This is a genomic window from Limnoraphis robusta CS-951 (genome assembly GCF_000972705.2).
Genome location: NZ_LATL02000229.1, coordinates 1 through 45,919 on the forward strand (window position 1 = coordinate 1; position 45,919 = coordinate 45,919).

The window sequence follows — 45,919 nt, forward strand, 5'->3', positions numbered from 1 at the left end:
GCCAGTAGAGTTATTATAGCATTTTTCCTGGCCTTATATCCCCATACCTAAAAGGTAGGGGCGTGTGCGGCAATTTTTGGTAATCTTCAGAATCTCCTCTACCTATTGGCTGAATTGTGTTAACTTTTTCCTATCTCCCGAGATAGATTCTTCATTCGGACGGTAGAAATTAGATGTTATTTCTTCAGATCGTCATTGTTTTTGTTATGATTAGACACAAACTTAAAGCCAGATCAATAAGATTTTATATCCTATCACTTAATATCCTCAAAACATCGGAGTATTTTTTTTATGCTTGATTCAGCTTGTTTGATTTTTAATCCCGTTGCAGGTCAAAGCGATCCCGATCAAGATCTCTGCGAAATTAAACGTCACTTGAAACCTCATATTCATTTAGATATTCAGTTTACCACTGAAGACATATCTGCTCAACAATTAGCCCAAGAAGCCCTCGAACGAAATGTAGAATGTTTGATTGCTTCAGGAGGAGATGGTACCGTTTCTCAAGTTGCGGGAGTTTTAGTTGAAAGCGATATTTCTTTAGGAATTATTGCCCGAGGAACTGCAAATGCGTTTGCAAATGCTCTCAATATTCCTCAAGATATAGAAGGAGCTTGCAAAGTCATTTTAGCCGGAAAACAGCGAGTTGTTGATATGGGAAGATGCGAAGGAAAACCCATGATGCTCTTAGCGGGTGTGGGTTTAGAAGCAGGTATGATTGAAGATGCAAATCGAAAAGCCAAAAATCGCTTCGGAGTATTAGCTTACTATATTGCAGCGTTCAAGCAGTGGAAAGGTTTTAAAACATTTTACGCTCAACTCGAAACCCAGGATCGAATTATCGAGGTTGAAGCAACAGCAATTACCATTGCAAATGTTGCCCCCGCTTCTTCTATTTTAGCTCAAGGCCCGGCGGGGATTATTGTTGATGATGGACTCTTAGATGTAACAATTTTTTCCCCTAAAAATCGTTGGAAAGCCGTAGGAGCATCTTATCATTTACTGCTGTCTGCTCTCGCTGAAGATAATGCTACACGAAACGATATTGGCTACTTCCGAACCCAACGAATTCGAGTCAGTACCGATCCCCCCCAAAAGGTGGCTGTAGATGGAGAAGTGGTCGGACAAACTCCTGTTGAAATCGAGTGTATTCCTGGCAAACTCAACATCATTGTTCCTGATAAATTCTCATCAGAACAACCTGAAAAATTGCAAGGATTACCGGGATTAAAAATTAAATCCAAGACAGGTGAACCTCAAAATCAAGTTCAAACTCAACAAAAAGAGGAGAAAAGTAATATAGATGTTTTGATTGTAGATTATCGACTTCCCGATTAAACTTTTAAAAATATTGAAGTCTATCGCCCATAAACCAACAGTTGATGAAACAAAAGACAAAAAAAATTACTTCTCAGATTTTAACTCGGCTTTTCTCACTGGTTAGTAGTGGATTAATTTTATCTGCTCTATCACTCTGGGTTTTCTTTGAAATTGCTGAGGAAGTGCTTGAACAAGAGACTAAAGCGTTAGATACAGCAATTCTTCAGCATTTTCAATCCTGGCATACCCCTGTTTTAAACCAAATCTTTCGCGGTATTACTGTTTTAGGAAATCCAAATTTTTTAATTTTATTCACCGGGGTTGTCAGTTTGATTTTAATCCACTACAAACAAAAGGCTAAGTTAGGAATACTCGCAATTGCTTCGGGAGGAGCAATGGGTTTAAATTACTGGCTAAAAGTTCTATTTTCTCGCTCTCGTCCTCAACTTTGGCAACAAATTGTGGATGTAAAATTCAAAAGTTTTCCGAGCGGTCATGCGATGATTTCATTAGTCGTCTATGGTATCGTTAGCTACTACTTAATCACTCAATTTAAAGCTTCGTCAAAAGTTATTATTACCCTAACGAGTCTTTTAATTTTCATCATCGGACTCAGCCGCTTGTATTTAGGTGTTCACTGGCCGACTGATATTATAGCAGGATATGCAGCCGGATTAGTATGGTTAACTGCTTGTATTTTTAGCCTAAAACTAGCAGAAAAAAGATTTAATTTATAGTCTTATAATTATTTAAATATAGGTTACACGATCAAGTTCTTACCCGTCAGCCGTCAGAGGAGGAATCTTGAGAGCAGTTATTGCTGATACAGGCCCTCTTTATGCAGCATTTGATCCAAGCGATCAGTATCATATTCAGTCCCAAGCAGAGCTACAAAGACTCGCTCAAGAAAGTCTAGAGGTTATTATTCTTTATCCTACTGTTTAAAGAATTACTTTATTTGATGCTGTTACTGCTGTTGTTGCTGTTCGCTTAAACTTGCCTGTTTGGACGTATGATTATCATTTTGATGTCATGCAAGTTCAGGTTTGGCGTTAGATCTTGCGGTTACTCGAACGTTACTTTAACACAGTTCTTTAACATTTATGCGATCGCTTAACAGTAGGGTGGGTGACAGCAAAAAATTGGCGATCTCAACAATTAAGTCATTGGTTGTCACCCACCCTCGTCTTTCTCTTGCAGAATTGAAATACAACTTTAGTAGGTATCATCATTACTGGTAATGATATTTGCATGAAGCGATGATAATTTCGTTATCTGTTACTTGATAAACTAAGCGATGCTCATCGTTGATGCGCCTTGACCAAAATCCACTGAGTTCATATTTTAAAGGTTCTGGTTTACCCAAACCCTCAAAAGGAGAGCGATCAATATCCTGAATTAACTTAATAATTTTTCCATAGAGCTTTTTATCCTGAGTAGCCCATGCGTTAAAATCTTCAAAGGCTGATGCTTCAAAGACGATTTTTTTCTCATGTCAGATCATCGCTATTAAATTCAACCAGATTCTCTCTTTTCTTAATATTATCTACGGCTTTGAGCAATTTTTCTCGATTAGCTGGAGACTTTAATAAGTATGAAGTTTCATCAATCTCCGAAACAATGATTTCAATTTCTTGATCTCGAAATGTGGCTTTCAACTCGGTCAAAAAACGATCATCTAAGTCGTTAGCCTTAACTTTGTAGACTTTTTGCATCTTTCAAACTTCACCGACTCCAACCTTAGTTTAACACAGTTATTTCACATTTCAGCGATCGCCTCAAACTCCAGTAATATTGAAACTGGAAGCAACTCTAATATAATTTATGGAAGCACAACCGAGGGAAATTCGACGTTATATTAAAGTTGATGGTAAAATTCCGTTTAGTGAATGGATAGATTCATTGCAAGATAGGAAAGCTAGACTTAAAATAAAGTTGAGGCTTGACCGAGTTGAAGAAGGTAATCTCGGTGATTATCGCTCTGTTGGCGAAGGAGTATTTGAACTCAGGCTAAACTATGGCCCTGGATATCGCATCTACTTTGGACAAGTCGGGTTAACAATTATCCTTCTGCTCTGTGGCGGAGATAAAAAGACCCAAGTAACAGATATTCAAACTGCTAAGAAGTATTGGAGAGACTACAATGCAAGAAATACAAGTTCCAACCAGTGATAGTTACCACGATTATCTAATTGAATCTCTGAAAGATTCTGAAGAAGCCGCAGGTTATATAGAAGTTTCTTTAGAAGAAGGGGGCGATGAACCTTATCTTTTAAGAAAGGTTTTGAGAAATGTAATTGAAGCACAAATTAAAATGAATAATCTCTCAGAGTCAGCCAAGCAAAATTATGAAAAGCTCGATCAAGTTTTAGCAGAAAGTGGCGGAACTGAAATTTATACTTTTGTAGAACTGTTGAATGCTTTGGGTTTTGAGTTGTCTGTCAAGGTCAAAGAATAATTAATGCGATCGCTCCGAACAGATTATAATAGATAGTGCCGTTCAAAAGCTAAATTTTGTCTCACGATTTGGAGAACAATATGCACCCCCTTAAAAAAAGACTAATTTTGGATGAAAAAATGCGCCCAGTTGGTGTTATTATTGATTATCACGATTGGCAGAAAATTGAGAAATTTCTAGAACAGAGTCATTTTTTCGAGCAGGAACAGTCTGATTTATCAAAATTTTCAGGAGTGATTAAATTAACTCAAGACCCTCTAGAATATCAGCATCAAGTTCGGGATGAATGGTAATGACAGATTTTTCTGCTAAGTCTGGTTCGGCTTGAAAACAACCAACAAACGGACTTTGCTTTAACTTTGCTAAAGGATCGGCTTGTTGTTGCAATTGCTGATAGTGTATTTCAATGGAAGACTGAATCACCTCTAATACATCTTGCTCGGTTTGTTGTTGAATGTTGGCTAATTTTCTAGCCATTTCAACATCTTCGCTGAATTTCTATTTTCATTGGCGATCGCTCCCAAAACCCATCACATTTATTATATCTTAATCTAACGTTTATTTTACACAAGTTTTTCACATTTCAGCGATCGCCTCTCGCTCAGGTAACGAAGTTAACAGGGTGACAATTAGGTATGGTTTATGCTGTAATTAGATTATGCTGAGAGTGAGTAATTAAGCTAAATGGCAACTAGACTAATTGAATTAGAAGATGGGATTTTAGTCGAGGCTGAAGTCCCAGAAGATGAAGCGCAGCCCATTTCAACGAATGTGGTGAAGGAAGTAAAATCCAGTTTTGAGAAAGTTAAGCCTATTTTAGTTAGTATCAGTCGCCCCATTGCTGAAGCTTGGAAAGAAATCAATAAAGATATGGAGATTGAGCAAGCTGAGGTTGAAGTAGCTTTTAATTTCGAGGGTGAAGGAAATATATATATTACAAAAGCAAAAACGGGTGCAAATCTTAAAGTTAAGCTGGTGTTAAAGCCCAAGCAGTAATGGAATGAATACGGGGCTAGAGAATTCTGTCGTTTTAATCACCAGTACCAAGAAGGACAATGTAATTGGTACTGGTTTTGCTATTCATCGAGATCAGGATCAAACATATCTAGTTACCTGCGCTCATGTTATCAAGGATGTGGGTGGTGAGGATAGTGTACTGGTTAATGGCATTCCTGCAAAAGTTTTGGCATTGGGAGATGTCCAAGGCTTTGACTTAGCTATTCTACAAGCTGAGGGACTTTCAAACTTGCCTTTATTACATCTAATAACTTTATCAGGTGAGGAGAAAAGAACTATTAAGATAGCAGGTTACTATCTTTACAGTGGAAATAAACAACACTCTTGTAAAACTATAGAAGGAATTTGCTCTGAAACAGGTGAAGTAGTTCAACTAATAGAAAAGTCTCTAGAACGGGCTGCTGTTTTAGAGTTGCGGATGAGTCAAGAGAATCAACTCCAAGCAGGTTATAGCGGTTCACCTGTTATCGATCAAGAAACGAGCCGTGTTTTAGGTGTAGTCACTCATATGGAAAAAGAGGGTAAAATCGGACGAGCGATTTCTATAGCAGCATTGCTCAAAATTCGTGAAATGCCGTCCTTGTCTTTTCCATTAGAAGTTAGTATGGCATCCACAGGTGATGGAAGCCAAAGTTCATCTAACTTAAATGCTAGAATAAAAACTGTAGAAACTCATATCTTTTCGGGAACCAAAGTGTTAGAAGAAATAAAAAAATTACCCAGTTGGGTTAAAGCTATTTTTGCTTTTATAATTATGGTTAGTGGAGTTTCTGGCTGGGACTATATCCAAGCTAACCCAAACGAGAGTGTTCAAGTTAATCAAGATTCTCCAGACTTAGAATATCAAAGGATAGGGGTTACTGTTCGTAATCGTGAGAATGCTCAACCCGTTGAAAACGTGACGGTTCAAATTATTTTCGATGGCCCGCCCGTTCAAAAAATGACAGATAGAAATGGATATTTTGAAATAGAAGTTCCAGCTAGAGAAACAGCACAGGTTACTTTAACAAAAGCAGGGTTCAAAACGGCAACAGAGACTGTTGGTTTAAAAGTAGATCCTGACAAGACTAAATTAATCTATCTAGATCCTGAGAATTAATGTATCTTTATAAAGTAAGTGTGTATGTCCTCTAATTCTAAAATTTGGCAAGAGATCAAAGAACGATTTGAATTTTTTTTAATACTTGCTGCGCTTTGTGGTTGCGGTTACTTAACATGGTATCAATTGATTTGGCTAATTTTCATGTTGATTTTTGGTGGTGTCTCGGCTGCAATGATTCCATTATACAATATTGCACAAGACAAGCTAAAGAACACTACAAACCTAGATGAATTTGAATTAAATAAGCTGGAAAAGATATTACAGGAAGCTGAAAATATTTTATCTAAGTACGAAAATTCACAATCTAAATCATTGATCAAGAACTCCGATCAAGCCATTAGACTTCGGAATTTAAAATCAACTATAAGTCACAATATTGAAGAAGCAAAAAAGGAATACAAACAGAAAAAGCGTCAACGAGAAGATAGAGAAATATATATTGAAGAACAACAAAAAGAGAAAGGTTTTACTTGTGGAGTTCCACCCAATGAGAATAATGAATGTCCTCCTGGGTATCCTATTCGAGTAACTGAGAATCTACCCAAAGATGATCCACGTCGAGGAATATACTATACACCAGAAGATCAACGATACTACAAATCAGTTACTTGGTGTTTTAAAAATAAAAAAGAAGCTGAAGAAAATAATTTTGAGCCTCCTAAGAATCGAAAAAAATATCGCGATAAATTTTAATTTCAATATAGAGATAATCCTATATCACCCATTGTTAATTAGGGACACAACATTATTGTCATGCCCCTAACTAATATTCTACTCGTTACTGAACCCTTCTATCGGCGCGAACCCTTGACGTTGAATATTCTCAGTTATCGTCCGAGGTTCGAGGAATTGTAACAAATAATCCGGCCCTCCTGCTTTGGAACCAACACCGGAAAGTTTAAACCCTCCGAACGGTTGACGGGAAACAATTGCGCCCGTAATTCCTCGGTTAATGTACAAATTCCCCACTTCAAAATCGGCTTTTGCTTGGGCAATATGAGACGGAGTTCGAGAATACAAACCGCCTGTTAAAGCAAAGTTTGTACCGTTGGCAATATTAATCGCTTCCTCAAAATTCGCCGCTTTAATCACCGCTAAAACTGGCCCAAAAATCTCCTCTTGGGCAATTTTTGCCGTCGGTGAAACGTTCACAAATACCGTTGGCGGAACAAAATATCCCGTTTCTGGTGCGGGAACTTGAATGGCGAGTTCCGCTTCTTGTTTGCCAATTTCAATGTATTCTAAAATCCGTTTTTGAGCATTAGCATCAATTACCGGACCAACAAACGTGCTAGGATGAACAGCATCACCCACATTAAGCGATCGCACTGCTTCGGTTAAACGGCTAACAAACGCCTCATAAACGGGTTCTAAAACCACCACCCGAGAACAAGCCGAACACTTCTGACCACTGTAGCCAAACGCCGAATAAACGACACCTGCAACCGCCTGATCTAAGTCCGCACTTTCATCAACAATAATCGCATTTTTTCCGCCCATTTCTGCAATAACACGCTTGAGATGTTTTTGTCCGGGACGCAACACCGCAGCTTCGGCGTAAATGCGAGAACCAACCTCTTGAGAACCCGTGAAGGTAATCATGTGAACGTCGGGATGTTTCACCAGATGAGAACCCACCGTTGAACCCTTGCAGGGAATATATTGAAATACCCCGTTTGGTATCCCCGCATCAACTAAAACTTCGGCAATTTTCGCAGCAATTACTGATGAAACTTCCGCAGGTTTTAACAGCGTACAATTTCCCGTTACTAACGATGCAACCGTCATCCCAACAGGAATAGCGAGGGGAAAATTCCAGGGCGAAATCACAACAGAAATCCCACGCGGTTGATAATGATAACGATCCGTTTCTCCGGCGGTATCATAAATATATCCCTGATCTAAGCGTTCCATTTCATCAGCATAATAGCGACAAAAATCAATCGCTTCAGAGACTTCCGCATCGCACTGATGCAACGCTTTTCCGACTTCATAAACCATCCAAGCGCACAACTCGTGGCGGCGTTGTTCCATCAATTCTGCGGCTTTGCGTAACACCCCCGCACGTTGACGAACCGGTGTCCGTTTCCAAGCCGGAAATGCGGCTTTAGCAGCTTCTAATGCTTGGTCGGCTTGTGCAATACTAATTAACCCAATTTTTCCGACAATTTCTGAGGGATTAGAAGGGTTAACAGAATCAACAATGGTTTCGGTTTGTTCCCGTTTTCCGTTAATTAAAGGGAGATAAGTTTGACCCAATTGTTGACGAACGGTTTCCAACGCTCGAAAGGCTTTATCCCGTTGAACGGTGTCTGCATAATCACTATCCGGCGCATTGGGAAATACAGGTTTCCAAGTGTCTTTAATATTGCTTTCGGTGTTGGGTTTGGGCGGCGCTAACAGTTCTTCTAAGGGTCGATTTTCTGAACTTTGACGCAGGAATGAACTATTAGCAGTATTCTCCAACAAACGGCGAATTAAGTAAGACATTCCCGGTAATAAATCACCGTAGGGACAATACATTCGCACCCGATATCCTTCTTTGGCTAAAGCTTTTGCTAATTGGTCGCCCATGCCATATAATACCTGCATTTCAAAGGCGCGACGGGGAACATTTAACGTTTGAGCGATCGCAATAGCTTTAGCTTGAGAACGAACGTTATGGCTACCAATTGCCGAATAGATGTATTGATGATTTTCTAACATCAATTGGGTCAATTCTTCATAGTTCGCATCGGTTGCCGCTTTATCATTATAAACCGGTTGGGGCCAGTCATTTTGCATGGCTTTGATGGTTTCTTGGTCCCAATACGCGCCTTTCACCAGCCGCACCGTTACGGGATTTCCGCGCAATTTTGCCCATTCGATGATGCCTTCTAAATCTTTTTTGGAATCTCGCAAATAGGCTTGAACCGTCATCCCGATATCGGTACGACTGCGAAATTCTTCTTCCATCAACAGATTTTTTAAAATGCTGTAGGTGAGATTTTTATAGGTGTATTGTTCCATATCAAAGTGAACCGCAGCGCCTAATTCTGCCGCCCGACGGAGTAAAATTCGGATACGTTCACTAACTTTTGCTTCGCTTCCTTTGGCGTCTAAAGGGTCAAATTGGGAATAAAAAGCGGTTAATTTAACAGACACTTGAACTTTGGAAATCGGTTGTCCGTCGGCTTCATCAATTTGAGGAATGGTTGACCATTTTTTCGCCGCTTCGCTGAGTTTTTCCATCAACTCTAAATAACTGTTGAGATAAGCCTGGGCTTCGGCTTCGGTAATAACAGCTTCTCCGAGTAAGTCAACGGTGAAAGCCAGTTTATCTTTCCGCAGTTTTTCTAAGGTGTTAATAACGTGAGGAATGGAGTCACCCGCGATGTATTTATGGGCGAGGGTTTCCACTGCGGGGGCGACGGTTGTTGCGGCTAATTTTCCCGGTACCGAGTCGGGGTTTGCAAAGTTGAGAAGTTTTTTTAAGGCGTCAGGAAGTTCGACTTCTTCTGTGGTAAGATATTCTTGCAGGTGAGCAGCGATTTCCGGTTTACTTCGCAGGGCGGGTAAACAGTCGATAAAATGGAATAACTGCACGCGCAGTCCGGGGTTCGCCATCGTCCAGTCAAGGAGTTTATCATCCCAACGCATTTGGTCTTGCAACTGTCCGAGAAATGAGCGCTTTTTCTCTTGCGTTGCGGCGAGGAGTTGTTTAGCGATTTCTTGTGTTTTGGTTTCGTATGTGTCAGGAGCTTGTGCAACCACGGTTAATGTTTCTCCAACAATGATTCTAGATGAGTAACAAGGGAAAGAGACGGTTTACTAGCACTTTCTCTCTCCCTCGTTGGTGAATAGATTCTTTATTCTATTGTACGTCGAAAGGGTCAATTATTTTTAACGTTTTAGAAAACAGAAGGCAATTGATTTATTTTTTCTTCAGTTAAATCAGAGGTAAAATCAGCCACCCTTTCTAAAATTGATTCTCTTGTGTTTTTTTTAACCCCTGAAGATTATAAGATTTCGACTGATTGAAAATATAACATTAATCACCCTGACGTTTTAAAGTCGGTTGTGGAATCAGTTTAAAATTGAATTCATTTTTGCCAACGAACGAACCGTCAGAATTTCATCTTCTCTCAAAGGTTCAACCGCAGAAATTGGAACAACAATCACTTGAATGGATTCTCCAATTGCATTAAAAACTTCTAAAACATAGCCATCTTATAATTGCGTTTGCAAGTTCTTTTACAGAGAGAAAATAATCGCTTGACTGAGATTAAATTGTTCATCATGTATTCAAAAAGGATGAGGATAGTTAGATTTTGCGGCTTCAGTGCGATGACGGCAAGTTAACTTAGCTTAAACTTTACTTAACCTGCGAAATCCGGGCTTCAGGGTCTCTATAACTCAGGATAGAGTCGGGAAATAACTGTATATGGGCGTTTTTGCTGATCGTGACTCCCCTCAACCGAAGGTTAACAGAGGATAACCTGCGGGTTAACTGCGTTATATTGCTATAAGTGCCTAAAACCCTGGCTATTTCGTTAAAATTTCTATCTTAGGGAGGATATATTTTTAATTTAGGTTAAAAATAAGTTAAACTCTGGTTATAAGTTAACTGGGTTAAATTCCTACAAAACAAGGATTGGCTTACAGTTGTCAATCCCTTCATTTGTTCACTTTCAATTTTGAAAAATGAAAGTTAATTTTCACGTGTCTAATTTCAGAAAAGTTGTCCCTAATCAAACCGTTTTCAACTTATTGAAGTTCTATCTTCCCTTCTTTTTGATCTTGTTGGTTTCAGGTTTACAAAATGCAGTTCCGGTTCATATCTTAACGCGCGATGTTTTTGCTGACAAAAATACTCCACCTTATACGGGATTAATTTCTAACCTGGGAGTTTTGGTTTTGTGTTGTAGTGCAGCGGTTTGTCTGTTTACATTTTTTCTACTTCAACCCACAACAGGACAGGCAAAAAAAATAAAAAATTGTCTAGGTTATTTTGGATTAATTTCAGCTTGGATGATGATTGATGACTTTTTTATGCTGCATGATGAAGTGATGCCGCTTTACTTAGGTATTCCTGAAAAACTGGTTATTCTCCTCACATTAACTTGGGTGTTTTTTCATGTGGTTTACTTTAGAACTATTATTTTAAAATCAACTAACTTTAAACTTCTCGGATTAGCTTTTTTATTTTTAGGATTTTCATTATTCATCGATATTCTACCCGGTGAAATTGATTATGTTGGAAATGAAAGCAATCTCTTTTTCCTCCTCGAAGATGGCAGTAAGTTAATGGGAATTGCGACTTGGTGTTTTTATCTATTTAGCACTTGCTCTCAACAAATTTTGTTGTCTCAGAGGCGATACTTATCCCAACATTAACATCAGACATTCAGGATTCGGAACTTTCTTAAAGGGAATTTCGGATATCCTGAATCACCTCTAAGGCTGTTTTTTGTGTCTGAATATCGCCTTTTTGACCTAATAAATCTGCCGCTTTTTGTAAATCTTCAATCGCTTTTATACTCTCTCCCTGTTGATAATAAATAAATCCCCGATCTAAATAAGCTTGGGAATAATTGGGATTGAGTTGAATCGCTTTATTATAATCTGCCAACGCTTTGGGTGCATTTCCCGCTTGCAAATATTCATCAGCGCGATAATAGTAAGCATCTGCATTATTTGGTGCCAGTTGAATCGCTTTATCGTAATTGGCGATCGCTGAAGCATGACTGTTTAATTCGGAATAAGCAAAACCTCGGTTGAGATAAGCTTCTATTTGTCCCGGATTAAGATTAATCGCTTCATTCAGGGTGGTAATCGCTTCTTGATAATCACCCGACTCCATTAATTTCATCGCCTGATTATTCAGCTTAACCGCTTGTTTTGCTTTCTCATAATATTGATTAACAACGTCATAATTTTTCTGATAATCTTGCAGTTTAGCTTGAGCAGCAGCAAATTCCGGGCTATCTTCAGGAATCTTAATCAGTTGACTCATAGCTTGTTGCCATTTTTGCTGTGCTTCTTGCCAAACTTCTGCTGAATGAGGGGGATTTTGGACTAACTTTGCGGCTTCCCAAGCCTGTTTTTTCGCGGCTTCTATACCCTGTTGTCCTTCGGCTTTTTGTTGCAATTTCCGTTCAATTTCATCGAGTTTAGCAGAATATTGATCGAGATTTTCAGTCACCGCTTGCGGTGCGGGAGCAACAACCGGTAAAGTCGGTATATTATCTAAAGTCAGTAAAGCAGATTCGATTTGCTGTTGAGCATTTTTAAGCTGTTCCGGCTGAGAAATTTGATTGAGATCTCCGAGGTTTTCTACCTGGGTTTCTGCTTTGGCAATCACTTGACTCTGCACAGATTTTGTGCGCCAAACCCAACCCAACGAACCCAAGATAATAATACTTAAAGCCACAATCAGCGTTTTAGCGTCTTTCATCATCCATACCCTTCAATGTTTATTAATTGTAGGAATATTGAGGTTAAACGTCTAGCCCATTACTTATGAGATTTTTGGGATAGGAAAATTCACCACCAAGACACCAAGACACGAAGATTTGTTCTTGGTGTTCTTTGTGTTTTTTTAATGAAGTGAGTGATAACTGTAAGCCTGGGAATACCCCCGGTGAGACGTTTGAGCAACTTTCAGACGGGGTAGAATCTTAACGCGGTCAGCCGGAACTCCTGTACTGTAATCAAAGATTACAGCGTCGGCAGGATGGCAGTTTTGTGAACTTGACTCCTCGTTTGGATTTGTCACTGTTGTTTTTTTGAGGATTTAACGTCAATACTATACTACAGAACAGGTACGAAACCCTCAAGGGCATTCGTTGACTTTCATCCACTGCTTCAAAACGGTGGTTCTCAGTCAAAGTTTTGTAGATCGCAAGAAGGAGAAATGTTTCGTGAATGCGGCTGAACAAGCAAATAACGTTGAAGTGGCGAGCAAAATTGCATCCGTAGTCAATTTATTCAAAGCGCAGTTTCCCGATGTTAGAGTCGATCTTAAACCCTGGATGAACGATCCAGACACACGAGAATGGGTTGATCCTGACTCCATTGATATTGGCTTCCATTTTCCCGGAAGAAGCCGTTTAATGCAAAGTCGTTGCATTCTTATTCAAATTCGCTTCTATCAAGATCCCTTAGAAGGAGAGCGGCGTGCGATCGGAGTTGAAGCGGCGGGATATGATCACTCAGGACAACAGTGGAAAGTCTCAACGATAGATAATTGGAGTTTTCAGGGAGCAACTCAACCCACTTCAGAAGCCGCCGATCAGCTCAAACTGTTTTGTCGTCAGGTTTTCGAGTTATTTAATGGTGCCAACTGAACTTGAATTTTGTTAACGAGGAGAATTTTGTGATCAATTCCGTTTCCTATCCGAGTCTCTATCAAGTCAATACTCGTGTTCGACTCAGACAACTTTCTAATCAATTAAATTGTCCGGCTACCTTAGATGATATTCCCGACACTGAACTCGATGAATGGGTAAACCTCGGGTTTAATTGGATTTACTTTTTAGGAGTTTGGGAAACAGGACTTTTAGGGCGAAATGTTTCTCGTTCTCACCCCGGTTGGCGCAGAGAATACGAAGAACTGTTGAGTGATTTACAGGAAGATGATATCTGTGGCTCTTGTTTTGCCATTACTCGTTATCGCGTTAGCGAACTTCTCGGAGGTAATGAAGCTTTACTACGACTGCGGAAACGTCTTCAGCAACGCGGACTCAAACTGATGCTGGATTTTGTTCCTAATCATACCGCACTCGATTGTCCTTGGGTGGAGGAACACCCGGATTTTTATATTCAAGGAACTCTCAGTGATCTCGAACAAGAACCGCTCAATTATGTGCAGATTCCTGTAGCTGGAAAAAACCCCGTTTTTGCTCACGGACGCGATCCCTATTTTCCCGGTTGGCCGGATACTTTGCAACTCAATTATCACAATCCGGCTGTTCTTAAAGCAATGTTAGCAGAGTTATTAAAAGTTGCTCAACTTTGTGATGGGGTTCGCTGTGATATGGCGATGTTAATTCTTCCTGAAATCTTTCAACGGACTTGGGGAATGACTTCCGAATTATTTTGGCCAGAAGCCATTCATCAGGTGCGAAAGCAACATCAAGATTTTGTGTTTATGGCAGAAGTTTATTGGAATATGGAATGGAGGCTACAACAACAAGGATTTGATTTTACTTATGATAAAAAACTCTATGATCGCTTAATCGGTCAACAGACTGATCTGGTGTTAGAACATTTGTGGGCTGATGTTAATTATCAAAGTAAATTAGTCCGGTTTCTTGAAAATCACGATGAACCTCGAGCAGCTTCAACCTTCCCCCCTAGTGTTCATCAAGCTGCTGCTATTTTAACTTATCTTTGTCCGGGTTTACGCTTTTTTCACGAAGGACAATTACAGGGTTGGGCTAAGAAAATATCGGTTCATTTAGGTCGAAGTTTGGAACAATTAACTGATCCAAATTTAGCCTCTTTTTATCATCAGTTATTAGCTTGTTTACGTTTACCTGTTGTACAGAGTGGCAACTGGCAATTGCTTAATTATAAGCCAGCTTGGACCGAGAATTGGACTTGGAAGAACTTCACGGCTTTTACTTGGCAAGGAGATGAAAAACGCTTATTAATTGTTGTTAATTATTCGGCTTATCCCAGCCAATGTTATCTACAACTTTCTTTTGATGATTTACAAAATAGAACCTGTCAACTCAAAGACTTAATGAGTGAGGCTTCTTATGAACGTCAAGGAAATGAATTATTGTCATCGGGTTTATACTTAGATTTACCTGCTTGGGGTTATCATGTTTTTGATTTGACTATCTAACTTAACGGGCGGGACTGGTTATTCAATTCAAAATTCTATTCAGAAAAAAACTCAATCAACCCGCCCCGACAAGAGTGACTATAAGAAACCAAATCTTTGAAAAATCCGAGTTTTTAAGTTTTAGCCGGATTTATTGGATTGATCAGTGAAATCGTTTATAGACTCGCAGGAGTTTGAAATTTTCTTTAATTTATCCTATTTTCGGTGATCAGTTATGTTCTTTTGTCCTCAACATTTAACAACTCTAGTCGCCTCTAATTTTCCCGATGCGTTGTTTTACAAACCCACAGTTAATCCGATGATTGCTTTAACGATTGATGATGTGGGTGATCAATCAACTCAACTCATTCTTGATGAAATTTTTAGTCACAACCAAAAAATAACCGGGGTTGAAAAGCAAGTCAAAGCTACATTTTTTATCACGACCAGCTATCTTCAGGGAAAGCAAGATGCGATAAAAAATATATTAGAACAAAACCATGAAATCGGCAATCATGGAGTCTTTGACCGCACTCATGCTGACTTAAACCCTCGGGAATTTGAAGAAGAATTATGGAAAGCCCATCAAGAATTAACTCAAAACACAGAAGCCCAGATTAAATGGTTTAGACCAGCGCGAGGTCGTTACAACCCAACAATGGTTAAATCTCTGCATCATCTCGCACAAACTGAAGGATATAATCGTCAATTTGCCCTCGCTTCGATGATTCCTCTCGATACCTTTGCATTCACAGAAAATCCACTATTTTCAGCCCAATATATCGCTAGATTTATATTTCCTGGGGCGATTTTGGTACTGCATGGCGGTTCAGTACAACGGTCTAATAACACCGTTCTCGCCTTAAAGAAGATCTTGCTTGAATTGAGTCAAAAGAATTACCGAGTTGTCAGCTTGACTGAGCTTTTTAATCAAGTTTAATCTCATCTCAGTAATTAGAGTAACCATGTACTTTGAGAAAAGTCATCAGAAGAAGTTTTCGGCTGATTTTGAACATGATCAGGGCGACGAATTAACTGCGGAAGTTGGGCTTTTTGAACGGGTTGAGCTTGAGGTTTTTGATGAGCTTTTAGCTGTTCCTTTTCCGTTTTGATAGCTTCTAATTCTGCCATCAGCTTGGCGTTGTTTTCGGAGAGTTGAAAAGCCGCTTTTTGAGCCTTTTCGAGTTCTTCAGTAACATCATTGCGTTTAAGTTCTTCTTGAAGTTGAGCAATTAATTTAACTTTTTCCTCAACTTCAGACTGTAGATGCAACACCTTCTCTTGTAAACTTTGTTCGTTCTCCCGAGACATTTCTAAAGCTGATGTTAATTCAGTGATCTCAGATGTTAATTCAGTGATCTGAACTTCGAGATCCGCTTTAGTCGGGTTCTTGCGTCGCTGAGGAGTTTCAGTCCCTTCTTCTTGAACTTCGGTAGAGACAACTTCTGCTTCTACGGTTTGGACTTCTGACTCGTTAACTTTCTGAGCTTCCTCTTTGACCATATTTCCTAGACTTTGTTTAGCCATGATGTTCTCCTCCGCTTTTATAATGGTAGGGTGGCTCGGTGGCTCCAGTTCGTCTTTCTAAACATTTTGGCGATGCCACTCAAGAGTTGACACTATCGTTCAATCTCAGTTTACCGTCTCAGCGTCAGAGTTGAGCCAGTCACAGCTCATCAATTCTCTGTAGAGTTCTCCGAGAGCAACATCTGCTCGAAAAATATCTGCGAAATAAGCTCTAGAGATTGCACATCTGAGAAAATCTGTGCTATAGTTATAACTTGTTCGGACGCATAGCTCAGTTGGTTAGAGCGCCACGTTGACATCGTGGAGGCCACAGGTTCGAGTCCTGTTGTGTCCATTAACCCCAAACCCTTACAAAACGGGGGTTTTCAGGTCTACAATTGATGCGATCGCGACTTGAATAGATTGCCACGCTTGTGGCCAGATGTGGTCAATAAGACCCCACAGCTTTTCGATTTTTAGGTGGGACTATATTTTTGCGATCTGTTAACAGGCTATGATGTCAAGACTCTGTATGAAAACTACGCAGGGTGTATTGAACCCTTGACCCCGACTTCCCGATTTTCTCAATCAATAAAGTACAAATTACCTCCTAAAAACCATGACCACTACTATCAGTACGCGATCGCGTAGCGTGGCGCGACTCCGTATCGCATACAAGCCCAAAACGGGGAAGAATTTTTGAAACTGAAGCTCCCCCGCAGCAACTTGAATATGAACAGAAACGCACCGAGTTGCGTCAACGGGCAACACATTTTGAGCGTTTGAAATTTAGAGAACGGCAACCTGATTATTCAAGAGAAAGATTGAGACATTGCACCAGTCTAGTATCAAGCAGATTGAACCAGCTTAATCAGTTTGTCAGCCAACGTTTTGACCATGAGGCGATTAGAAACGTCCTCACCCCGTTCTAGGTAGTGAACTCTTCCTTGAAGAATCGGAGACTTATTTTCAATCGTATCAGTATAACCTGAATAATCACTGTAAAGAATTGCAACAATAGATAAAGGATGATCAAGTTGAGTTTCGCAAAAGTTTTTCCAATCTCGAACTTCATCCTCAGTTTTTGCCAGAATGACAGCATGAGTCGCTTTAGACATGATGATTTGATTTTCCGGGGTGATTTTTCCCCCCACATCGAACAACAGTAGAGAGTTACTAATCCGTTCAATATCTCGGGCTTTTGAGAGGGCAAATTCTGGCGTAAACTTAGCTTTGTATTCAGTCTTTAATTGTCGAGCTAACTCAGAATTCTTCTGAGCCGTTTCATAGTAAAAAGAGCCGTCTCCATCTGGACATCCGGAAATCGTATAGAAATCTGTAGGTGCTTCAGGATGCAGCAAAATTGCTTGCTTTAAGCCCTCTTTTAAAACGGTTTTTCCACTATTGGCAGGGCCGCAAAGAACCACTTTGAACGCTGACTTTAACTGAGATCGAACATCGATACTGTGACCGACTGGATAATTCTGAGAATGACTAATCGTGACTACATATCGCTCTACTCCAATATCTCCGAGTTTCGGATCGCAAACGGCAATACTGGCGTATAAATCAGCAAGCTGATTGGCGATGACAAAACTAGCAAGAACGGTTGAACGTCCATTAATCTTTAATAATTTGCCGCCTCTCAACTCACCATTCGAGATCATCTGCCCTAAACGCTTTCCTACATCTCGAACGATTTGATCTCCATCGACTTTTAAGGTAGGATTAATACTGGTAGTCAGTACATCTTGTTCCCAATTAATGAAGAATGATGGCTCAGTCATAGAAGAATGAGAAATAAGCTCTACTTCTCCAGTTTGTAAATCAATCCGACTCCCTAGAGGATATTCGTTCCTACTGCTGTTGACAACCACATAAGCCTCTAGACGAGGATCACAAACTGCAACTGATCGATACAAATCAGCAACTTTATGTGCAACAGTGTAACAGGCTAAGACCGGAATTCGACCCGAAATTTTAAGCAAATTGCCGCCTCGGAGTTCACCGTTTGCGATCATCTGTTCAAGTTGAGACTCAACTTCTGCGACAATTTGATCGCCATCTGCCGGGATAGTCTCACCATTAGGAGTTTTGGCAAAATCAAGCTTCAAGACATCTTCGCAAAAATGGATGTGATAGGGTGTCATTGCTTTTGCAGAACTGTTAATAAACTCTATATACTTTGACATCAAGCTGGAAAAGGGGCTTTCCACAGTACGTTAATCTGAGAAAGAACTGAACAGGAATCAAAAATATGATCCTGACTCAGTGGGACTGTCTGATTGCCAATAGCTGATGGGGGAATTGTAAGCATGGTTAACAGCATCAAATTGAACAGAACGTTTGATTTTCGCCCAGAGGTTGAGTTGTTACAAATTCTGGCACGGGGATCACTCAAACAAAACTTACCCAAAGCGGTGCGGTTATGGGTCATCCTTAGATCCCTGTATGGGGACGAAGCTGATCCGGTGCGGGTACAACTTGCAGAAACCTTTACTTACAGCCAGTGGCGAAAACAGTTTTTTACCCAACCGGAGTTTCATCGAGAGGACAAATTTCCAGACTACCATGATCCTCATTGTGCCTGTGCAAAAACCCTAAAAGATTGGTTATTTTCGCCTGAAATGGGTGTGAATTCTGATGATTGGCGACGTTGTTTTCGACAACTTTATCCTCTAGAACCCGAAGCATTGGAAAGTTTATTAACCTTTGGAGGGGTTGAACCGTACAAAAATTTTCATCAAAATAGAGCGCATCGTTTATTTGCGATGACTCGTAAAAATCTTCAATATGACTTTAAAGCCTTGGTAGAAATGGGGTGGCTAGAAATCGCAAAACCTCTGACTCCCTTGGGAAAAAACAGTCGAAGTCCATATCAAAAAGTTCGACAATTTCCTTGCTTACAGGCTTCTTCTGCCCCAGAAAACTTGGATAATGGTGAGGGCAGTGTTCGCAATGTGATTCAAAATGATTTAGTAAATTTTTTTGAAGACTTTTCTCGTGAAATCAATGGACAGCAGCGATTTTTTCTAGAGATTGAATACGTTATTCATCGGCAATTTTCAGCACAAATTCATACCCTAAGACAACAACTAAAGCAGATCTGGGAACAGATACCGGTTCCTCCTGCTTGTGTTCTGTATGTGAGCGCTCGCAACTTTCAAAACCATCAAGATGAAGGTGAAGAATATATCATCTATCCCGTGTGTCTTTACTATTCTCACCGTGCGCCCTACCTTTTTGCTTTTGGTGAAACGCCGCGATCGCCAACCCAAATGGATTGGTATGACTATCGTTTAGATCGAATTAAGCACTTGCAATCTCTAGATTGGCATCAGGTTGAGAAGCCGCAATTTAACCGAGAGATTTGCGCGTCAAAGACTCCTCAAATGATTGAAGAATTGAGAAGTGAAGCCTGGGGATTTGATTTCTACAAACCCTATAAACTTCTGTTACTGCGGTTTGACCCTTATTTTCATAATCGTTATATCGAAGGCACAGAACGGGATGAATTGTTTAAAAAAATCCCCCTCAAGCAAGCTCAAAAGTTGATCTCAAATGCTCAAGTCAATTCCCTTCAGCATCAGCAGCTTTTGAGCCTCTTAAAAAGTCACCCCTGTGATGTCTATTGCCGTTTGAACTATCGTCAAGATGACTATAATGTGATTATGCGCTTGAGAGCTTGGGGAGCAATGGTTGAGGTACTCTTGCCTTGGGATTTACGAGAATTGATGGCAACAGAAATTCAAAAAACATGGAAACTTTACCACAAAGAATAATGGAAACGACAGAACATCCTCAGCTTTCAAATCGCTTTGAACAGGCGTTAGTTTTGGCAACTCAACTGCATCGATATCAGGTGAGAAAAAGCAGCAATATTCCCTACATCAGTCATTTGTTGAGTGTGGCGGCTTTGGTTCTCGAAGATGGAGGCGATGAAGACGAAGCGATCGCCGCCCTGCTGCATGATGCGGTTGAAGATCAAGGGGGGATAAAAACCCGAGCAGTCATTATGAATCAGTTTGGGAAACGAGTCGTCGAAATTGTGGACGGTTGCACCGAACCCTATACGCTACCCAAACCGCCCTGGCATCAACGGAAACTGCATTATCTCGAACAGTTAGCTCAAGCCTCTCCTTCCGTCTTGCGGGTGTCCATTGCTGATAAACTGCACAATGCTCGTTCAATTGTGGCAGATTTTCATCGTCAGGGAAATAGTGTTTGGCAAAAATTTACAGGGGGTTATGAAGGAACCGTTTGGTTTTATGATCATTTACTAGAGATTTATCAACAGAAAACTCAGGGCTTTCTTCTCAGCGAACTGGAACGGGTGGTGACTCAAATGAAGAATTTGAACTCCTAGCCCAATATTCCCCCGATGATAAGAAGTAGTCGGGGGTTGATGTCAGCCTTTTACTTAATTCTTGAATCTCGCAACAGTAAAGAATTAACTTTTCGGAGGATCACTTCCCCAAGTTTTTTGGAATCCTTGATTTTCAAGTTGTTTAACAAACACAGGAAGTTGATTCTCATTGTTTCCGTTGGCTTTGCGTATCCATTGATCTGTTAAATTTTTAGACTGACCTCCATGAAAAAGAGTGACAATCTCTAGATATTTCTTTTGTTCAATCGGTAACATTCGATGCCAAACACAGCTAAAAAATGTAGGTCTTTGATCACCGGGTTGTCGTCCTCCGATAGCAGGTGTGGTCTTGAATTGCTCATTGTGAAATAGACGAATAGCCTGTGATCGATCAACAACCTGACTATAAACCGTTAAACGTTCGGGATTCCAAGCCTCTTTCCAAGACAAGCTTTGAGGCTTTGAAATACCTAAATACTGTTGAGTTTCTTTCTGTAAATGATTCAGAAACTTTTTGAATTCATCAGAACTTTGAATCTCTAATTTTTTGAGATCACTATCTAACCATTCCCAATGACAACCAATAGCGCGTGTGTTATAGTTGGGAAAGAAGTCTTGATGCCAAACTCTACGCCATGATTTTCCAAACCCTCCCATTGTGAAGGCAAATTTCAGAACATTTTCCATAAAATGCCGATCTTTTTTATTTTTGACATCTAGATAAAGTGTTCCTTTCGCTTGATAAATGGGTGTATTTTCTTGTCCTAGAGTTTGACTAACATCTATCGATTGAGACTGCCAATAAAGCTGTAAACTCCCCGGTTCTGTGGTACATCCAAATAATCGATTGACCACTTGATCTACATCTTCCTTTCGATTACTAACTCCAGCTAATAAACGACGAACATGACCTTGAAGACTTGCTTTAAACAAATTGGGTCGAAATTCCGGTTCATCACTTCGGAGTAAGGGACTCACACCTTTACCTTTTAAGTCTACCCAGATGGGATACAAACTCTCATCTTGAGGAGAAGTATACAATCCATAGCCTGTACTGGTTTTTCCACCTAAACCTAACCTGAGTGCGAGTTTAAATCTTCTTTCAAAATTTTTCCAATCTTCCTCAGACAAATCTTTGATACTACTAAACTCAAAGACTAATTTGGGTTGATAAAAACTAATGATCGCGATCGCTTTCGGAGAACCCTTTCCTTCAACTTGGCGGTTTTGCTGCGGATGAACAACATCAACGATTAAGTAGCGAGTTTTTTCAGGATTATTGTCTGATTTTACCTCTTTTGTTCCTGCCCAGTCCCCGACTGGATAAGCTCCATGAAATCTTAAAATTCCTTGTTTTTCCTGACTTCCACAGTAGTCCTCTATGATCTCTTGAGCGAGACTTTTATCGAAGTTAGGTAATCGTTTAAACAAGCCTTTAATACTACTACCCGGAATAAAAGGAATACCATTTTTTCCGAGGGTGGGACGCAAAATACTATCTTGACCACAGTTCGTAAAGACTCGAAAGGGAAACTCAACTTGGATGCGATAAATTGAACCCTCTCGACCTAATTTAACTTCTGAATACTGATAAAATGGGGTTTGGTGATTGTTAGGATTTGGGTAGATCCATTGCTCAGTCCATTCTTCTAAGTCTGTATTATTTTTTCCATATTGTAAGCTACAACGTCCTTGAACTTGAGCGCGATACATCATCGGAACTTGATTCAGGTCAGTCGGTTCCCAATTGTTTGTATCTGAATTATTAATGTCTGGAATTGTGATGTTAGCCTCGTTTCCTTTTTGAGTGACTGCTCGTTGAAATGCTTGGGCAAAACTCATACTTCTTTTTTCCTCTTAAAGTCAATGGTTCTAATCAGAAAAACTTAGTTATTTTTGGTTTTGTAGCGTTGTGTCCACCATACCAGTGAATCACAAAATTGAGTGAGTACCATCAATGCAACCCGTTGTTCTGAAAGTTGCATTGACCAGATTGCTTTAGCCATTGCCTGGATTTTTTTGGTTTCATCTGCTTGTTTCCTGCGTTTTTCTTCAGGAGTTTTATCAGGAAGATTTGAAGTAACATTGTGATTGGGTAATATAATTTCTGAATCGCCCAAGATTTCAGCTAACTTATCCCAAACATCTTTCCAATATTGACTTTTATCTAAATTCTCCCTTTGAAGACGTAGATGCTCACCCCAAAAACGTTCTAACCCATAAGCAACCGCCATTCGCATTTTGTGGGATTCATTGAGAACATTATTTTTGTCTCGATGCTTTAAGACAATTTCTTGAGCATAATAATCGAGGCTATAGGGTTGCCAGCCTTTTTCCTCTTGGGTGTCATTCGGTTGAGTCATAATATGTACGTTAATTTTTTGCAAAAGTTGACCACGAATTAAAAACAGAAAGTATTGAGCTACTCCGTTATAGGTAAAGTTTCCAGCGAGACATTAGTTCGACCAAAACCAATTGATTCAAGACCTCCAAAGTACAATTCTTTACTCCGGTTAGAAAATTTACTATCTTCTAAAAATTGTTGGGGATTAATAGGGTTTTGCTGATATTCTTTCCGAAGTGCAAAGGGAAATATGAGAACTGTTCCTTCGGGAAGTGCTTCTACATCAAAAAAAGCACCTTTTTTAGCTTTTTTACGGTCGGTTTCCAGTGAAACTCGGCTTTGACGATAGAGAGCCATATCATGAATCATTGAAATTTCAGTGTCATCAACAACGAGCAAAAGATATTGCTCTGCATTATCAATACCTGAAGGCATACATTTTTTGAGATTGTTGTCTGGATCTTGAAGATGTAAGAAACCTAAATTAAAAAAGAGTTTTTTACTCTGAGTCTGACCAAAGTAACTGTATGGTTTGAACTTCGTTACGGTTTGACCTGTAATTTTCTGATATCGTCTGAGTAAAGCTGGACATGACACTCTAACAACGGGTTGATTTGGACAATAAACGGGAATCCAAACAATTGAACCATATTCAAACTTAACAATTCCTTCTGTTGTTCCATTTTCTGAAGTATTACTCGATGAATGATCAGAGGATGGACTAGCTGCTTCTTTTCCATACCAATAATCAACATTTCCTTTTGTTTGACGCAGATCTGCACGAAATCGTCCCCGAATTGAACTCCCTGGAATAATCCCGGTTTGAGTAAATTGATCGCGGAAAATCAAATTCAAATTTCCGCTTTCTTCACCTGCACTGGCTCCAACGTGAAGGGGAGCTAACGTTTCAATAATACCATAACCTTTGTGATACATTTGCAGACCTCCTAAATTGTTAGTTCTTATCAGTTGAAGTTGAGTTTGAGTTCACCTGATTATTTTTCTTTCATAGACAACGGTAAAGCTAAACCGCACCCCCAACGTTTTAGGGATGGCCCCTCTTTGGGAAACCAATTCTCATCCCACTCTTGCCAAGATTGCTTGATCGGATTTTTTAACACATAAACTGTTCCAGAGGGAACCGCATATCGACCTCGTGAAAGCAATTTAGGTGAGTTTGATGGGGTAATTTGTGGTCGGTTTTTTGGGGTTTCTAAAGAGGCTTGATCGTTGGGAGAATCAGGATTTCCTAAGCGATAACGAAAGGGCATCGGGCGGGCTGTATAAAGTGCTTCAACAGACCAAACAAACTGATTATTTATGTTTAGAGGGTTTTGGCGATCGCTTTTTTGTAAATCTATCGGTTCTCGATAGGAAAGACGATTCGATCCCCAAACCGCAGGAGTAATTAAAGCAAATTGTTGACCAACGGGTTGATTGAGCAAAGCTTTGTGATTTTCATTGAGGTTAATACAGTCAATTTCAACCAGATGACCTTCACCACCCAACCGATACCAACTCGGTTCAAGAGGATGAGTTGAGAGGTAAACTAAACACGTTTCTGGGTGCATTTGAACTGCATTTTCTAGAAACAGACTACCTTGTGTTTCTGCGGTTTCATTCCCTTTTGCTTTTCTAACAACTCGGCGTTCATCGGCTTCAAGTCGGGGATGAAGATGGGGAGAAAATTTCCAGTTATACTTCTTATTTCCCACATTATGAAGAGTATTCCACTGGGAAAGTGAGATCCAAGTTCCTTTATCAAATTTATCACTAGGGGCTTCACCTTTCTCATCAAACCAGCCTTCTTTTGAAGAATCCCAACGAAGTTTATGTTCAATTTTATTATTTTTAACTAGATAGGTTAAAGGAGTAGGAACGTAGAAGTCTTGTTGATTTTTAACCTCATCAATTTTTCCCCAAAATGGCCCGGCAAGATATAGATTTCTGATCTCATCTTTCCCGGTTGCGGCAAAAATACCTGAGAGGGTTGCGGTGCTGGGAGGAAAGCTTGTTCCTGAACGTCCAACGAGGTTTTCTGGAGACAGAAACCGTCCTGCACTTCCATAAAGAAAGCCTAATGGTTCAACAATAATCAGATATTCAAACTGAACTGAAGGAGTTTTACTCATTTTCTTTTGTTAAGTGAAATCCCACTTTTGCAAGATTGATCACCCAGTTATTCAAGGCGTGTTTAACTGAGGGTAACTGACTTAAATCTTCTAGGTTTTGATTAAAACAAGAGTAGTATTCACAATCAGGATTAACGGTTTTGGGATCGCCTAAAAGTCCTGTAAATGTTTGGATTTCATCGTCATAAAAATTCCACCAAGATTGAGGTTGAAAGATTATTTTCTGCCAGTCTGAACCAAAATAAATGTCAATCAGTCCCAATGCAATGTCAATTTCTGGCTTTTCTATCCACTTTCCTTGCTTTTTGACTTTGGTTCCTCGAAAAGCGTGACGTGATTCTAAAATAGCGACATCTTGGTAGAAGTGAGTCCAATTTTTTCCCCCACTGCGATCGCGATAACTCTCAATCAAATTTTGATCAGGAAGATTGAGTAGAGATAGCTTTTTTGCGGCTTCTGATAAATCCTGTTGATCGAGCATCCACCAGGGACAAACCCATTCTAAATGATTACCACTATTAAATAATATCCGAAAGGCAATGCGATCGCGTCCTCCACTTTTAGCCGATTTTTCTGCTAGATGACAATGCTGTAAAATATCTCGTTGGGGAACCTGCGCTCCCGCCCAAACAAACCCCACACTCGCTGTAATTATTTTGCGCTTGGGTTTTTTGTGCCAAACTTGTGACTTAAATTGATAAAACCATTGAAAACATTCCAGAGGAGAGATTGGTTCTTCTACCTTGTAAAGAACGCCTAAAAAGTCATCTCCACCTGCATAAACCATCCGTCCTTTATGGTCTAAATATTCTGCTTGTAGCTCTCGAAGTTGTTTCCCCCATTCTCGCATTTCTTGACTAAAACTCTGAGTCCCTTTTTCTTCGGCTTCAATGCCTTGTTTGCCAATTTGCTTAAAATATTTAGCTGCACCATCTCCATCTCCTAAAAACCACCCCGTCTTATATTTTTGCTCGTCTTCCGAATCTTTGAGTCGGTTTAAGTCTTTGAAAGATGCCGGATTTAATTCTTTGGCAATTTGGGGAATTTGATCGGCTCGATCCTCGATTTCCAGTAGAGGTAATTTTTCTTTGAGTCTATTGGCAATCATTTCATGGGTGATTAAGCGTTTGATCAATTCTGGAATACTCAATTGTTCTCGAATATCAATAAATGATTCTCCGAGTACCAGGCTCAACTTCTCGTAAAAGGCTTGAATTTTTGTTCTTTCTGATGGATAATTGTAATGACGAGGATCGGCAATTCGTCCTAAGTCGGGATAGGCGATCGCATCGGTACCGGATAGAGTTGAACTTTCTCCTTGCCAGTTAATTCCTGTCCAGTCGCGTAAAGTTTTTACTTGATTAATCCGCTCCCGAACTTGAGTAATACTTTCACCCGGTTTCCCTGAAGCCTCGAAATATTCCCAAGCATGATTTTTCCACAAATCCCAATCTCTTTTCCAGATACTATAGTCCCACAGATGGGTTTCTTTTTTTGAGTCTGTCCAGGTTTTAATATTGTTTTCTATCCAATCTTGACAGGTTTCAGCAATCAGTCGCCAAGCTTGATTAAATCGACGTTTGATTAGATCTAAATTTTCTGGAGAGACATCGCCTTTTAAAATAATTTGATTGGGCATTCCTTGAGTAATATTCGGGAGTGCGGGAGAAATAACCTCGAGTTTTTGGGTTTCAGCAACTTGGCAAATAACCCAAGACAAAAAAGACAGGATATAAGAACTCCCATATAAATCTCGAAGTTTGCGGGATTTTTCGATAAACCCCTGCACGGGGGCAAAGGTAATAACCGTGTAAACTGGCTGATTCATGGGGAATAAAGAAATTTAGAGTTTAGGCAATTCTGGGCATTTTCACTTGGCTAATACCTCTGTTTGCTTGAGTTCTATTATCACATGGCATGGAAGCGAGGTCTTCCAAAACGTCGGGAAACTCAAAAAAAATCAGACTTTCAAGAACAAAAGTAGCAGTCGGGAGCCATCAAAGAAAGAGTATCGGTTTTGTGCCATCTAGACTCAGGAAATTCATAAATCTTAATCCAGTGGTTTGAGAAACGGTCAATTTTCCATTGAGAATGTTTACTGCTTTCTCGGAAATGGCTTGGGGTAGAGCTAGAATTTTGTTCATCATTTTTAGGTTTAACCTCAAAGTAAATATCAGTCAATCAAACAATTTAAGAGAGCCAATTCGGTAATGTTTTTTGTTGCCTTTTTGTTGTTCAAAACGGTCAAACAGTTCAATTAAATCAACAACGCTATTAGCTGCCATTTTTAGGTCATTGCCGAGCGATTGTTCAACCGAAGCATTCTACTCGAATTCCTCTCCTTCTAAGCTTTTCAGCGAGATAGGCAAAGTCAGAATCTCCTGTTACCAAAACAACAATATCTGGACGGACTTCTAGAGCGAGTTCAATCGCATCCATTGCCATGACAATATCGATGTTGGTTTCAAAATCTTCACCTTTGGCTTTGCCTTCTTTGGGAACGACTAAAAACCCGTTACTTTTAGCCCAATAGATGAATTTTTCTTTGGTTTTACGCTGCTCAATAAATCGCTCCCTTGCTGGAGGTAAGCCAACATAAATGACCATTTCGATTAATTCTCTACCCTCGTTGGAATCGGCTAAATAGTCTCGAATTTGTAGCCAATCAACCTTTCGATTGAAACTCTGAGCGCTGAGAAAGGTATTGTCGCTATCTGCGAGGATTAATACTCGCCGATTTGTCTTCATAAATTGAGATTTGGGTGCATATAGAAATCGGAAATCATTTGAAAATTGTTTAGCCCCCAAACCCCCAATAATGGGGGCTGTGAACGGGTAGGATTTTTCCGAATTATTTCACTCAGCCTATAGCAGTGTGAAATTTCCTTTCGGTTTGCATAATCTAGTTATACACAGGGCAGGAAAAGGAGATTTCCAATTTAGCGAGTCGAACCTCAGATGTATAGCGCGCCAGGCAAAAGGCAATAGGCAACAGGCAAAAGGCAGATGGCAGATGGCAGCGCGAACTCCGGTCTTGGCGGTTTCCGTCGAGGAGGAAGTTCGCAAGAGAGATGGCAGATGGCACTCATGCAAAAGGCAATCTTGCTATAGTGATAACTGATAACTGTCCCCTGTAACCTGTAACCTGATAACTGTTCAAACGATGGTACTGGTGGTCTACGATATTCCTAATGACAAGCGCCGCACAAAGTTAGCTAATTTTCTAGAAGGCTATGGTCGGCGAGTTCAGTATTCTGTATTCGAGATTTTTATCACTTTAGACGAGATGCGAATCCTACATCAAAAAGTCAAAAAGTTAGTTGTTCCCGCAGAGGATGATGTTCGGTTTTACTGGATTGCTCAGGAGGCTGTGTCTCTAGTCTTGACGATTGGTAGTCAAGAACCTGAGTCTCCTCCTAATTTTTATGTACTGTAAAAGTTGCTGTGGCTGAACTTTCCCCATTGACTGTGAAATTAGCGTTTTCTGATGCTGGAATAGCTCAGGAGTGAGGGTTGTATCAGTTGATTGAGGTGTGATTTGACATCCTCCCACCGCTAACCGCAAGCGGCGTGTAGCGGGGGATTCCTAAGACTCACGACTTAGGTTTCTGTTTGCTTCCCTTACGGGTTTTTCGCAGTTGCCCTTTAACACTATGGTTATCAGGTCTTACACTCGCTTCACAGACTGTAACGGTGTGTCCCACCGCCAAAATATTTCGACTGGCGTTGATATCTCTATCGTGGTGTGTTCCGCAGTCGGGACAGTCCCACTCTCTAACATTCAACGGCAGTTTATCAAGAATATGCCCACAGTTGCCACAGCGTTTAGAACTGGGAAACCATCGGTCAACTTTTACCAAGTTTCGACCATACCACTTGGCTTTATATTCCAGTTGCCTCACCAACTCCGACCATGCAGCATCACTGATAGCACGGGCAAGCTTGGGATTTTTGACCATATTTTTAACTGCCAAATCCTCAACCACTATCGTTTGGTTTTCACGAATCAGTCGAGTTGTCAGTTTGTGCAAATGGTCTTTTCTGGAATCAGAGATTTTAGCTTGAATCCGAGCAACTTTGAGCCTAGCTTTATCCCGATTTCGAGAAGCTTTTTGTTTGCGACTCAAAGATTTTTGTGCTTTTCTCAACTTTTGATAGTGCGCCTCATACGCTTTAGGATTAGCAATCTTTTCACCTGTACTCAGGGTAACGAGACTGCTAATGCCAACATCCAGTCCCACAGCACTATCAACTGGTTGCATGGTTTGGTCAGTCGGAGCATTGATTCGCAAACTAACAAACCAACGTCCAGAAGGTTCAAGTCTAACTGTGATGGTACTAGGTTCACATCCCTTGGGCAGTTGCCTAGACCATTTAATTGGCAATGGGTCAGAACACTTTGCCAAGTATACTTGTCGATCTTTCCACCGGAAAGCAGACTTGGTAAACTCTGCGCTACCACCACTACGCTTCTTTTTGAAGTTGGGATATTTCGCCCTGCCAGCAAAGAAATTAGTGAAAGCAGTTTGCAGATGTCTCAAGCCTTGTTGCAGTGGCACACAACTAACTTCATTCAAAAACTGAAGTTCTTCCAGTTTTTTCCACTGCGTCAACATTGCAGAAGACTGAACGTAATCAACCTTCTGTTGTCTGTCATACCAAGCTTCGGTTCTCGCTGCCAAAGCTTTGTTAAATACCAACCGCACACAACCAATTGTCCGGCGCAATATTTGTTCTTGCTCGGTAGTTGGATACACTCTGTAACGGTAGGCTTTTTCCATGCCTCACATTTTATCACAAAATCTGTGAAATACTTACAACCCTCTATGCACCAAAGTTTAATTACTCACTCTTCGCTCACCCCGTCGTCTGTCGTTGCTACGCAACAACTCGACTTCATTGTGAAGCTTCTCCCTCGTCCCCATTCCTCTCACCGCCAAACTGCGTTGTGGGGTGTGATATGATTGGTTTCGACGCAGGTCGCTCAATGGCTGAAACTATGATTTTTGCGTTGAGGTGCGTCGATTGCTTGTCTCATCAAGGTTTGAGGACTGTAACAATGGCAGTTTCAACTGTGTTACAAATGCTATGTTTGGGGGTGCGTCGATTTGTCGTCTGTAACCCTCTCTCAGTCTGCCTTCTGAGACGAACTCCCTACCGATTGGGTTAAATCGGATTAGTTGGAAACTTTAAGTTTTCCTCTATTTTTGCACGCTCATGTTCGCAGCCCTACCGATTGGGTTAAATCGGATTAGTTGGAAACGTGTAAAAGTATAATTGTTTCCCGCTCCTCCTCCCTACCGATTGGGTTAAATCGGATTAGTTGGAAACTTTTCTACCATTTCTCTGTCTTCGTAAAAGTTAAAACTTTCTACCCTACCGATTGGGTTAAATCGGATTAGTTGGAAACACGACAAGCCTGACTACATCTCCGATGAGTAATCCCCTACCGATTGGGTTAAATCGGATTAGTTGGAAACCTGTGCTGGTTTCTTCATTAGGATCAATCATCTAAAACCCTACCGATTGGGTTAAATCGGATTAGTTGGAAACCTTAGTGGAAGAAAGAACAGCTTTCATCAACATGCCCTACCGATTGGGTTAAATCGGATTAGTTGGAAACAATTTGTAGTCAGACATGTTTTTGTCCTCTCTTATTAATCCCTACCGATTGGGTTAAATCGGATTAGTTGGAAACACTTGGTGCATTTTCTTATATACACTTCAAAACTATCCCCTACCGATTGGGTTAAATCGGATTAGTTGGAAACGACTGAGTCTGTTGAAAGACGCAGTTTTGGTATAAAGCTCCCTACCGATTGGGTTAAATCGGATTAGTTGGAAACGAACGCAAGTCTTTCTCTTGACTCGGATTTCCATTTTTGCCCTACCGATTGGGTTAAATCGGATTAGTTGGAAACATTCCTTGAAAGTACCTATATGTCTAGTAGTATCACTACCATCCCTACCGATTGGGTTAAATCGGATTAGTTGGAAACACTTTTCCTCCTTAAATGAGAGTTAGAGATTTTTGTCTGCATTCCCTACCGATTGGGTTAAATCGGATTAGTTGGAAACCCGTACACCTCGTTTACACTACTGTAGTGAGACAAACCCCTACCGATTGGGTTAAATCGGATTAGTTGGAAACATTTACTTGATGTACGTAAGACAAAGTGAGTGTGGTGTTATCCCCTACCGATTGGGTTAAATCGGATTAGTTGGAAACCATAATAACCCCACAATCCTTTTTCTCCTTCCAGACCCTACCGATTGGGTTAAATCGGATTAGTTGGAAACTTCCCGCACTGTAGCGGGAGAGTCGATTCTAACTTTTCCCCTACCGATTGGGTTAAATCGGATTAGTTGGAAACTATAGTGGGTACATCCCAGGACAAGGGTGGTGCCGGCCCTACCGATTGGGTTAAATCGGATTAGTTGGAAACTTTCCCTTTCCTCAAAGGAAAGGCCTCCTTCCTCTCCCTACCGATTGGGTTAAATCGGATTAGTTGGAAACAATCAATTTCCATAACCCCCTTTCCGGCGACGACACCCTACCGATTGGGTTAAATCGGATTAGTTAGAAACATTGTATTTTCGACAAATATTAAAAAAGGAGAGGAATTACTTTTCTCTCCCTTTATATTGAATAATGTTATTATCGATAGAATCAGTAAAAGTTCCAATTCCCTACATTCTCAATTACCCAATTCTCAAAAAGGGTTCATAGACTTCTCCACGCCACAGACTACGTTTATATCGTCGAATTTGCAACTGAATCGCTTGGCGATAGGAAACCTGAGATTGAATATCCCGATGAGACACTAACTCATTGGTTTCATCATTCTAGCCCCATCTGGAAACAGGTTCTTCCAAGCCAATTCTTGAAAAAAACTCATATAGCAGTACAAAATTCGGTGTTTGACATTTCTAAATCCTAGAATCCTTTCATAGTCTGCTGTTGCCTGTTGCCTATTGCCTATTGCCTATTGCCTATTGCGTAGCGCTATATCACTCCTCGAAATTTTGGAAAGCTCCTTTTCCATGCGTGACTATACTGAAACAGTAGAAAACACTCATTCCCTACAACATCATGTCTAACCTCAAACTGCTTCAGTTGATTGTATTGATCACCTTAATCTTTACAGCAAAAATTAATAATCCCTCCGTTATCACTCAGTACATCAGTCGAACAAATTTTGAACCCCCTATTCAAGAAGATGGCGGTTCTCGATTCATAGATCAAGTCCCCTGCGATGCTATGATTAATTCAACTTGTCCTGTGAAACACACTTAAATATTCAACTCAATGTTCAACTTGATTGCGGAAAGTTCAAAAACATGAAAAATACATTAATCTGTACCGTTGGAACTAGCTTACTCAACAATTTGAAACGTTCAGAAGAATCTATCCTGTCAGCAGTGATGGCTAAAAATTGGCATCAAGTAGCACTTTTGCTGTTAGAAAAAGCAAATACAGATCGACTTTGTGGTGCAGAAATCAATTCTATTACCAGTATTTGCAAAAAAAGATTATTAGCTCAGTATTTGCGTCTAATTTTTCTAGTTTCAGACACAGAAGATGGTCGAAATACAGGCGCATTACTTAAACTTTATTATGAAAATCGTCAGAATCCTTTACAGTTTGAACAGGTTGAAGTCAAAGTTTTAAAGGGATTAAGAGATGATGATGTTTACGCATTTAAAACCCAAGGCTTAAAGAATCTGGTGCGAGAAATTAGTTCAGAAGTTAATAAATGGTCTTCAGAAGCGATCGCGATCAATGCTACAGGTGGATACAAAGCTCAGATTTCCTTTGCAGGTATGATCGGACAAGCCCTCGAAATTCCCGTCTATTACCTATTTGAAAAATTTTCAGAAGTGATAGAACTTCCCCCACAACCTATCGCCCTTGACCTAGCTTTTTGGCTCAATCATTATGTTTTGTTTGAAACCTTAGAAGCTCAGGAAATACTCGAAAAATCGCTAGTTGCAGAAGATTTAAACAATCCTTATTTTCACACTTTAATCGAATCAACTAATGAAGACTTGGATCAAACTCAATCATCTTCAGATCAACTGGAATATGTTTGTCTTTCGGCTATGGGCATTTTGTTCAACGAGCGATCGCGCCTACAATTTGCCAAGCAGAGTAGTGCTATTCTTTCCCAAATTCCTCAAGATGATACGCCCCCAAACCAAAAAGTGATTAAGCTGAGAGACGATCATGGAAAAGATATTTTACAAGTCTTTTCTGAAAAGATTTGCCGTTCTTCCTATGTTAAATCTGTTATTAATTCTCTCCCTTTCAATCCAAAACAAATTAATCCTATTCGACGAACTTATTCAGATGGAAAAGTTGAATGGGTATTGACTTGGACAGATGCAGGTTTGGGAATATGTATTCAAACGACAGGACGTAATCTAGCTGAAACCAACAGTATTGCTATCCATCTCAAAGAAAAGTTTTCTAACTAATTATTTCAGACCAAACCGAAGGCGGAAAACCCGACTGTCCCCACTTGGGAGTTCCGGGTGAAAGTTCGTTTTCTGAAGTATCTCTCAGCCAGATTTAGCTATAGCAGTTCGCGCTGGTATACTTACAAATTCCAGGCACGAAGAAAAGCCAAAAGCCTGACTATACCGAACTTTCCCCCCCTCTTGCCTCTCTTGCAAAGTTGCTCAACTTGGGGAGACCCCAAGACCGCACTTTGCGCTTTTGCCTTTTGCCTTTTGCCTAGCGCGAAGCGCTATAATTTGCTCATTCCAATTTTGCCGAAAACCAAACAGCAAAAAAGTTAGAAGCTTTGAATATCAACTTAACAGTGTTTAGTGCGTCAATTGCCCCCGATAACTCCGTCCAATGTTCTCGATGCAATATCCCGACTGCCGATATTGATAAATTGCTTACGACTGTGCGATCGCACACCGCTACAAATTCAATTGGCTTAGAAGTTTGGGTTAATTTTTTGAATTTCTGTGACCCACTCTCGACGACTGGAATGTTCTAAATTCAAAATCTCTTCTAAAGACCAGTGAAAATGAAAGGCAATACAAGCTACCTCCTCACGGAGTTGTTCTGAGGGGTAGCTTACGACTCCCCCGACAAGGCTAAATCTACTCTAAACTCATCATTACATTGGGGACATTTTACCACAAAATAGGCGTGATTTTGTTGATTAATTCGATTATAAAACTCGCGTAAATAAGCCAGATCGAGAGTAAATAGATTCTCCAATATTTCTGGAGTCACCGATGATAAAGTTCCCAACTGAGTAATAACCCTTGATAATCGAATTAAAACACCATATACCGGCTCTACCTGAACGCGAGTATTTTTCTGAACAAAGATTTCGTCTTTTGCCGTTGCCAACCGCATCACACCCTGACGATGAACTTGTCCTTGCTCGTCAATTAAGCCTTTGGGTAATGTAAAATTAAATTCAGTTGGGGGTAAGTTTGAACTGGTCATGCCAAATTTAGATTTTTCTTAATTCTAATGATTTGTTGTACAAAATTGGGATATTTATTGTAAGTTTTGATAGCTTAAATGATTTTATTCTAATTCATTAATCTGACGATAAAACTTAATTAAAAAGTCTAAATCACAAGCATATAAGTTTTCAATAATAACAGGATTCACCTCCTCTAACGCACCGAGACGAGTCACAACTCTCGACAAAATTAACACCGTCGCATAAGCAGGATTTGACTTCACACGGGGATCTCGCAAGGGGACAATTTCATCAATGGCTTTGGCTAAACGCATCATCCCAATGCGATGAACATTGCCATCAGTATCTAAATATCCTTTAAGTAAACTAAACTCGAATTCGGTCTGAATCATTTGATACTATCAATTCTTTTTAACTCTTCAATCGTAACTTCTACTTCCTCAATTTCAAAATCACCGCCTGCGACATTAACATCAGAAATCGAATATCCAATCGGCCATGCTCGTTTGAATTCAAATCGAAACTGTTCTTCTGCTGCCTGATTGTAAATGACTAAGGAACCATCGCGCCGTTGTTTGGGCCAGTTTCCATCTTGCACAGCTTGAAGCCAGTTCCAAAAAGTCATAGACATGGTTAAACCTCGGCGCAAAGTCAGATTACTATAGGTCATAACACCAGGAATTTTTGTTCGCACAATCCGACCCCTAGAGTTTCCCTGTTTTCCCCACTTTTGTGGCGTAACCTCGCTAATTTCGATCACTTCTTGAGTTGCTTTAAAACCGCTACACTCCATAAAGTAACCGTCTATTGAGTCATTACTGCCGTCCAGTTTTAGCTCTAAGTAAAACTTGGCTCTTGTGAGGATTTCAGGAAACTCTGTCACAATCGTTCTACCTTTAATTCAATTGGGTCAATCCAATCTTCAAATTCCTACTTTTTCCGAACTATTTTTGTGAATTTAAGTTCTAGAGTATCTTCAGCATTTTGACCAGACTGATCAACCCCAAGGACACCACTCGCTTGTTTTAAGGTACCGGGAAACAAATCAGTAAAATCAAACCGCATTTCCTCGCCATCCCCATCATAAATCGTCAGCGATCCAGTTTTCCGATTTTTTCTGGCTTCTGTCTTCCCACCACTATAAGCTTCCGCGTGGCACTTGATATACCAATCTTCTAATTTTTTTTGTGCAGCCTCATTTCCAGCTACAAAAGTGAGGGTGATAGCGGAACTGTACTTAACCCCACCGATAACAGCTTGAGTTTGGCTTTTACCACCTTTTGTACAGCCGATGGGGGCATCGCCTCCAGCCACTTCAATCGTAATTTCGGGGCCACTAACTTTCTTAATCAATAAGTCGGTAATTCCGTCTATTTCAAAGTAAAACTTGGAATTTGTCAAAAACTCAACATTATCAGCCATTTTTAATCTCCTAATCAAGATTTAAATCAACAGTCGCACGCTCGTTTTATTTACTGAGTTCGATTAAATTTTTCACAAGTAATTGTAAAAATTTCTTCCAAATAGGCATCTTGAGTTACATCCAGATCTGCACATTTGTATTTAGAAGGCCAAGCTTCTGAAAATTCCCACATTGCTACTAATTCGCTATCTGAATCATAGGCACTAATTTTGCCTGTTTTTTTATTGTTTTTCCATTGCCCTTTACCCCCATCAGATGTAGGTAAGCATTTTTCAAACCATTCATACATTTTCTTGCTAGCACTGCTACCCGTTAGGCTAGCAACACAGGTACAATCAAAGGTGAATAATCCTTCAAATCCACCTGAGTTAATCTGACGGATCGATTTTCCATCTTTAGTCGTTCCAATTACAGCTTCACCTCCAGTGACTTTTGGTTTGTATTCTGGCAGGGTTACACTTTTGAAAACTAAATCAGTCAAACCGTCAAATTCTAAATAAAAACTACTAGGGGCAATGGGTTTAATTAAATCAGCCATTGGTAAAACTCCCAAATCAATGCAAATATTTTCGACTTCTAGAGTGCGTCAGATTTTCGTTTAGAACGTTGTAATTAACACTACATTTCTGACGCACTAGATGATTCGGTAGGTTTGTTATTGGTTAGGCGCCCACTGGCTCACTCGGAAAACAACAAACTCAGCCGGACGAACAGGGCGAACGCCAACTTCAATGTACAACATCCCCAATCTCATCGTTTCTTCGGGATTGAGTTCTCCATCACATTTCACATAAAATGCTTCTTGAGGAGAACTTCCAAATAACGCTCCTTCTCGCCAAATTCGTTCAAGGAAATTATTCACTGTACGTTCAACTCGCGCCCAAAGATCTTGATCGTTCGGCTCAAAAACAACCCATTGGGTTCCGAGTTCAATTGATTTTTCAATGTAGCTCATCAAACGACGAACACTAATATAACGCCATAACGTATTATCAGGTTCAACCAAGGTGCGAGCTCCCCAAACTTGAAGTCCTCGGTTAGGAAACTTGCGAACACAATTAATTCCTTTAGGGTTCAGCAATTCTTGTTCACGAAAGTTGGTATCGTAAGCTAAACTAATCACTCCACGCGGTGTAACATTAGCGGGTGCTTTGTATACCCCTCTGGTTTCATCCGTTTGGCACCAAATTCCCATCATGTGACCGCAGGGAGGAACATAAATGCCTTTGCCATTATCACGGGGATTAGGAACTTTAATCCAAGGATAATATAACGCGGCAAATTGAGAACGACGGCCAAAATTATCGAGCCATTCTGCGACATCTTGAGGTTTACTTTGTTCGGGAGGAACTGGGCTATTTCCTCTTCTTACCTTAACCGGAGGAGGATCTAATACAACCATCCGAAAAGGGGGACTCGGCGCCGAATTTTCACAGTTGGTCATCATCATTTCCATCAGACCATGAACCTGTTCTAAATTCAACAAACCTTGCTGATAAGCTAACATTAAATCAGGACAGGCAATAATCGCAATTTCATCAATTTCAAATAAACCTTGAATCCCTGTCCGATCCTTACGACCCCCATAAGTTTTGCGATAAAGTTGATCAACTGGATAGACTTCAGGAGGGGGAATGATTTCGTAAAATCCATTCGCTGGCCGACAAGACAGAGGCATTCCGCTTGTGGCTTGAATTTCTACTTCTAAATAAGGAGACTCTTGAAATGCCGTCTCTACAAATGTCCCCGCTTCCGGTTCTGCACTCATGGAGAGATGTCTGTAAGTTGAGAGAATATCCTCACCTTGTCTTAAAGTGACTTTAAAATATTCACCCGTATCAAAGGGTTCTTCTTCAGGGTTATCCGAGGGTAGGGGATCGTCCGGTTCAATGATCACGTTGATCCGTCCGTTTTCCAGTTGGTCTGGTTTCATCCGAAAACCAAGGGAAGGGCGTTGGCTAACGGTTGTAATGGCTGTAATGGTCGTATTTTCCTCAACCTGCGGTGTTTGTCTAGCCGGCTGAGGAAGCTGAGTTCCGATACTGACGACCCAACAGCGACCTCCTCCATTATCAAACCATCCTCTGACCGCAAATGGTAAATACGCTCCAAAGTCTGTAAACCCATCGGAACCTGGTTTACCAAAGCATTCGAGATATTGATCCCAGTCTGTAATCAGTTGAGGTTCAAACAGTTGGGCATCTCCGCGAACATCTTCTGTAAAGCCCACAAATCCTGCGACATTCATAGTTACCCCTTGAATGGGGCGACTACCTCGCTCTATCTCTTCAACGTATACACCCGGCGCAAAGTAATCTAGACGAGCCATTAGGAAGTCTCCTTAACGAGTCTTCAATTGTTTGATTAGTGAGCCAATTTGAAATGACCTCATTATAGCTCGAGTTGAGCCAAAAATGAAATAATAATTCTATAAATTTAATTAAATTTTAGTAACTTGTTTTAAAAATCATGTCCAAACTCATCAATAAATTAAGTGAAAACTTCCTAAACTCATCATTGATTTTCGATAGAATTTGTAAAACCCAAAGACAAGCAGCAAACCCATGAGTAATTATCTAGCGATCGCTACCGTCACCGCTATTCTACAGCAAATGTTACAAACAGGTATCGCTAATGATCTTCCTGGTGCTAGAGTCACCATGATTCGTCCTGACAATGCAGGAAGTGGCGTTTCTGATACAGGAATTAATATTTTTCTCTATCAAGCTTCTCCCAATCTGACTTGGCGTAATGCTGATTTTGGTTCTCGTCGTCCTAAAGATAATCTGATTAAACAAGCTCAACTAGGGCTAGATTTATATTATTTATTAACCTTTTATGGAAACGAACAAGAACTCGAACCCCAAAGGTTACTGGGGAGTGCAATTCAAACGATTATCGATCAACCTACGATTACTTCTGAAATGATTAATCGAGTTGTTAACAGTTACTCTTTTCCTTTTCTTGCCGCATCAACCCTGGATGAACAAGTTCAAGTCATTAAATTAAGTCTGCTTCCTATGACATCAGAAGAATTATCACGTCTGTGGTCAACTTTTTTTCAACTTCCTTATTCCCTATCCTTAGGCTTTCAAGCAACGGCTATTTTAATTGAGGGAAGAAAACTCGGAAAAGCCCCTTTACCTGTACGAGTCCGTCAATTTTATTTTGTTCCAAATCAGCCGATGATCGAACAGGTTGAACCGTCAGCAGGGATCAACCAACCCATCATAGCAAGTAGCACCTTAAATATTCGCGGAAAACAACTTTTGGGAAATCAAACTCAAATTCAAATTGGGGAAGCTAGAGTCATTCCTCAAAATATTAGTGATACTCAAATTACTCTAAATTTTTCGGCTTTATCTTCTGAACAATTCAATAATTTGAGAGCGGGAGTACAGGGTTTACAGGTTATCCATGCTAGCACTGATCCTATATTTGCTCACTCGAATCGAATGATTGAATCTAATGTGATCCCTTTAATTTTGCGTCCAACCATTACAATTCATCCTCACAGGAGGAATTTAGAAGAAGTTGAAGTGGGTTTATACTCTGGTGATATTGAAATTCAGGTAGATTTAAGAATCGGATTCAAACAACGAGTATTTTTATTACTGAATGGCATTACAGGTGAAAATTCTGAGTCTTATATTTTTGCCGCAAAACGACGAACTCGCCAAACTCATACACTCATATTTTCGCTGGAGAATGTCAAAATCGGAGACTATCTAGCTAGGGTGCAAATTGATGGTGCAGAAAGTCCTTTAAATGTGGATAATGATCGATATTCAGGCCCTATTTTACAAATCCCATGAATTCACCCGTTTTTCTGGATTGGCACACAGCCAATAGTCAGTTTCTCAGGATTGTTTTGAATCAAGTTCGTCAAGCTTTAAAACGTCAGATTTCATATTTAGAGAATCAAGATTTTGAGGAGCTAGATGATCAAGATGAACTGAAATTTATTACGCCTCCTGTTCAGGAACCTTTTGCTCTTGAGCAACTGAGCCAATATTTTAGTTTATCTGTTTTTGAACAAGAGATTTTATTACTTTGTTTAGGAATGGAACTTGATCCGACTTGGCCATCTTTATGCGCGGCTGCTCAAATTGATTCTGAACACAATTATCCCACTTTTAGTTTAGCACAAATGTTGTTTGAAAATCCTAACTGGGAAGCGATCGCACCGGGATCTCCTCTCAGACGATGGAATTTAATTGAAGTAGGAGGCGGAAATTCTTTGGCAAGTAGTCCGTTAAGGATTGATGAACGAATTTTAAATTATTTGATGGGAATCCATCAGTTAGATAGACGATTGATTAATATTCGTAAATTAATCTCGGTTGCTGAAGATCTAGCTGAATCTCATAAAAACTTAGCTAAAACTATTATTAATAATTGGAGAATAAAAGCTCGAGGTTCTCTGGGTCTCGAAAAATTAGAGTTACCCATTATTGAACTTTGTAGTAATGAACGGGTGGGAAAACGAGCGATCGCGAGTCGAGTTTGTCATGAGTTAGGATTTAATCTTTATTGTCTTTCTAGTCATGCCCTTCCCACCAGTTTAAATGATTTATATCCGTTCATAGAACTATGGGAACGAGAGGCAATTTTGAATCAAGGGGTTTTATTATTAGATGCTGATCAAAGTGATACAATAGATACAGCTAAAGAAAATGCGATCGCCTTGCTCATCGAACAAATTTCTACTCCTTTTATTATTACCAGTCAAGATAGACAACCGCCCCGATCTCGTCCCATTCTGACCTTTGATGTGAATAAACCAACGGCTCAGGAACAGCGAGAATTCTGGATGAAAGCGTTAGGAACTTCTTCTGAAGATTTAACGGGATTAATCGATCAATTAGTTGCTCAATTTAATCTCAATTTTAGCGAGATTCAATCCGCCTGTCTTCAAGTCAAATCAGCCGAAAAAATTTGCCAAAACCAACTTTGGAATATTTGCCGAATTCAGGCGCGACCTAAATTAGATGAATTAGCACAACGAATTGAAATGAAGGCGAGTTGGGAAGATTTAGTTTTACCTCCAACTCAGCAACAAATCCTTCAAACAATTGCGAGTCATGTGCGACAGCGAACTACGGTTTATGAACGCTGGGGATTTGCTCAAAAAGGAGGACGAGGATTAGGAATTACAGCTTTATTTGCGGGGGCAAGCGGAACTGGAAAAACAATGGCGGCTGAGGTTTTAGCGGGTGAATTAAACTTGGATCTTTATAAAATTGATTTGAGTTCTGTGGTCAGTAAATATATTGGGGAAACGGAGAAAAATTTAAAACGAGTCTTTGATGCGGCTGAAACGGGAGGGGTAATTTTACTTTTTGATGAAGCAGATTCATTATTTAGTAAACGAAGTGAGGTTAAAGATAGTCATGATCGCTATGCAAATTTAGAAGTAAGTTATTTATTACAACGGATGGAGTCTTACCAAGGATTAGCGATTTTAACGACAAATTTAAAAGATTCCATCGATACAGCTTTTATGCGACGCATTCGGTTTATTGTCAAGTTTTCTGTACCAGATGTGACTCAACGGATGGAACTGTGGCAACGGATTTTTCCCAAAGATACGCCTACAAAAGATTTGAATATTAAAAAACTAGCTCAGTTGAGTCTCGCGGCGGGGAATATTCGCAATATTGCGCTCAATGCCGCATTTTTAGCAGCCGATGAAAATCAACCGATTACAATGACACATTTATTAAAAGCAACTGAAAGCGAATATGCTAAGTTAGAACGACCCTTGACAGAGGTGGAAATCAAAGGTTGGATCTAGTTTGTTGACCGGGTTGATAGCCAGGGCTGTTTCATTATTTTCGTTAAATCTCTCTGACCTAACCCCCCAACCGCCTTCCCTACGAGGGAAGGGGGAGTAATTAATATTTTTTTATATTTAATAGTAATAATTAGTCCCTCCTCTCCTTGGAGGAGAGGGGGTTAGGGGGAGAGGTCATACAAATTTACGCTCGAAAATGAAACAGCCCTGGGGGGGTTGACAGAACTTAATCACCAATCAGGACGCTCTTGCAACCGCCGAGAATTTTATTGGATGGCCCAATTGCTTCTAACAAGGTGTCGCCCATACGACAAGCGGGTAGACCATTAATCAAAACGGTTTTGCTACCACCGATGACGACTCCAGGGCCGTGGGGGGGAATTGGTGAAGGCGTCATACAGATATGAATATCTGCACCTCCACTACTGCTCCTAATTGTGCTACTCATTGCGGTTAATGCTGCCGTTTTTGCAGCATTTTCAGCGGCTTTGGCGGCAGGGAAAGCCAGTGTTCCAACTGTCGCTTTCGTTGCAGTTTCGACTGATTTGATTATAGCATCTGATGCCTTTTTCGCCTGCTGTAAACCAGCAGCAGAACCGGAAGGCATACCCCGCCACGCAGGTAAGTTTCCTATGAAAACATTCCGGCTACCGGGGCCACCTGTTAAAACGGGCGGTATTGGATGGGATACCTTATCAGTAACCCTTGCGGCTGGTTTACCCATGATTCGAGAATAGATTAATGATGGATAATCATAGCTTTTTTAACATTTAGTTGCAAGTCAAACTGACTTAACAAAATGTCAACTATGCTTATGATATTGAGAAAATAAATTTTGATGTCATGTTGGGTTGAGGCACGGAATTTAATCTATAAGAGCGATCGCACTTTTAAAAAAACAAGTCGGTTTCCCGTTGCATTTGCTTTCTTATCTCAGCCAATTTGTCCACCAGTTCAATTATTGTTTGATCATCTAAATCACCCTGTGCTATTGCTGTTATACCTGCTTGGTAGTTTAGCCACGCTTGATCTACTCTTCCTATCTCCGCGGCTATATAATCGTGGATTTCTTTGATTCTTATAACTCCTTGTTCTCCCGCGGCTGCATTGACTCCAGCTGGCTGTGGTATTAAATTACTCTGATCGTTATAGTACATTTTAGCATCCCAGAGCGTGTAGTCAAAGGTCCTATTAGAATTTTCGTTATTCTCTTGCATTGCCTTTGTAATCTTATCCCAACTATATGCGTGGTCTAATTGTATTCCCTCAACATTCATCTGTACGCCTATTCCTGTTCTAGCAGTGACCGGCAAGTTACCTACTTTTTGAAGATTTGACTTTGATAAAACTTCTAGTCTAGTTTTTGAACCGAAGCTGAATAAATTTCTTGAGTGTATGTCTTTGTTAAAAATTACATTTTGCCCTCCTCTTGCTTTATAACTTCCGGTTTCAGGAATTGGCTTTGAGGTTTCTGTACCGTTTCTCGGAACTTGCCTTTGGAAGATTTTCGTTTTCGGAAATAATACAGATGTTGTTTTTCTCTCATCTTCCGTATTAAAGTTATTGAGCGCTTGACTCATCACATCCGCTTCTTTCTCCAACCCCGCATCATCATTAATCTGTACCCCCTTCATCTGCATTGTTGGTTTAACCCTTCCCTGCATCTGCTGGACAACGTGCCATGCTTCATGGGGTAAATGTTCCTCTTGTCCAGGTGCTACATAAATTTCTGTTCCTTGAGCGTAAGCTAACGCCTGTAGTTGGGCAGGTTTTGACGAATTGTAGTGAACTCTGACATTATCCAGGGAATATCCTGATAAATTTTCTATCCCAGCTTTCAGATGATCTGGTAATCCAGTTTTGTTGGGAGCAGATTCTTCTTGCTTTTGGGCGACTTTTGTACTAATGGGATGGCCTATCTGTGCTTTTCGTTGCAGAATAGTTTGCAGGTTTGGCTGTTCTCGTTTTTGTTTCACAGGTTCCGCAAAATCACGGTTAGCATACCGACTTGCTGGAACTGATGCCGAAGAGGAGGAAGATTGATTTTTTTGCGGCGACTTGAACTGATGGGTCATGTTTCATGTCCCTATTAAAGTGAGCCTCTCCCAAGATTTTAGCATTTTTCCACGAGATCGCTACCCACCAATTAGGAATAATTCTTCATTTAATTGGAAAAAAAGAAATTGTCTTGTGTATCGATGAAACTGGAGATGCCAATTGATCATTCAGCCCTATCTATTTTACTGTTTAACGTGAGTTCGACGGAGTGCGATCGCCTCTCAACAGGACAGTAGAAAAGCGATTAATATCGGTATTAAACCTGTTCGTTCCTCGCATCCATGAGTCGTGTCCACCGCTCCACGAATTCATCCAACTCCTTCTCTGCTTTGGTCTTGTCCTCCCCTTTCAACTTAGTGATGTTAGCTTTTCTGTTTCTTCTTTCCCTCCTGAACCATTGGTACTCATCCTTTGGGTTTCTTGCGTTATTGGCTCCAGGTATCCGACTGACTTGCGGTGTACCGTCACTTCCGACTGTCCCCTCGTGATAAATTCCTGTTTCCGCACTTTTCCTATCTGCTAACATCTGGGCTTTCTGCTCCGGGGTGACGTCCACACTCTGTATGGTGTCCTGTCCCCTAGCAAACTTCACGGCTCCCATCTTATTAACCATGTTACGGTATGAATCTTTCGCTACCTCACCTACCTCTGTGTTTTGTTGTTCTACAAACTCAGGGGTGAATGCGTAGGCAGACTGGTTTATCGCTACCGCTAGACCAATATCCGGTTCTGGGTATACATGGCGACCGTCCTCGAACCGGCCCCGCAACGCTTCCGATTGGGCTTCAGCGTACTCGCCATCGTACATTCCACTCAAATTATTTCCTCTCTTTGTCCCTGTTCCAGGATGGTTTTTGTGTACGTTTTTACCCTCCGCATAGACAAAACCATTTCGCTCCAAACCTCCTACATCTCCCTTACGGGGAGCATTATAACCTTCTCTCGCCACAGAATCGCGGATTACGTGTTCATATTCATGCGTATTTCCTGTGACTTCAAACCCTGTTTTTGTCTTAATTCGCTTGGCTTCATGTGTACGATCTCCGTATGTAGCCTCAGACCATTTCCGTTTTGGTTTTTGTTGCACAGGTTCCGCAAAATCACGGTTAGCATACCGACTTGCTGGAACTGATGCCGAAGAGGAGGAAGATTGACTTTTTTGCGGCGACTTGAACTGATGTGTCATGTTTCACGTCCCTATTAAAGTGAGCCTCTCCCAAGAGTTTAGCATCTTTCCACGAGATCGCTACCCAATTTTGACTAAAACTCTTGTTTTTTTTTGCGTTGGTGAATTGATGCGATCTCTCTTGTAGGTTTGGTTGAGAAACGAAACCCAACAAATCAACTATTACAATTTCTTTAAAAATTTGGTGGCGATCGCGTGAAATTGTGGCAAACTATGGAAAAGGGTGACGTACTCAACACCCTAAGCTGACGCTATAGGGGTCGCTTCTCTTGAATTTCTTCTAGAGCGTTTTATAGTGAGTTTCACGCCCAGACCCACTTTTTTAATTAAGATGGCACTGTTCAAATCTCTATCAAGTTCAGTTGAACAATGAGGGCAACTATGCCATCTTTCCGATAATTCTTTAGGTACAATATTGAGACAATTTGAACAGAATTGAGACGTATTTCTAGGATTAACTTTGACGACTTTCACTCCAGCGTTTTCGGCTTTGAATGATAGTATTTCGACAAATTGACCTAGACCTGCATCTGCCAAACTTTTATTTAACCCCGACTTAGCCGCTTGACCATTAGGTAAGTATTTTCCGGTTTCATCCTGTTTAGGCTTACATCGCTTTATCATATTGCGAATCTTTAAATCTTCGATAAAGATTACATCGGACTTAGCGATTAATTGATTAGCCTGCTCATAATGAAACTGCTTTCTCTGCCTTTGAATTCTTTGGTGGATCTTGGCAACCTTTCCGTACAGGAGTTTTCTGGCTCTACTTCCCTTCTTTCTACTAGCCGCTTTTCGTTGTAGCTTTTCCAGCTTGTCTTCAGCTTTACGGAAATATTTAGGAATGGGAATTGCTTCACCAGTCGATAAAGTTCCAAATTTCTCTAGCCCTAAATCAATCCCGATACTATTATTCTCTGTTGGTTCAATATCATCAGGGTTG

At 40.4% G+C, this 45,919-nt stretch carries 46 protein-coding genes, 1 tRNA gene and 1 CRISPR repeat array; of the genes, 21 read left to right on the top strand and 26 right to left on the bottom strand.

The window, feature by feature from the left end; genetic code table 11:
* Positions 1–291 precede the first annotated feature (291 nt).
* From WN50_RS19355 to WN50_RS35425, 3 genes are all read left to right on the top strand, one after another.
* Positions 292–1,338 carry a YegS/Rv2252/BmrU family lipid kinase gene (locus WN50_RS19355; protein ID WP_046277249.1) on the top strand — a complete coding sequence of 349 codons (1,047 nt, stop codon included), beginning with the start codon at positions 292–294 and terminating at the stop codon, positions 1,336–1,338.
* 44 nt (positions 1,339–1,382) lie between these two features.
* Positions 1,383–2,057: a phosphatase PAP2 family protein gene (locus tag WN50_RS19360; protein WP_235441030.1), complete on the top strand. Its 675-nt coding sequence runs from the start codon at positions 1,383–1,385 to the stop codon at positions 2,055–2,057.
* 67 nt (positions 2,058–2,124) lie between these two features.
* Entirely contained in the window at positions 2,125–2,265 is a 141-nt protein-coding gene (locus tag WN50_RS35425) for a PIN domain-containing protein (RefSeq protein ID WP_200906318.1), read from the top strand.
* A 286-nt stretch (positions 2,266–2,551) separates the two neighbouring features.
* Here the strand turns inward: WN50_RS35425 and WN50_RS32490 are convergent, their stop codons facing one another.
* Both WN50_RS32490 and WN50_RS19365 read right to left on the bottom strand, forming a co-directional pair.
* Complete coding sequence (locus WN50_RS32490; RefSeq protein WP_072075612.1) at positions 2,552–2,803, bottom strand: Txe/YoeB family addiction module toxin; 252 nt, start codon at positions 2,801–2,803, stop codon at positions 2,552–2,554.
* A 7-nt stretch (positions 2,804–2,810) separates the two neighbouring features.
* On the bottom strand, positions 2,811–3,035 hold the full coding sequence (locus tag WN50_RS19365) for a hypothetical protein (RefSeq protein ID WP_046277250.1): 225 nt from the start codon (positions 3,033–3,035) through the stop codon (positions 2,811–2,813).
* A gap of 109 nt (positions 3,036–3,144) precedes the next feature.
* On the opposite strand from WN50_RS19365, the gene WN50_RS19370 reads away from it, so the two are divergent.
* Both WN50_RS19370 and WN50_RS19375 read left to right on the top strand, forming a co-directional pair.
* A complete protein-coding gene (locus WN50_RS19370) occupies positions 3,145–3,492 on the top strand; it encodes a type II toxin-antitoxin system RelE/ParE family toxin (protein WP_046277251.1) in 348 nt (115 codons plus the stop codon).
* Positions 3,464–3,778, top strand: coding sequence for a helix-turn-helix domain-containing transcriptional regulator (locus WN50_RS19375; RefSeq protein WP_046277252.1), 315 nt, complete (start codon positions 3,464–3,466; stop codon positions 3,776–3,778). Before WN50_RS19370 ends, WN50_RS19375 begins: the two co-directional genes overlap by 29 nt.
* A gap of 237 nt (positions 3,779–4,015) precedes the next feature.
* Here the strand turns inward: WN50_RS19375 and WN50_RS19380 are convergent, their stop codons facing one another.
* Positions 4,016–4,255 (bottom strand): hypothetical protein, encoded by a 240-nt coding sequence (locus tag WN50_RS19380; protein ID WP_046277253.1) that lies wholly within the window; start codon positions 4,253–4,255, stop codon positions 4,016–4,018.
* A 207-nt stretch (positions 4,256–4,462) separates the two neighbouring features.
* Here WN50_RS19380 and WN50_RS19385 point away from each other — a divergent pair, with 207 nt between their 5' ends.
* The 3 genes from WN50_RS19385 to WN50_RS19395 are packed head-to-tail and all read left to right on the top strand — an operon-like array spanning position 4,463 to position 6,590.
* Positions 4,463–4,774 carry a CU044_2847 family protein gene (locus WN50_RS19385; RefSeq protein ID WP_046277254.1) on the top strand — a complete coding sequence of 104 codons (312 nt, stop codon included), beginning with the start codon at positions 4,463–4,465 and terminating at the stop codon, positions 4,772–4,774.
* A gap of 4 nt (positions 4,775–4,778) precedes the next feature.
* The gene (locus WN50_RS19390; protein WP_046277255.1) at positions 4,779–5,894 is read left to right on the top strand and encodes a S1 family peptidase; all 1,116 of its coding nucleotides are present in this window, start codon (positions 4,779–4,781) and stop codon (positions 5,892–5,894) included.
* Positions 5,895–5,918: 24 nt separating this feature from the next.
* Positions 5,919–6,590 carry a hypothetical protein gene (locus tag WN50_RS19395; RefSeq protein WP_046276917.1) on the top strand — a complete coding sequence of 224 codons (672 nt, stop codon included), beginning with the start codon at positions 5,919–5,921 and terminating at the stop codon, positions 6,588–6,590.
* Between the two features lie 78 nt (positions 6,591–6,668).
* Here the strand turns inward: WN50_RS19395 and pruA are convergent, their stop codons facing one another.
* Positions 6,669–9,650 carry an L-glutamate gamma-semialdehyde dehydrogenase gene (gene pruA / locus WN50_RS19400; RefSeq protein WP_046276916.1) on the bottom strand — a complete coding sequence of 994 codons (2,982 nt, stop codon included), beginning with the start codon at positions 9,648–9,650 and terminating at the stop codon, positions 6,669–6,671.
* Positions 9,651–10,580: 930 nt separating this feature from the next.
* On the opposite strand from pruA, the gene WN50_RS19405 reads away from it, so the two are divergent.
* Complete coding sequence (locus WN50_RS19405) at positions 10,581–11,273, top strand: hypothetical protein (RefSeq protein WP_049560389.1); 693 nt, start codon at positions 10,581–10,583, stop codon at positions 11,271–11,273.
* Between the two features lie 28 nt (positions 11,274–11,301).
* Here WN50_RS19405 and WN50_RS19410 read toward each other — a convergent pair whose 3' ends face one another.
* On the bottom strand, positions 11,302–12,336 hold the full coding sequence (locus WN50_RS19410) for a tetratricopeptide repeat protein (protein WP_049560393.1): 1,035 nt from the start codon (positions 12,334–12,336) through the stop codon (positions 11,302–11,304).
* A 463-nt stretch (positions 12,337–12,799) separates the two neighbouring features.
* Here WN50_RS19410 and WN50_RS19415 point away from each other — a divergent pair, with 463 nt between their 5' ends.
* From WN50_RS19415 to WN50_RS19425, 3 genes are all read left to right on the top strand, one after another.
* The gene (locus tag WN50_RS19415) at positions 12,800–13,225 is read left to right on the top strand and encodes a hypothetical protein (RefSeq protein ID WP_046276921.1); all 426 of its coding nucleotides are present in this window, start codon (positions 12,800–12,802) and stop codon (positions 13,223–13,225) included.
* Between the two features lie 29 nt (positions 13,226–13,254).
* Positions 13,255–14,730 (top strand): alpha-amylase family glycosyl hydrolase, encoded by a 1,476-nt coding sequence (locus tag WN50_RS19420; protein WP_235441032.1) that lies wholly within the window; start codon positions 13,255–13,257, stop codon positions 14,728–14,730.
* Positions 14,731–14,944: 214 nt separating this feature from the next.
* Positions 14,945–15,649 carry a polysaccharide deacetylase family protein gene (locus WN50_RS19425; RefSeq protein ID WP_046276914.1) on the top strand — a complete coding sequence of 235 codons (705 nt, stop codon included), beginning with the start codon at positions 14,945–14,947 and terminating at the stop codon, positions 15,647–15,649.
* A 14-nt stretch (positions 15,650–15,663) separates the two neighbouring features.
* On the opposite strand, the gene WN50_RS19430 is transcribed toward WN50_RS19425, so the two are convergent.
* Complete coding sequence (locus WN50_RS19430) at positions 15,664–16,236, bottom strand: hypothetical protein (RefSeq protein WP_046276913.1); 573 nt, start codon at positions 16,234–16,236, stop codon at positions 15,664–15,666.
* A 260-nt stretch (positions 16,237–16,496) separates the two neighbouring features.
* Here WN50_RS19430 and WN50_RS19435 point away from each other — a divergent pair.
* Positions 16,497–16,570: transfer RNA gene (locus WN50_RS19435), tRNA-Val, on the top strand.
* 493 nt (positions 16,571–17,063) lie between these two features.
* Here the strand turns inward: WN50_RS19435 and WN50_RS19440 are convergent.
* On the bottom strand, positions 17,064–18,365 hold the full coding sequence (locus tag WN50_RS19440; RefSeq protein WP_160315409.1) for a CRISPR-associated protein Csx3: 1,302 nt from the start codon (positions 18,363–18,365) through the stop codon (positions 17,064–17,066).
* 165 nt (positions 18,366–18,530) lie between these two features.
* Here WN50_RS19440 and WN50_RS19445 point away from each other — a divergent pair, with 165 nt between their 5' ends.
* Positions 18,531–19,997, top strand: coding sequence for a TIGR03985 family CRISPR-associated protein (locus WN50_RS19445; RefSeq protein ID WP_046276912.1), 1,467 nt, complete (start codon positions 18,531–18,533; stop codon positions 19,995–19,997).
* Positions 19,997–20,581 (top strand): HD domain-containing protein, encoded by a 585-nt coding sequence (locus WN50_RS19450; protein ID WP_046276911.1) that lies wholly within the window; start codon positions 19,997–19,999, stop codon positions 20,579–20,581. The genes WN50_RS19445 and WN50_RS19450 overlap by 1 nt, the downstream gene beginning before the upstream one ends.
* A gap of 84 nt (positions 20,582–20,665) precedes the next feature.
* Here WN50_RS19450 and WN50_RS19455 read toward each other — a convergent pair whose 3' ends face one another.
* From WN50_RS19455 to WN50_RS19480, 7 genes are all read right to left on the bottom strand, one after another.
* Positions 20,666–22,423 (bottom strand): RAMP superfamily CRISPR-associated protein, encoded by a 1,758-nt coding sequence (locus tag WN50_RS19455; RefSeq protein ID WP_046276910.1) that lies wholly within the window; start codon positions 22,421–22,423, stop codon positions 20,666–20,668.
* A 44-nt stretch (positions 22,424–22,467) separates the two neighbouring features.
* Entirely contained in the window at positions 22,468–22,944 is a 477-nt protein-coding gene (locus WN50_RS19460; protein WP_046276909.1) for a hypothetical protein, read from the bottom strand.
* Between the two features lie 59 nt (positions 22,945–23,003).
* Entirely contained in the window at positions 23,004–23,861 is an 858-nt protein-coding gene (locus tag WN50_RS19465) for an RAMP superfamily CRISPR-associated protein (protein WP_046276908.1), read from the bottom strand.
* A 59-nt stretch (positions 23,862–23,920) separates the two neighbouring features.
* On the bottom strand, positions 23,921–25,057 hold the full coding sequence (locus WN50_RS19470; protein WP_046276907.1) for a type III-B CRISPR module-associated Cmr3 family protein: 1,137 nt from the start codon (positions 25,055–25,057) through the stop codon (positions 23,921–23,923).
* Positions 25,050–26,885 carry a Cas10/Cmr2 second palm domain-containing protein gene (locus WN50_RS19475; RefSeq protein WP_046276906.1) on the bottom strand — a complete coding sequence of 612 codons (1,836 nt, stop codon included), beginning with the start codon at positions 26,883–26,885 and terminating at the stop codon, positions 25,050–25,052. Before WN50_RS19475 ends, WN50_RS19470 begins: the two co-directional genes overlap by 8 nt.
* 169 nt (positions 26,886–27,054) lie before the next feature.
* Positions 27,055–27,204 carry a hypothetical protein gene (locus WN50_RS34750; RefSeq protein ID WP_160315410.1) on the bottom strand — a complete coding sequence of 50 codons (150 nt, stop codon included), beginning with the start codon at positions 27,202–27,204 and terminating at the stop codon, positions 27,055–27,057.
* A 163-nt stretch (positions 27,205–27,367) separates the two neighbouring features.
* On the bottom strand, positions 27,368–27,805 hold the full coding sequence (locus WN50_RS19480) for an NYN domain-containing protein (protein ID WP_200906319.1): 438 nt from the start codon (positions 27,803–27,805) through the stop codon (positions 27,368–27,370).
* A gap of 415 nt (positions 27,806–28,220) precedes the next feature.
* On the opposite strand from WN50_RS19480, the gene cas2 reads away from it, so the two are divergent.
* Complete coding sequence (cas2, locus tag WN50_RS19485) at positions 28,221–28,493, top strand: CRISPR-associated endonuclease Cas2 (protein ID WP_046276905.1); 273 nt, start codon at positions 28,221–28,223, stop codon at positions 28,491–28,493.
* A gap of 157 nt (positions 28,494–28,650) precedes the next feature.
* Here cas2 and WN50_RS19490 read toward each other — a convergent pair whose 3' ends face one another.
* Both WN50_RS19490 and WN50_RS36955 read right to left on the bottom strand, forming a co-directional pair.
* Entirely contained in the window at positions 28,651–29,838 is a 1,188-nt protein-coding gene (locus WN50_RS19490) for an RNA-guided endonuclease InsQ/TnpB family protein (protein WP_046276904.1), read from the bottom strand.
* Between the two features lie 371 nt (positions 29,839–30,209).
* A CRISPR array of direct repeats spans positions 30,210–31,645; the repeat unit is 36 nt; unit sequence CCCTACCGATTGGGTTAAATCGGATTAGTTGGAAAC.
* 114 nt (positions 31,646–31,759) lie between these two features.
* The gene (locus WN50_RS36955) at positions 31,760–31,882 is read right to left on the bottom strand and encodes a hypothetical protein (protein ID WP_281062895.1); all 123 of its coding nucleotides are present in this window, start codon (positions 31,880–31,882) and stop codon (positions 31,760–31,762) included.
* Between the two features lie 268 nt (positions 31,883–32,150).
* On the opposite strand from WN50_RS36955, the gene WN50_RS19495 reads away from it, so the two are divergent.
* The 3 genes from WN50_RS19495 (at position 32,151) to WN50_RS34185 (ending at position 34,068) form a co-directional block, all read left to right on the top strand.
* Positions 32,151–32,354, top strand: coding sequence for a hypothetical protein (locus WN50_RS19495; protein WP_046276903.1), 204 nt, complete (start codon positions 32,151–32,153; stop codon positions 32,352–32,354).
* Positions 32,355–32,398: 44 nt separating this feature from the next.
* Positions 32,399–33,535, top strand: coding sequence for a putative CRISPR-associated protein (locus WN50_RS19500; protein WP_046276902.1), 1,137 nt, complete (start codon positions 32,399–32,401; stop codon positions 33,533–33,535).
* Positions 33,536–33,864: 329 nt separating this feature from the next.
* The gene (locus WN50_RS34185) at positions 33,865–34,068 is read left to right on the top strand and encodes a hypothetical protein (protein ID WP_152964874.1); all 204 of its coding nucleotides are present in this window, start codon (positions 33,865–33,867) and stop codon (positions 34,066–34,068) included.
* 80 nt (positions 34,069–34,148) lie between these two features.
* On the opposite strand, the gene WN50_RS19505 is transcribed toward WN50_RS34185, so the two are convergent.
* From WN50_RS19505 to WN50_RS19530, 6 genes are all read right to left on the bottom strand, one after another.
* Positions 34,149–34,529 carry a hypothetical protein gene (locus WN50_RS19505; RefSeq protein WP_046276901.1) on the bottom strand — a complete coding sequence of 127 codons (381 nt, stop codon included), beginning with the start codon at positions 34,527–34,529 and terminating at the stop codon, positions 34,149–34,151.
* An 84-nt stretch (positions 34,530–34,613) separates the two neighbouring features.
* On the bottom strand, positions 34,614–34,904 hold the full coding sequence (locus WN50_RS19510) for a hypothetical protein (RefSeq protein WP_046276648.1): 291 nt from the start codon (positions 34,902–34,904) through the stop codon (positions 34,614–34,616).
* Entirely contained in the window at positions 34,901–35,395 is a 495-nt protein-coding gene (locus tag WN50_RS19515) for a phage tail protein (RefSeq protein WP_046276649.1), read from the bottom strand. The genes WN50_RS19510 and WN50_RS19515 overlap by 4 nt, the downstream gene beginning before the upstream one ends.
* Before the next feature lie 47 nt (positions 35,396–35,442).
* On the bottom strand, positions 35,443–35,934 hold the full coding sequence (locus tag WN50_RS19520) for a phage tail protein (protein ID WP_046276650.1): 492 nt from the start codon (positions 35,932–35,934) through the stop codon (positions 35,443–35,445).
* A gap of 50 nt (positions 35,935–35,984) precedes the next feature.
* Positions 35,985–36,473, bottom strand: coding sequence for a phage tail protein (locus tag WN50_RS19525; protein WP_046276651.1), 489 nt, complete (start codon positions 36,471–36,473; stop codon positions 35,985–35,987).
* A 117-nt stretch (positions 36,474–36,590) separates the two neighbouring features.
* Entirely contained in the window at positions 36,591–38,264 is a 1,674-nt protein-coding gene (locus WN50_RS19530) for a phage tail sheath family protein (protein ID WP_046276652.1), read from the bottom strand.
* A gap of 235 nt (positions 38,265–38,499) precedes the next feature.
* On the opposite strand from WN50_RS19530, the gene WN50_RS19535 reads away from it, so the two are divergent.
* Positions 38,500–39,750, top strand: a complete 1,251-nt coding sequence (locus WN50_RS19535; RefSeq protein ID WP_046276653.1) for a Pvc16 family protein — start codon at positions 38,500–38,502, stop codon at positions 39,748–39,750.
* Positions 39,747–41,732 (top strand): ATP-binding protein, encoded by a 1,986-nt coding sequence (locus tag WN50_RS19540; protein WP_046276654.1) that lies wholly within the window; start codon positions 39,747–39,749, stop codon positions 41,730–41,732. The genes WN50_RS19535 and WN50_RS19540 overlap by 4 nt, the downstream gene beginning before the upstream one ends.
* A 226-nt stretch (positions 41,733–41,958) precedes the next feature.
* Here WN50_RS19540 and WN50_RS19545 read toward each other — a convergent pair whose 3' ends face one another.
* The 4 genes from WN50_RS19545 to WN50_RS19560 all read right to left on the bottom strand — a co-directional run.
* Positions 41,959–42,456 carry a PAAR domain-containing protein gene (locus WN50_RS19545; RefSeq protein ID WP_046276655.1) on the bottom strand — a complete coding sequence of 166 codons (498 nt, stop codon included), beginning with the start codon at positions 42,454–42,456 and terminating at the stop codon, positions 41,959–41,961.
* A gap of 166 nt (positions 42,457–42,622) precedes the next feature.
* Complete coding sequence (locus WN50_RS35430; RefSeq protein WP_082172497.1) at positions 42,623–43,807, bottom strand: eCIS core domain-containing protein; 1,185 nt, start codon at positions 43,805–43,807, stop codon at positions 42,623–42,625.
* Between the two features lie 239 nt (positions 43,808–44,046).
* On the bottom strand, positions 44,047–44,976 hold the full coding sequence (locus WN50_RS19555; protein WP_046276656.1) for a hypothetical protein: 930 nt from the start codon (positions 44,974–44,976) through the stop codon (positions 44,047–44,049).
* A 240-nt stretch (positions 44,977–45,216) separates the two neighbouring features.
* On the bottom strand, positions 45,217–45,919 hold a 703-nt coding region (locus WN50_RS19560), incomplete at its 5' end, for an RNA-guided endonuclease InsQ/TnpB family protein (protein ID WP_049560398.1).

Excerpts from the sequence above, each read along its gene's own strand:
- WN50_RS19355 (WP_046277249.1), top strand. The coding sequence starts at position 292 with ATGCTTGATTCAGCTTGTTTGATTTTTAATCCCGTTGCAGGTCAAAGC.
- WN50_RS19360 (WP_235441030.1), top strand. The coding sequence starts at position 1,383 with ATGAAACAAAAGACAAAAAAAATTACTTCTCAGATTTTAACTCGGCTT.
- WN50_RS19365 (WP_046277250.1), bottom strand. The coding sequence starts at position 3,035 with ATGCAAAAAGTCTACAAAGTTAAGGCTAACGACTTAGATGATCGTTTT.
- WN50_RS19370 (WP_046277251.1), top strand. The coding sequence starts at position 3,145 with ATGGAAGCACAACCGAGGGAAATTCGACGTTATATTAAAGTTGATGGT.
- WN50_RS19375 (WP_046277252.1), top strand. The coding sequence starts at position 3,464 with ATGCAAGAAATACAAGTTCCAACCAGTGATAGTTACCACGATTATCTA.
- WN50_RS19380 (WP_046277253.1), bottom strand. The coding sequence starts at position 4,255 with ATGGCTAGAAAATTAGCCAACATTCAACAACAAACCGAGCAAGATGTA.
- WN50_RS19385 (WP_046277254.1), top strand. The coding sequence starts at position 4,463 with ATGGCAACTAGACTAATTGAATTAGAAGATGGGATTTTAGTCGAGGCT.
- WN50_RS19390 (WP_046277255.1), top strand. The coding sequence starts at position 4,779 with ATGAATACGGGGCTAGAGAATTCTGTCGTTTTAATCACCAGTACCAAG.
- WN50_RS19395 (WP_046276917.1), top strand. The coding sequence starts at position 5,919 with ATGTCCTCTAATTCTAAAATTTGGCAAGAGATCAAAGAACGATTTGAA.
- WN50_RS19405 (WP_049560389.1), top strand. The coding sequence starts at position 10,581 with ATGAAAGTTAATTTTCACGTGTCTAATTTCAGAAAAGTTGTCCCTAAT.
- WN50_RS19410 (WP_049560393.1), bottom strand. The coding sequence starts at position 12,336 with ATGATGAAAGACGCTAAAACGCTGATTGTGGCTTTAAGTATTATTATC.
- WN50_RS19425 (WP_046276914.1), top strand. The coding sequence starts at position 14,945 with ATGTTCTTTTGTCCTCAACATTTAACAACTCTAGTCGCCTCTAATTTT.
- WN50_RS19430 (WP_046276913.1), bottom strand. The coding sequence starts at position 16,236 with ATGGCTAAACAAAGTCTAGGAAATATGGTCAAAGAGGAAGCTCAGAAA.
- WN50_RS19440 (WP_160315409.1), bottom strand. The coding sequence starts at position 18,365 with ATGACACCCTATCACATCCATTTTTGCGAAGATGTCTTGAAGCTTGAT.
- WN50_RS19445 (WP_046276912.1), top strand. The coding sequence starts at position 18,531 with ATGGTTAACAGCATCAAATTGAACAGAACGTTTGATTTTCGCCCAGAG.
- WN50_RS19450 (WP_046276911.1), top strand. The coding sequence starts at position 19,997 with ATGGAAACGACAGAACATCCTCAGCTTTCAAATCGCTTTGAACAGGCG.
- WN50_RS19455 (WP_046276910.1), bottom strand. The coding sequence starts at position 22,423 with ATGAGTTTTGCCCAAGCATTTCAACGAGCAGTCACTCAAAAAGGAAAC.
- WN50_RS19460 (WP_046276909.1), bottom strand. The coding sequence starts at position 22,944 with ATGACTCAACCGAATGACACCCAAGAGGAAAAAGGCTGGCAACCCTAT.
- WN50_RS19465 (WP_046276908.1), bottom strand. The coding sequence starts at position 23,861 with ATGTATCACAAAGGTTATGGTATTATTGAAACGTTAGCTCCCCTTCAC.
- WN50_RS19470 (WP_046276907.1), bottom strand. The coding sequence starts at position 25,057 with ATGAGTAAAACTCCTTCAGTTCAGTTTGAATATCTGATTATTGTTGAA.
- WN50_RS19475 (WP_046276906.1), bottom strand. The coding sequence starts at position 26,885 with ATGAATCAGCCAGTTTACACGGTTATTACCTTTGCCCCCGTGCAGGGG.
- WN50_RS34750 (WP_160315410.1), bottom strand. The coding sequence starts at position 27,204 with ATGATGAACAAAATTCTAGCTCTACCCCAAGCCATTTCCGAGAAAGCA.
- WN50_RS19480 (WP_200906319.1), bottom strand. The coding sequence starts at position 27,805 with ATGAAGACAAATCGGCGAGTATTAATCCTCGCAGATAGCGACAATACC.
- cas2 (WP_046276905.1), top strand. The coding sequence starts at position 28,221 with ATGGTACTGGTGGTCTACGATATTCCTAATGACAAGCGCCGCACAAAG.
- WN50_RS19490 (WP_046276904.1), bottom strand. The coding sequence starts at position 29,838 with ATGGAAAAAGCCTACCGTTACAGAGTGTATCCAACTACCGAGCAAGAA.
- WN50_RS19495 (WP_046276903.1), top strand. The coding sequence starts at position 32,151 with ATGTCTAACCTCAAACTGCTTCAGTTGATTGTATTGATCACCTTAATC.
- WN50_RS19500 (WP_046276902.1), top strand. The coding sequence starts at position 32,399 with ATGAAAAATACATTAATCTGTACCGTTGGAACTAGCTTACTCAACAAT.
- WN50_RS19505 (WP_046276901.1), bottom strand. The coding sequence starts at position 34,529 with ATGACCAGTTCAAACTTACCCCCAACTGAATTTAATTTTACATTACCC.
- WN50_RS19510 (WP_046276648.1), bottom strand. The coding sequence starts at position 34,904 with ATGATTCAGACCGAATTCGAGTTTAGTTTACTTAAAGGATATTTAGAT.
- WN50_RS19520 (WP_046276650.1), bottom strand. The coding sequence starts at position 35,934 with ATGGCTGATAATGTTGAGTTTTTGACAAATTCCAAGTTTTACTTTGAA.
- WN50_RS19525 (WP_046276651.1), bottom strand. The coding sequence starts at position 36,473 with ATGGCTGATTTAATTAAACCCATTGCCCCTAGTAGTTTTTATTTAGAA.
- WN50_RS19530 (WP_046276652.1), bottom strand. The coding sequence starts at position 38,264 with ATGGCTCGTCTAGATTACTTTGCGCCGGGTGTATACGTTGAAGAGATA.
- WN50_RS19535 (WP_046276653.1), top strand. The coding sequence starts at position 38,500 with ATGAGTAATTATCTAGCGATCGCTACCGTCACCGCTATTCTACAGCAA.
- WN50_RS19540 (WP_046276654.1), top strand. The coding sequence starts at position 39,747 with ATGAATTCACCCGTTTTTCTGGATTGGCACACAGCCAATAGTCAGTTT.
- WN50_RS19545 (WP_046276655.1), bottom strand. The coding sequence starts at position 42,456 with ATGGGTAAACCAGCCGCAAGGGTTACTGATAAGGTATCCCATCCAATA.
- WN50_RS35430 (WP_082172497.1), bottom strand. The coding sequence starts at position 43,807 with ATGACCCATCAGTTCAAGTCGCCGCAAAAAAATCAATCTTCCTCCTCT.
- WN50_RS19555 (WP_046276656.1), bottom strand. The coding sequence starts at position 44,976 with ATGACACATCAGTTCAAGTCGCCGCAAAAAAGTCAATCTTCCTCCTCT.